At 70.0% G+C, this 54103-nt stretch carries 67 protein-coding genes, 2 tRNA genes and 2 pseudogenes (1 of these 71 cut by a window edge); 50 read left to right on the top strand and 21 right to left on the bottom strand.

What is annotated here, in order from left to right; all coding sequences use genetic code 11:
* The 6 genes from paaA to ACY34M_RS27070 form a co-directional block, all read left to right on the top strand.
* On the top strand, positions 1-383 hold the 3' end of the coding sequence (paaA, locus tag ACY34M_RS27095; RefSeq protein ID WP_462723425.1) for a 1,2-phenylacetyl-CoA epoxidase subunit PaaA. The gene continues 646 nt to the left of window position 1, outside the view; 383 of the gene's 1029 nt are visible here — the last part of the coding sequence; its start codon lies off the left edge, out of view; its stop codon occupies positions 381-383.
* Positions 380-691: a 1,2-phenylacetyl-CoA epoxidase subunit PaaB gene (paaB, locus tag ACY34M_RS27090; RefSeq protein WP_426902765.1), complete on the top strand. Its 312-nt coding sequence runs from the start codon at positions 380-382 to the stop codon at positions 689-691. Before paaA ends, paaB begins: the two co-directional genes overlap by 4 nt.
* Entirely contained in the window at positions 688-1428 is a 741-nt protein-coding gene (paaC, locus tag ACY34M_RS27085) for a 1,2-phenylacetyl-CoA epoxidase subunit PaaC (RefSeq protein ID WP_462723426.1), read from the top strand. The genes paaB and paaC overlap by 4 nt, the downstream gene beginning before the upstream one ends.
* Positions 1422-1973, top strand: a complete 552-nt coding sequence (gene paaD, locus ACY34M_RS27080; RefSeq protein ID WP_462723427.1) for a 1,2-phenylacetyl-CoA epoxidase subunit PaaD — start codon at positions 1422-1424, stop codon at positions 1971-1973. Before paaC ends, paaD begins: the two co-directional genes overlap by 7 nt.
* Positions 1973-3088 (top strand): 1,2-phenylacetyl-CoA epoxidase subunit PaaE, encoded by a 1116-nt coding sequence (gene paaE, locus ACY34M_RS27075; protein WP_462723428.1) that lies wholly within the window; start codon positions 1973-1975, stop codon positions 3086-3088. The genes paaD and paaE overlap by 1 nt, the downstream gene beginning before the upstream one ends.
* Before the next feature lie 198 nt (positions 3089-3286).
* Positions 3287-4441: an acyl-CoA dehydrogenase family protein gene (locus tag ACY34M_RS27070; RefSeq protein WP_462723429.1), complete on the top strand. Its 1155-nt coding sequence runs from the start codon at positions 3287-3289 to the stop codon at positions 4439-4441.
* Between the two features lie 18 nt (positions 4442-4459).
* On the opposite strand, the gene ACY34M_RS27065 is transcribed toward ACY34M_RS27070, so the two are convergent.
* The 4 genes from ACY34M_RS27065 to ACY34M_RS27050 all read right to left on the bottom strand — a co-directional run bounded on the left by ACY34M_RS27065 (position 4460) and on the right by ACY34M_RS27050 (position 7966).
* The gene (locus ACY34M_RS27065; RefSeq protein ID WP_462723430.1) at positions 4460-4807 is read right to left on the bottom strand and encodes a rhodanese-like domain-containing protein; all 348 of its coding nucleotides are present in this window, start codon (positions 4805-4807) and stop codon (positions 4460-4462) included.
* A gap of 47 nt (positions 4808-4854) precedes the next feature.
* A complete protein-coding gene (locus ACY34M_RS27060) occupies positions 4855-5853 on the bottom strand; it encodes a hypothetical protein (RefSeq protein ID WP_462723431.1) in 999 nt (332 codons plus the stop codon).
* Positions 5854-5910: 57 nt separating this feature from the next.
* Positions 5911-7353: a DUF2252 domain-containing protein gene (locus ACY34M_RS27055; protein WP_462723487.1), complete on the bottom strand. Its 1443-nt coding sequence runs from the start codon at positions 7351-7353 to the stop codon at positions 5911-5913.
* 223 nt (positions 7354-7576) lie between these two features.
* The gene (locus tag ACY34M_RS27050; protein WP_462723488.1) at positions 7577-7966 is read right to left on the bottom strand and encodes a winged helix-turn-helix transcriptional regulator; all 390 of its coding nucleotides are present in this window, start codon (positions 7964-7966) and stop codon (positions 7577-7579) included.
* Between the two features lie 149 nt (positions 7967-8115).
* On the opposite strand from ACY34M_RS27050, the gene ACY34M_RS27045 reads away from it, so the two are divergent.
* Positions 8116-8769, top strand: a complete 654-nt coding sequence (locus ACY34M_RS27045; RefSeq protein ID WP_462723432.1) for an FMN-dependent NADH-azoreductase — start codon at positions 8116-8118, stop codon at positions 8767-8769.
* A gap of 136 nt (positions 8770-8905) precedes the next feature.
* Here ACY34M_RS27045 and ACY34M_RS27040 read toward each other — a convergent pair.
* Positions 8906-8989: transfer RNA gene (locus ACY34M_RS27040), tRNA-Leu, on the bottom strand.
* Between the two features lie 343 nt (positions 8990-9332).
* Between ACY34M_RS27040 and ACY34M_RS27035 the strand changes: the two genes are divergently transcribed.
* The 7 genes from ACY34M_RS27035 (at position 9333) to ACY34M_RS27005 (ending at position 18768) form a co-directional block, all read left to right on the top strand.
* Positions 9333-10181 carry an FhaA domain-containing protein gene (locus ACY34M_RS27035; RefSeq protein ID WP_462723433.1) on the top strand — a complete coding sequence of 283 codons (849 nt, stop codon included), beginning with the start codon at positions 9333-9335 and terminating at the stop codon, positions 10179-10181.
* 10 nt (positions 10182-10191) lie between these two features.
* Entirely contained in the window at positions 10192-10713 is a 522-nt protein-coding gene (locus tag ACY34M_RS27030) for an FHA domain-containing protein FhaB/FipA (RefSeq protein ID WP_326022348.1), read from the top strand.
* Positions 10714-10871: 158 nt separating this feature from the next.
* Positions 10872-12401 carry a Stp1/IreP family PP2C-type Ser/Thr phosphatase gene (locus tag ACY34M_RS27025; protein ID WP_462723434.1) on the top strand — a complete coding sequence of 510 codons (1530 nt, stop codon included), beginning with the start codon at positions 10872-10874 and terminating at the stop codon, positions 12399-12401.
* A 25-nt stretch (positions 12402-12426) separates the two neighbouring features.
* Positions 12427-13854: an FtsW/RodA/SpoVE family cell cycle protein gene (locus tag ACY34M_RS27020; protein ID WP_462723435.1), complete on the top strand. Its 1428-nt coding sequence runs from the start codon at positions 12427-12429 to the stop codon at positions 13852-13854.
* Complete coding sequence (locus tag ACY34M_RS27015; RefSeq protein WP_462723436.1) at positions 13851-15311, top strand: peptidoglycan D,D-transpeptidase FtsI family protein; 1461 nt, start codon at positions 13851-13853, stop codon at positions 15309-15311. Before ACY34M_RS27020 ends, ACY34M_RS27015 begins: the two co-directional genes overlap by 4 nt.
* 199 nt (positions 15312-15510) lie before the next feature.
* Positions 15511-17505, top strand: a complete 1995-nt coding sequence (pknB, locus tag ACY34M_RS27010; protein ID WP_462723437.1) for a Stk1 family PASTA domain-containing Ser/Thr kinase — start codon at positions 15511-15513, stop codon at positions 17503-17505.
* Positions 17506-17694: 189 nt separating this feature from the next.
* Entirely contained in the window at positions 17695-18768 is a 1074-nt protein-coding gene (locus ACY34M_RS27005) for a restriction endonuclease (RefSeq protein WP_462723438.1), read from the top strand.
* A gap of 100 nt (positions 18769-18868) precedes the next feature.
* On the opposite strand, the gene ACY34M_RS27000 is transcribed toward ACY34M_RS27005, so the two are convergent.
* The 6 genes from ACY34M_RS27000 to ACY34M_RS26975 all read right to left on the bottom strand — a co-directional run bounded on the left by ACY34M_RS27000 (position 18869) and on the right by ACY34M_RS26975 (position 23293).
* Complete coding sequence (locus ACY34M_RS27000; RefSeq protein ID WP_462723439.1) at positions 18869-19609, bottom strand: class E sortase; 741 nt, start codon at positions 19607-19609, stop codon at positions 18869-18871.
* Between the two features lie 61 nt (positions 19610-19670).
* Complete coding sequence (locus tag ACY34M_RS26995) at positions 19671-20936, bottom strand: class E sortase (protein WP_462723440.1); 1266 nt, start codon at positions 20934-20936, stop codon at positions 19671-19673.
* Complete coding sequence (locus ACY34M_RS26990; protein ID WP_462723441.1) at positions 20933-21580, bottom strand: aminodeoxychorismate/anthranilate synthase component II; 648 nt, start codon at positions 21578-21580, stop codon at positions 20933-20935. The genes ACY34M_RS26995 and ACY34M_RS26990 overlap by 4 nt, the downstream gene beginning before the upstream one ends.
* Entirely contained in the window at positions 21577-21738 is a 162-nt protein-coding gene (locus tag ACY34M_RS26985; RefSeq protein ID WP_306322671.1) for a hypothetical protein, read from the bottom strand. The genes ACY34M_RS26990 and ACY34M_RS26985 overlap by 4 nt, the downstream gene beginning before the upstream one ends.
* Before the next feature lie 41 nt (positions 21739-21779).
* The gene (locus ACY34M_RS26980) at positions 21780-22475 is read right to left on the bottom strand and encodes a class E sortase (protein ID WP_462723442.1); all 696 of its coding nucleotides are present in this window, start codon (positions 22473-22475) and stop codon (positions 21780-21782) included.
* A gap of 50 nt (positions 22476-22525) precedes the next feature.
* Positions 22526-23293, bottom strand: a complete 768-nt coding sequence (locus ACY34M_RS26975; protein WP_462723443.1) for a DUF881 domain-containing protein — start codon at positions 23291-23293, stop codon at positions 22526-22528.
* A gap of 153 nt (positions 23294-23446) precedes the next feature.
* Here ACY34M_RS26975 and crgA point away from each other — a divergent pair, with 153 nt between their 5' ends.
* The gene (crgA, locus tag ACY34M_RS26970; RefSeq protein ID WP_462723444.1) at positions 23447-23704 is read left to right on the top strand and encodes a cell division protein CrgA; all 258 of its coding nucleotides are present in this window, start codon (positions 23447-23449) and stop codon (positions 23702-23704) included.
* Between the two features lie 287 nt (positions 23705-23991).
* Here the strand turns inward: crgA and ACY34M_RS26965 are convergent, their stop codons facing one another.
* Together ACY34M_RS26965 and ACY34M_RS26960 are read right to left on the bottom strand one after the other, a co-directional pair.
* Complete coding sequence (locus ACY34M_RS26965) at positions 23992-24891, bottom strand: rhomboid family intramembrane serine protease (RefSeq protein WP_462723445.1); 900 nt, start codon at positions 24889-24891, stop codon at positions 23992-23994.
* Between the two features lie 148 nt (positions 24892-25039).
* Positions 25040-25567 (bottom strand): peptidylprolyl isomerase, encoded by a 528-nt coding sequence (locus ACY34M_RS26960; RefSeq protein WP_462723446.1) that lies wholly within the window; start codon positions 25565-25567, stop codon positions 25040-25042.
* 283 nt (positions 25568-25850) lie between these two features.
* Here ACY34M_RS26960 and ACY34M_RS26955 point away from each other — a divergent pair, with 283 nt between their 5' ends.
* A complete protein-coding gene (locus ACY34M_RS26955) occupies positions 25851-26549 on the top strand; it encodes a DUF5324 family protein (protein ID WP_462723447.1) in 699 nt (232 codons plus the stop codon).
* A gap of 77 nt (positions 26550-26626) precedes the next feature.
* Here ACY34M_RS26955 and ACY34M_RS26950 read toward each other — a convergent pair.
* Positions 26627-26699 (bottom strand) — tRNA-Ala (locus ACY34M_RS26950).
* A 183-nt stretch (positions 26700-26882) separates the two neighbouring features.
* Between ACY34M_RS26950 and ACY34M_RS26945 the strand changes: the two genes are divergently transcribed.
* Together ACY34M_RS26945 and ACY34M_RS26940 are read left to right on the top strand one after the other, a co-directional pair.
* Positions 26883-27431, top strand: coding sequence for a helix-turn-helix domain-containing protein (locus ACY34M_RS26945; RefSeq protein WP_462723448.1), 549 nt, complete (start codon positions 26883-26885; stop codon positions 27429-27431).
* A gap of 54 nt (positions 27432-27485) precedes the next feature.
* Positions 27486-29279 carry a serine/threonine-protein kinase gene (locus ACY34M_RS26940; protein ID WP_462723449.1) on the top strand — a complete coding sequence of 598 codons (1794 nt, stop codon included), beginning with the start codon at positions 27486-27488 and terminating at the stop codon, positions 29277-29279.
* Between the two features lie 57 nt (positions 29280-29336).
* On the opposite strand, the gene ACY34M_RS26935 is transcribed toward ACY34M_RS26940, so the two are convergent.
* Together ACY34M_RS26935 and ACY34M_RS26930 are read right to left on the bottom strand one after the other, a co-directional pair.
* Positions 29337-30764, bottom strand: coding sequence for a hypothetical protein (locus ACY34M_RS26935; protein WP_462723450.1), 1428 nt, complete (start codon positions 30762-30764; stop codon positions 29337-29339).
* Positions 30765-30996: 232 nt separating this feature from the next.
* Complete coding sequence (locus ACY34M_RS26930) at positions 30997-31125, bottom strand: DLW-39 family protein (RefSeq protein ID WP_003999697.1); 129 nt, start codon at positions 31123-31125, stop codon at positions 30997-30999.
* A gap of 253 nt (positions 31126-31378) precedes the next feature.
* Here ACY34M_RS26930 and ACY34M_RS26925 point away from each other — a divergent pair, with 253 nt between their 5' ends.
* The 3 genes and pseudogenes from ACY34M_RS26925 to ACY34M_RS26915 all read left to right on the top strand — a co-directional run bounded on the left by ACY34M_RS26925 (position 31379) and on the right by ACY34M_RS26915 (position 33809).
* Positions 31379-31714: a DUF6344 domain-containing protein gene (locus ACY34M_RS26925; RefSeq protein WP_462723451.1), complete on the top strand. Its 336-nt coding sequence runs from the start codon at positions 31379-31381 to the stop codon at positions 31712-31714.
* Positions 31715-32961: 1247 nt separating this feature from the next.
* Positions 32962-33222, top strand: a pseudogene (locus ACY34M_RS26920) (tyrosine-type recombinase/integrase); the annotation flags it as partial.
* A 50-nt stretch (positions 33223-33272) separates the two neighbouring features.
* Positions 33273-33809: a S1 RNA-binding domain-containing protein gene (locus ACY34M_RS26915; RefSeq protein ID WP_462723452.1), complete on the top strand. Its 537-nt coding sequence runs from the start codon at positions 33273-33275 to the stop codon at positions 33807-33809.
* A 645-nt stretch (positions 33810-34454) separates the two neighbouring features.
* Here the strand turns inward: ACY34M_RS26915 and ACY34M_RS26910 are convergent.
* The 3 genes from ACY34M_RS26910 to ACY34M_RS26900 all read right to left on the bottom strand — a co-directional run bounded on the left by ACY34M_RS26910 (position 34455) and on the right by ACY34M_RS26900 (position 36734).
* Positions 34455-35876: a tyrosine-type recombinase/integrase gene (locus ACY34M_RS26910; protein ID WP_462723453.1), complete on the bottom strand. Its 1422-nt coding sequence runs from the start codon at positions 35874-35876 to the stop codon at positions 34455-34457.
* A 16-nt stretch (positions 35877-35892) separates the two neighbouring features.
* Entirely contained in the window at positions 35893-36135 is a 243-nt protein-coding gene (locus ACY34M_RS26905) for a hypothetical protein (RefSeq protein WP_462723454.1), read from the bottom strand.
* A gap of 182 nt (positions 36136-36317) precedes the next feature.
* Positions 36318-36734, bottom strand: coding sequence for a helix-turn-helix domain-containing protein (locus tag ACY34M_RS26900; protein WP_462723455.1), 417 nt, complete (start codon positions 36732-36734; stop codon positions 36318-36320).
* A 230-nt stretch (positions 36735-36964) separates the two neighbouring features.
* Here ACY34M_RS26900 and ACY34M_RS26895 point away from each other — a divergent pair, with 230 nt between their 5' ends.
* The 21 genes from ACY34M_RS26895 to ACY34M_RS26795 all read left to right on the top strand — a co-directional run bounded on the left by ACY34M_RS26895 (position 36965) and on the right by ACY34M_RS26795 (position 49444).
* Positions 36965-37468 carry a hypothetical protein gene (locus ACY34M_RS26895; protein WP_462723456.1) on the top strand — a complete coding sequence of 168 codons (504 nt, stop codon included), beginning with the start codon at positions 36965-36967 and terminating at the stop codon, positions 37466-37468.
* 83 nt (positions 37469-37551) lie between these two features.
* The gene (locus tag ACY34M_RS26890; protein WP_462723457.1) at positions 37552-38151 is read left to right on the top strand and encodes an RNA polymerase sigma factor; all 600 of its coding nucleotides are present in this window, start codon (positions 37552-37554) and stop codon (positions 38149-38151) included.
* Positions 38148-38879: a BN159_2729 family protein gene (locus ACY34M_RS26885; RefSeq protein WP_462723458.1), complete on the top strand. Its 732-nt coding sequence runs from the start codon at positions 38148-38150 to the stop codon at positions 38877-38879. Before ACY34M_RS26890 ends, ACY34M_RS26885 begins: the two co-directional genes overlap by 4 nt.
* Entirely contained in the window at positions 38876-39208 is a 333-nt protein-coding gene (locus ACY34M_RS26880; RefSeq protein WP_462723459.1) for a hypothetical protein, read from the top strand. The genes ACY34M_RS26885 and ACY34M_RS26880 overlap by 4 nt, the downstream gene beginning before the upstream one ends.
* Positions 39205-39561 carry a hypothetical protein gene (locus ACY34M_RS26875; protein ID WP_462723460.1) on the top strand — a complete coding sequence of 119 codons (357 nt, stop codon included), beginning with the start codon at positions 39205-39207 and terminating at the stop codon, positions 39559-39561. The genes ACY34M_RS26880 and ACY34M_RS26875 overlap by 4 nt, the downstream gene beginning before the upstream one ends.
* Positions 39558-39863 (top strand): hypothetical protein, encoded by a 306-nt coding sequence (locus ACY34M_RS26870; RefSeq protein ID WP_462723461.1) that lies wholly within the window; start codon positions 39558-39560, stop codon positions 39861-39863. Before ACY34M_RS26875 ends, ACY34M_RS26870 begins: the two co-directional genes overlap by 4 nt.
* Positions 39860-40150: a hypothetical protein gene (locus ACY34M_RS26865; protein WP_462723462.1), complete on the top strand. Its 291-nt coding sequence runs from the start codon at positions 39860-39862 to the stop codon at positions 40148-40150. Before ACY34M_RS26870 ends, ACY34M_RS26865 begins: the two co-directional genes overlap by 4 nt.
* Positions 40150-40437, top strand: a complete 288-nt coding sequence (locus ACY34M_RS26860; protein WP_462723463.1) for a hypothetical protein — start codon at positions 40150-40152, stop codon at positions 40435-40437. Before ACY34M_RS26865 ends, ACY34M_RS26860 begins: the two co-directional genes overlap by 1 nt.
* Entirely contained in the window at positions 40434-41732 is a 1299-nt protein-coding gene (locus ACY34M_RS26855) for an AAA family ATPase (RefSeq protein WP_462723464.1), read from the top strand. Before ACY34M_RS26860 ends, ACY34M_RS26855 begins: the two co-directional genes overlap by 4 nt.
* An 84-nt stretch (positions 41733-41816) precedes the next feature.
* Positions 41817-43301 (top strand): UvrD-helicase domain-containing protein, encoded by a 1485-nt coding sequence (locus tag ACY34M_RS26850; RefSeq protein WP_462723465.1) that lies wholly within the window; start codon positions 41817-41819, stop codon positions 43299-43301.
* The gene (locus tag ACY34M_RS26845) at positions 43298-43573 is read left to right on the top strand and encodes a hypothetical protein (RefSeq protein ID WP_462723466.1); all 276 of its coding nucleotides are present in this window, start codon (positions 43298-43300) and stop codon (positions 43571-43573) included. Before ACY34M_RS26850 ends, ACY34M_RS26845 begins: the two co-directional genes overlap by 4 nt.
* A gap of 82 nt (positions 43574-43655) precedes the next feature.
* Entirely contained in the window at positions 43656-44345 is a 690-nt protein-coding gene (locus ACY34M_RS26840) for a hypothetical protein (RefSeq protein WP_462723467.1), read from the top strand.
* On the top strand, positions 44345-45655 hold the full coding sequence (locus tag ACY34M_RS26835) for a DnaB-like helicase N-terminal domain-containing protein (protein WP_462723468.1): 1311 nt from the start codon (positions 44345-44347) through the stop codon (positions 45653-45655). Before ACY34M_RS26840 ends, ACY34M_RS26835 begins: the two co-directional genes overlap by 1 nt.
* Positions 45652-45870 (top strand): DUF6011 domain-containing protein, encoded by a 219-nt coding sequence (locus tag ACY34M_RS26830; RefSeq protein ID WP_462723469.1) that lies wholly within the window; start codon positions 45652-45654, stop codon positions 45868-45870. Before ACY34M_RS26835 ends, ACY34M_RS26830 begins: the two co-directional genes overlap by 4 nt.
* On the top strand, positions 45867-46142 hold the full coding sequence (locus ACY34M_RS26825) for a hypothetical protein (RefSeq protein WP_462723470.1): 276 nt from the start codon (positions 45867-45869) through the stop codon (positions 46140-46142). Before ACY34M_RS26830 ends, ACY34M_RS26825 begins: the two co-directional genes overlap by 4 nt.
* Before the next feature lie 2 nt (positions 46143-46144).
* A complete protein-coding gene (gene ssb, locus ACY34M_RS26820; protein WP_462723471.1) occupies positions 46145-46633 on the top strand; it encodes a single-stranded DNA-binding protein in 489 nt (162 codons plus the stop codon).
* A complete protein-coding gene (locus tag ACY34M_RS26815) occupies positions 46633-46809 on the top strand; it encodes a hypothetical protein (protein ID WP_462723472.1) in 177 nt (58 codons plus the stop codon). Before ssb ends, ACY34M_RS26815 begins: the two co-directional genes overlap by 1 nt.
* Positions 46810-46868: 59 nt before the next feature.
* Positions 46869-47360 carry a hypothetical protein gene (locus ACY34M_RS26810; RefSeq protein ID WP_462723473.1) on the top strand — a complete coding sequence of 164 codons (492 nt, stop codon included), beginning with the start codon at positions 46869-46871 and terminating at the stop codon, positions 47358-47360.
* On the top strand, positions 47353-47601 hold the full coding sequence (locus ACY34M_RS26805) for a hypothetical protein (RefSeq protein ID WP_462723474.1): 249 nt from the start codon (positions 47353-47355) through the stop codon (positions 47599-47601). Before ACY34M_RS26810 ends, ACY34M_RS26805 begins: the two co-directional genes overlap by 8 nt.
* Entirely contained in the window at positions 47598-48284 is a 687-nt protein-coding gene (locus tag ACY34M_RS26800) for a hypothetical protein (RefSeq protein WP_462723475.1), read from the top strand. The genes ACY34M_RS26805 and ACY34M_RS26800 overlap by 4 nt, the downstream gene beginning before the upstream one ends.
* Positions 48285-48913: 629 nt before the next feature.
* Positions 48914-49444: a hypothetical protein gene (locus ACY34M_RS26795; RefSeq protein WP_462723476.1), complete on the top strand. Its 531-nt coding sequence runs from the start codon at positions 48914-48916 to the stop codon at positions 49442-49444.
* A 169-nt stretch (positions 49445-49613) separates the two neighbouring features.
* Here the strand turns inward: ACY34M_RS26795 and ACY34M_RS26790 are convergent, their stop codons facing one another.
* The gene (locus ACY34M_RS26790) at positions 49614-49829 is read right to left on the bottom strand and encodes a hypothetical protein (RefSeq protein WP_462723477.1); all 216 of its coding nucleotides are present in this window, start codon (positions 49827-49829) and stop codon (positions 49614-49616) included.
* 58 nt (positions 49830-49887) lie between these two features.
* The gene (locus ACY34M_RS26785) at positions 49888-50124 is read right to left on the bottom strand and encodes a hypothetical protein (protein ID WP_462723478.1); all 237 of its coding nucleotides are present in this window, start codon (positions 50122-50124) and stop codon (positions 49888-49890) included.
* 445 nt (positions 50125-50569) lie between these two features.
* On the opposite strand from ACY34M_RS26785, the gene ACY34M_RS26780 reads away from it, so the two are divergent.
* From ACY34M_RS26780 to ACY34M_RS26745, 8 genes and pseudogenes are all read left to right on the top strand, one after another.
* Positions 50570-51199, top strand: a complete 630-nt coding sequence (locus ACY34M_RS26780; protein WP_462724126.1) for a hypothetical protein — start codon at positions 50570-50572, stop codon at positions 51197-51199.
* Positions 51200-51256: 57 nt separating this feature from the next.
* Positions 51257-51727, top strand: a complete 471-nt coding sequence (locus ACY34M_RS26775) for a hypothetical protein (RefSeq protein ID WP_462723480.1) — start codon at positions 51257-51259, stop codon at positions 51725-51727.
* 8 nt (positions 51728-51735) lie between these two features.
* The gene (locus tag ACY34M_RS26770) at positions 51736-52191 is read left to right on the top strand and encodes a hypothetical protein (RefSeq protein WP_462723481.1); all 456 of its coding nucleotides are present in this window, start codon (positions 51736-51738) and stop codon (positions 52189-52191) included.
* Between the two features lie 35 nt (positions 52192-52226).
* Positions 52227-52799 (top strand): hypothetical protein, encoded by a 573-nt coding sequence (locus ACY34M_RS26765; protein ID WP_462723482.1) that lies wholly within the window; start codon positions 52227-52229, stop codon positions 52797-52799.
* Between the two features lie 79 nt (positions 52800-52878).
* Positions 52879-53010, top strand: a complete 132-nt coding sequence (locus ACY34M_RS26760; RefSeq protein WP_462723483.1) for a hypothetical protein — start codon at positions 52879-52881, stop codon at positions 53008-53010.
* A gap of 12 nt (positions 53011-53022) precedes the next feature.
* A complete protein-coding gene (locus ACY34M_RS26755; RefSeq protein ID WP_462723484.1) occupies positions 53023-53238 on the top strand; it encodes a hypothetical protein in 216 nt (71 codons plus the stop codon).
* 150 nt (positions 53239-53388) lie between these two features.
* Complete coding sequence (locus ACY34M_RS26750; RefSeq protein WP_462723485.1) at positions 53389-53760, top strand: hypothetical protein; 372 nt, start codon at positions 53389-53391, stop codon at positions 53758-53760.
* Between the two features lie 153 nt (positions 53761-53913).
* Positions 53914-54103: pseudogene (locus ACY34M_RS26745) on the top strand (hypothetical protein); the annotation flags it as partial.

Here is a 54103-nt window from a genome sequence, read left to right as displayed (position 1 = left end):
CGTCCCTGATGATGTTCGGCCCGCCCGACGACGAGTCGGCGCACTCCGCGCAGTCGATGCAGTGGAAGATCAAGCGCCACTCGAACGACGAGCTGCGCCAGCGCTTCGTGGACATCTGCGTCCCCCAGGCCGAGTCCCTCGGGCTCACGCTCCCCGACCCGGAGCTGAGGTGGAACGAGGAGCGGGGGCAGCACGACTTCGGCGCGATCGACTGGTCGGAGTTCAAGGCGGTCCTCAAGGGCAACGGACCGTGCAACGAACAGCGCATCACCCAGCGCAGGCGCGCCCACGACGAGGGCGCGTGGGTGCGCGAGGCCGCCGCGGCCCACGCGGCCAAGCACTCCACATCCAGCACGGACACGCGAGAAGGCAGGGCCGCATGAGCGACACCCCGAGCAGCGCCTCCGGCACCCCGGACTGGCCCCTGTGGGAGGTCTTCGTCCGCTCCCGCCGCGGCCTCTCCCACACGCACGCCGGGAGCCTGCACGCCCCGGACGCCGAGCTGGCGCTGCGCAACGCGCGGGACCTCTACACCCGCCGCGGCGAGGGCGTCTCCCTGTGGGTCGTGCCGTCCGCCGCGATCACCGCCTCCTCGCCGGACGAGAAGGACCCGTTCTTCGAGCCCGCCGCCGACAAGCCCTACCGGCACCCGACGTTCTACGAGATCCCGGAAGGGGTGAAGCACCTGTGACGCAGCCTCGTACGCACGAGACGACGGACACCGCGTCCGCCGCCGCCCTGGCCCTCGGCGACGACGCCCTGGTGCTCTCGCACCGCCTGGGGGAGTGGGCGGGGCACGCGCCGGTCCTCGAAGAAGAGGTGGCCCTCGCGAACATCGCCCTCGACCTGCTCGGCCAGGCCCGCGTCCTGCTGAGCCTGGTCGGCGACGAGGACGAGCTGGCGTACCTGCGCGAGGAGCGCGCGTTCCGCAATGTGCAGCTGGTCGAGCAGCCGAACGGGGACTTCGCCCACACCATCGCCCGGCAGCTCTGCTTCTCGGCCTACCAGCAGCTCCTCTACGCCCAACTGGCCGGCGGCGAGTCCGCGTTCGCTCCCCTGGCCGCCAAGGCGGTCAAGGAGGTCGCCTACCACCAGGACCACGCCCGGCAGTGGACGCTGCGCCTCGGCGACGGCACGGAGGAGAGCCACACCCGGATGCAGCGCGCGGTCGACGCGCTGTGGCGGTACACCGGCGAGCTGTTCCAGCCGGTCCCCGGCCTGGACGTCGACACACAGGACCTTCGGGCGGCCTGGACCACCACCGTCACCGACACGCTGCGCGAGGCGACGCTGACCGTTCCCGAAGGCCCGCAGCTCGGCGCCTGGAGCGCCGGGGCAGGCCGGCAGGGCCTGCACACCGAGTCCTTCGGCCGGATGCTCGCCGAGATGCAGCATCTGCACCGCAGCCATCCGGGGGCGTCATGGTGACCACGGCTGCCCGGGAGACCCCGCTCGAAGCCGAACTGCGCAGGCTGGCCGGGTCCGTGCCCGACCCCGAGCTGCCGGTCCTGAGCCTGGAGGAGCTGGGCGTGCTGCGGGCCGTGCACACGCGCGGGCCCGGCCGCGTGGAGGTCGAGCTGAGCCCCACGTACACGGGATGCCCCGCGATCGAGGCGATGTCGGCCGACATCGAGCGGGTGCTGCACGAGCACGGCTTCCCCGAGGTCACCGTCCGCCCGGTGCTCACCCCGGCCTGGTCGACGGACGACATCACGCCCGAAGGCCGCCGCAAGCTGCGGGAGTTCGGCATAGCGCCGCCCCGCACGACGCGCGCGCCCGCTGGCCCGGTGGCCGTGTCCCTCGGCCCGACCCGGCACGTGCCCGAACCGCCCCACCCCGTGGAAGCGATCACCTGCCCGCACTGCGGGTCGACGGAGACCGAGCTGCTGAGCCGGTTCTCCTCCACCGCCTGCAAGGCGCTGCGCCGCTGCCTGTCCTGCCGCGAACCCTTCGACCACTTCAAGGAGTTGTGATGGCGCACGAAGGCGGGCGGGCCCGCTTCCACCGGCTCCGTGTCGCGGCGGTCGACCGGCTCACCGACGACTCCGTGGCGCTGACCTTCGCCGTACCGCCGCAGCTGCGCGAGGCGTACCGCTTCACTCCCGGACAGCACCTCGCCCTGCGCCGCACCGTGGACGGCGCGGAGATCCGGCGGACGTACTCGATCTGCTCGACCTCCCCGGCCCACGAGGCGCCGGACAGCCTCCGCGTCGGCGTGCGCCTGGTCGACGCCGGCGCCTTCTCCACGTACGCGCACAAGGAGATCGCCGTCGACGACGAGCTGGAGGTGATGACCCCGGCCGGCCGCTTCACCCTCGACCCGGCCCCCGGTGCCGACACCGGCACCCCCGCCCCCGTGACCGGGCACTACGCGGCCGTGGTCGGCGGCAGCGGGATCACGCCGGTCCTGTCCATCGCGGGCACCCTCCTGGAGCGCGCGCCGCACGCGCGGTTCTGCCTCGTACGCAGCGACCGCAGCACCGCGTCGACGATGTTCCTGGAGGAGGTGGCCGACCTGAAGGACCGGTACCCGGACCGGTTCCAGCTGGTCACCGTGCTCTCCCGGGAGGAACAGCAGGCGGGCCTGGCGTCCGGCCGGCTCGACGAGGAGCGGCTCACCGCGCTCCTGCCCGCGTTGCTGCCGGTGGAGCGGGTGGCGGGCTGGTACCTGTGCGGGCCGTACGGGCTCGTGCAGTCGGCCGAGCGGTCCCTGCGCGCGCTCGGGGTCCGGCGCGGGCGCGTCCACGAGGAGATCTTCCACGTGGCCGCCGGTCCCTCGGCCCGCGACCGGGACGTCGCGCCGACGCCCGCGCACAGCACGGTGACGGCGCAGCTCGACGGCCGCTCGGGCAGCTGGCCCGTACAGGACGGCGAGTCCCTCCTGGAGACCGTGCTGCGCAACCGGCCGGACGCGCCGTACGCCTGCAAGGGCGGCGTCTGCGGGACCTGCCGCGCGTTCCTGGTCTCCGGATCGATCCGCATGGACCGGAACTTCGCGCTGGAGGCCGAGGAGACCGAGGCCGGCTATGTGCTGGCCTGCCAGTCCCACCCGACTACGGAGAAGGTGGAGCTGGACTTCGACCGCTGAGCCCGTCGCACTGTCGCCCCTTCGCCCCGCCGGGCCGTCGTACCGCCCGACCGCCCGACCGCCGGGCCGCCCGACCGCCGGGCCGCCCGACCGCCGGACCGCTCGACCGCACACTGTTCCCTTCTCGTAGAACCTGTTCTATCTTGACGCCCCGTCAGATCGCGGACGCGGTACGGGAGGAACGGGAGGAAAAGGCCAGTGGACTTCACCTTCTCCGAGGAGCAACAGGCGGCCGTCGAGGCGGCGAAAGCGGTGTTCGGACCGGTCGCGCCCGACGGCGTGCCCAGCCCCTCGCTCACCTCGGGTGCGGTCGCCGAGGACTTTGACCGCACCCTGTGGTCGAAGGCCGCCGACGCCGATCTGCTCAGCCTGCTGATCGATCCCGAGCACGGCGGAGCGGGACTCGACGCCATCGCGCTCTGCCTGGTGCTGCGCGAATCGGCGAAGGTCCTCGCCCGGATCCCGCTGCTCGAACACAGCGCGGCCGTCACGGCCGTACAGGCCCACGGCACAAAGGAGTTGCAGCAGGAGATCCTCGCCCGCGCCGCGCGCGGCGAGCTCGTGCTGACCGTCGCCTCGGCGGGCCGCACCGGACACGACCCGGCCGAACTCGCCGTCAGCGCACGCAAGGAGACCGAGTCCGGCCAGGACACCTGGGTGCTCGACGGGGTGCAGACGGCCGTGCCGTGGGCCTTCGGCGCCGACCTGATCCTCGTCCCGGCCCATGTGGGTGAGGGCGCGGCGGTGCTCGCGGTGGTCCCCGGACCGTTCGCCGACCGGCCGGGGCTCACCCTCGCCGAGCAGATCTCGACCACCGGCGAGCGCCAAGCCGAGCTGCGCCTGGACGGAGTGCGCGTCGAGCCACGGCACGTCATCGAGGACGCCGCGGCCTGGCCCCGCCTGCACGATCTGCTCGCCACCGGCACCTGTGCGCTCGCACTCGGCCTCGGCGAGGGCGTACTCAAGATGACCAGCGACTACGCGGGCAAGCGCGAGCAGTTCGGGTACCCCATCGCCACGTTCCAGGCCGTCGCCGTGCAGGCCGCCGACCGGTACATCGACCTGCGCGCCATGGAGGCCACCCTGTGGCAGGCGGCCTGGCGGATCAGCAGTGGAGCGAGCGGACCGCTACCGGTCGCGGGGGACGTGGCGGTCGCCAAGACCTGGGCGTCCGACGGCGTACGACGCGTCGTGCAGACCGCGCAGCACCTGCACGGCGGCTTCGGCGCGGACACGGACTACCCGCTGCACCGCTATCACGCGTGGGCCAAGCACCTGGAGCTGTCGCTCGGCCCGGCCGCCGCCCACGAGGAGGCACTCGGCGACCTGCTCGCCGCGCACCCCCTGGGGTAAGGCTCAGGCCATGAAGGCTCAGGCCACCGCGCCCGGCTGCCCGTTGTCGTCCACGACGGGGCGGCCGGCCGCCTCCCACGCCTGCATGCCACCGGCGACGTTCACCGCGTCGACGCCCTGCTGCGCCAGGTACATCGTCACCTGCGCGGAGCGGCCGCCGGAGCGGCAGATCACGTTGACGCGGCCGTCCTGCGGGGCCGCCTCGGTCAGCTCGCCGTAGCGCGCGACGAATTCGCTCATCGGAATGTGCAGCGCGCCCGCGGCGTGGCCCGCCTGCCACTCGTCGTCCTCACGGACGTCGAGGAGGAAGTCCTCTTCCTTGAGCTCGTCGACACCGACCGTGGGCACACCAGAACCGAAAACCATGCCCCCGACGCTACCCTCTCGGGCCACGGGCCACGGCACCGCCGGCTTCAGGACGCGGTCAGGCGCTCCAGCTCGGCCTCCTGCTCGGCGACCTGCGCCAGCAGCTTCTCGGCGATCTCGTCGAGCAGTGCGTCCGGGTCCTCGGGAGCCATCCGCAGCATCGAGCCGATCGCGCTCTCCTCGAGCTCCTTCGCCGCCGCCGTGAGCAGCTCCTTGCGCTGCGCCAGCCACTCGAGGCGGGCGTACAGCTCCTCGCTCTCGGTCGGCTGCTGCTCGGGCGGCACGGGGCCCGCGTCCCACTCCGCGGCCAGCTCGCGCAGCAACGCCGCGTCGCCACGGCCGTACGCCGCGTTCACCCGCGAGATGAACTCGTCGCGCCGCTCCCGCTCCCGCTCGTCCTGCGCCAGGTCCGGGTGCGCCTTGCGGGCCAGCTCGCGGTAGAGCTTGCGCGCCTCCTCGCTGGGCCGCACCCGCTGCGGCGGCCGCACCGGCTGATCGGTCAGCATCGCGGTGGCCTCGGGGAACAGGCCGTCCCCGTCCATCCACCCGTGGAACAGCTCCTCGACGCCCGGCATCGGCATGACCCGCGACCGCGCCTCGTCGGCCCTGCGGCGGTCCTCGGGGTCACCGCTGCGGGCCGCCTTCGCCTCGGCGATCAGCGCCTCCAGCTCGTCGAGCCTGGTGTACATCGGCCCGAGCTTCTGGTGGTGCAGCCGCGAGAAGTTCTCCACCTCGACCCGGAAGGTCTCCACGGCGATCTCGAACTCGATCAAGGCCTGCTCGGCAGCGCGCACGGCACGCTCGAGGCGCTCCTCGGGCCGCGCCTCGGCCTGCACCGCAGCCGGCTCCTCGGCCCGCTCGCCGGCCCGCTCATCGGCCGCCGCGGCGGCCTGCTCCTCGGCCTGCGCCTCGGCCTGCGCCTCGGCCTGCGCCTCGCGCCGCTCTTCGGCCCGCTCGCTGAGGCGCTCCTTCAGGCGGTCCTTGAGGTGCTGCCGAGGCTGCTCCTCCGGCTGCCCTGCCACATCGTCGGTCTCCGGGGTCGTCACCCGACCAGCGTAGGGCACGGGGTCGGCCGCCCCGGCACTGCGGAGCGGCCCCTTCCGCTAGACGCCCGCCTCGGCCGCCACCCGTCCCTCGCGCACGGCCCGCACCAGCGCCCCGTGATCGGCCTCGGTCCGGTCCGCGTACGCGACGGCGAACGCGGCGACCGCCTCGTCCAGCTCCTCGTTCTTTCCGCAGTAACCGGCGACGAGCCGCGGGTCGGCGCTGTGCGCGTGGGCGCGGGCGAGCAGGGCGCCGGTCATCCGGGCGTAGTCGTCGATCTGGTCGGCGGCCAGGGCGGCCGGGTCGACGCTGCCCTTGCGGTTCCTGAACTGCCGCACCTGGAAGGGCCGTTCGTCGACCGTGGTCCACCCGAGCAGGATGTCGCTGACGACCTGCATCCGCTTCTGCCCGAGCACCACGCGCCGGCCCTCGTGCTCGACGGGATCCGCCGCGAACCCGGCCGTCGGCAGGTGCGGCAGCAGCGCCGACGGCCGCGCCTCCTTCACCTGCAGTACGAGCGGCTCGCCCCGGTGGTCGAGGAGCAGCACCACATAGGAGCGGGTGCCCACGCTGCCGGTGCCGACGACGCGGAACGCCACGTCGTGGATCGCGTACCGCCCGAGCAGCGGCAGCCGGTCCGCGGACAGCGTGTCCAGATACGGCCCCAGCGCGCTCGCGACGGCCGCGGCCTCCTCGTCGGGCACCGAGCGCAGCACCGGGGGCGCGTCCACGAACCGCCGCCCGCCGCCGTCCACCGCGGCCGTGGACTTGGCGGCGAATCGTCCGCTGGTGTTCCTGCTGGCCTTCTCGGAGACCCGCTCCAGGGTGCCGAGCAGGTCGCGGGCGTTGGCGTGGGAGACCAGTTCCTCGTCCGCGATCGCGTTCCACGCCTCCAGGGCGGGGAGTTTCGCGAGGAGCCGCATGGTGCGCCGGTAGGCGCCGACGGCGTCGTGCGCCGCTTCCTCGCAGGTGTCCTCGTCGGCCCCGGCCTCCCGGCCGGCGAGCACGAGCGACGTGGCGAGCCGCTTCAGGTCCCATTCCCAGGGGCCGTGGACCGTCTCGTCGAAATCGTTCAGGTCGATGACGAGGCCGCCGCGCGCGTCCGCGTACAGGCCGAAGTTGGCCGCGTGCGCGTCACCGCAGATCTGGGCGCCGATGCCGGTCACCGGGGTGCGCGCGAGGTCGTACGCCATCAGTCCCGCGGAGCCGCGCAGGAACGCGAAGGGGTTGGCGGCCATGCGGCCGACCCGGATCGGGGTCAGCTCGGGGATCCGGCCGCGGTTGGACTCCTCGACCGCGGCCACTCCGTCGGGCCGGTCCGCGCCGGGCTCGAACTCCCGGTGCGCGCTCCGGGGCACCGCCCCGCGCAGCTCCTTGCCGGCCGCCTTGGGCGAGCCGTCCGGCCCCGCCGAAGCCGCCGCGAATCCCGGCACCTTCGGCAGCCGCCGCGCCCCGGCCCCGCCGCCGGATTCCGGTGCCCCGCCCTGCCGCGGCACCGCCACGTGATCCGATCCGCCCACGACCGATCGCCTCCCCCGCCCCGAACCTCGTATCTGACCGGTCACGACCGTACCGCCGGGCCGAAAAACCCGTCAGGGCCTGTGGAAAACCCTCAGCACGTGCACAACTCGATCACTCCGCGAGGCCCCACTTCCGGCACCCGCACGGGAACGTCACGTCCGGCACCCGCGCGGGAACGCCAGTCCCGACCCCCGCGCGGGAACGTCACTTCCGAAACTCCTCCGGACACGTCCCGCCCTCGGCCCCCAGATACGTCCCGGCCCAGTCCCCCAGCTCCTGCAGCGCGGGCTGCAGCGCGGCGCCCGCCGCCGAGAGCCGGTACGAGACGCGCAGCGGCGGCCCCTCGTCGACCTGCCGCACGACGAGACCGGCCGCGCCGAGCTCGGTCAGCCGGTCGGAGAGCATCCGTTCGCTGATGCCGGGGATGGCCCTGCGCAGATCCGCGAAGTGCCGCTGTCCGCCCATCAGGACGGACACGATCAGCCCCGTCCAGCGCTTGCCCAGCAGTCCGAAGACGCGCGTCATGCCGATGTCGACCGTCGAACACCTCTGGGGTTCGTGGGTCGCGGCGGCTCCCGCGCACGCCTCACTCATGTCTTCCCCGCTGCCCACCATGCCTCCAGGGTACTGCGTTCACGTACGGGGGTAAAAAAAGGTAAGCCCCTGTGCTATTACTAGTTACATACTCAATTACCGCGCCCTCAACCCCGACAGGGCGCCTTCAACCCTCACGGGAGAGCACCATGGCCACCCTGCTGCACATCGACTCCTCCGTCTTCGACGGCCAGGCCTCCGCCTCGCGCGCCGTCACCAACGCCTTCCGCAAGGCCTGGGAGGAGCAGCACCCGGAGGGCACCGTCGTCTACCGCGACCTGGCCGCGAACCCGGTGCCGCACATCACCGCCGACGCCCACCTCGCCGGCTTCGTCCCCGCCGACGCCCACACCCCGGAGCAGGCCGCCGTCTTCGCCGAGCGCATCAAGCTCATCGAGGAGCTGGAGCAGGCGGACGCCGTCCTGATCGGCGCCCCGATGTACAACTTCTCGATCCCGTCGACGCTGAAGGCGTGGCTGGACAACGTGATCCTGATGGGCCGCACCTCGGGCCCCGAGACCCAGTCCGCCAAGGGCACCCCGGTCACCGTCGTCGCCAGCCGCGGCGGCTCCTACGCGCCGGGCACCCCGCGCGAGGGCTTCGAGTACGTGCAGAACTTCCTGGGCGCGGCCCTGCGCGACGGCCTCGGCCTCGACCTGGACTTCATCGTCCCGGAGCTGACCATGGCCCCGCAGAACCCGGCGATGGCCGAGCTGGTCCCGCTCTACGAGGCCTCCCGTGACAAGGCTCTCGCCGACGCCGAGGAGAAGGGCAAGGCGCTCGCCACCCGCTTCGCCGCCTGAGCAGTACCCAGCAGCGCTGAACTGCACTGACGTGACATAACCCACAGGGCCCCGCCCTGTGGGTCATGCGCGTCGCACCTGCCCGTAGGCAACGCAAAAGCCCCGCAGATCCGAAGATCTGCGGGGCTTTTCGCTGTGCGCGAGGGGGGAGTTGAACCCCCACGCCCTTTCGGGCACTGGAACCTGAATCCAGCGCGTCTGCCTATTCCGCCACCCGCGCATTGGGTGTGTCTTCCGGCTCCTTCGCCCTTGTGGGCCCGGCGCCTTCCGACGAACAAAACATTAGCACGCTGCGGAGGGTGGATTCACATCCGTTCCCGCGGCCTCCCACGGGGCACCCGAGGTGAGGGAGACCGGGATCGCCCACGGTCCACAGCCGCGTACGGGACACTGGCTGTGGGCCACCTCTACGATCCCCAGTACAAGGGGCCCCGTCGAGGGGCTGTGAGCGTCGACACTCATCGAGCAGGCGGACAGGGGGAACCAGCCGATTTCCCGACGCGTGGATACGATCAGTAAGCAGTACCAAGTAGGCAGGACGGCAACGAAGGAGGAGGTGCCTCATGGGAGTCCTGAAGAAGTTTGAACAGCGCCTCGAGGGGCTGGTCAACGGCACCTTCGCCAAGGTCTTCAAGTCCGAGGTGCAGCCGGTCGAGATCGCCGGAGCGCTGCAGCGCGAGTGCGACAACAACGCGACGATCTGGAACCGGGACCGCACCGTCGTCCCCAATGACTTCATCGTGGAGCTCAGCGCGCCCGACTACGAGCGCCTGAGCCCCTACTCGGGCCAGCTCGGCGACGAGCTGTCCGGGATGGTGCGCGACTACGCGAAGCAGCAGCGCTACAGCTTCATGGGCCCCATCAAGGTGCACCTGGAGAAGGCGGACGACCTGGACACGGGTCTGTACCGGGTACGCAGCCGCACCCTCGCGTCGTCCACCAGCCAGGAGCGCCCCCAGCGCCCCGCACCGGCCGCCCGGCCCAACCAGGCGCCCGGTGGCTACGGATACCCGCAGCCCACGGCGGCCCCGCCGATGCCCTCGGCACCGCCGCCGGGCCGCCCGGCGCAGGCCCCGGCGGCGCACGGGGCACAGGGACAGGAGCCCGACGCGGGCCCGCTGCCCGGTGCCCGCACGCGCCACTGGATCGAGATCAATGGCACACGCCACCAGATCTCGCGCTCCACCCTCGTGCTCGGTCGGTCCACCGAGGCCGACGTGCGGATCGACGACCCCGGCGTATCGCGCCGGCACTGCGAGATCCGGACCGGAACGCCCTCGACGATCCAGGATCTCGGATCCACCAACGGCATCGTGGTGGACGGGCAGCACACCACCCGCGCTACGCTCCGCGACGGCTCGCGGATCGTCGTGGGCCAAACCACCATCGTTTTCCGGCAAGCCGAAGGGTGAAGCGGGGGCAATGTCAGAGCTGACCCTGACGGTCATGCGGCTGGGTTTCCTGGCCGTTCTGTGGCTGTTCGTGATCGTGGCCGTCCAGGTCATCCGCAGCGACCTGTTCGGTACGCGCGTCACCGCACGCGGCTCGCGCCGTGAGAGCGGGCGCTCGCAACAGGCCGCGCGCCAGGCCGCCGCGCCTCCGCAGCAGCGGCAGCAACAGCAGGGGGGCGGTGGCCGTCAGCGGCGCGGCGCCCCCACCAAGTTGGTCGTCTCCGAAGGCACGCTCACCGGTACGACGGTGGCGCTCCAGGGGCAGACGATCACGCTCGGCCGTGCGCACGACAGCACGATCGTGCTGGACGACGACTACGCGTCGAGCCGGCATGCCAGGATCTACCCGGACCGGGACGGCCAGTGGATCGTCGAGGATCTCGGGTCCACCAACGGCACGTATCTCGACCGGACCCGCCTCACGACACCCCAGCCGATCCCGCTGGGCGCGCCGATCCGCATCGGCAAGACCGTCATCGAGCTGCGGAAGTAGTGCTACGTCATGAATGAGCGCGAGCGGAGCGAGCGGGCCGACGCGGACGCCCGGGGCGCGGCCGCCCCGGACACCGGCGCGCTCCCGACCGGAGGGTGGGCAGTGTGGTTCGACACGACCGGCTGTACCCGGAGTCTGAGCCAGCTGGGCAGGTGCGCATGAGCCTGTCACTGCGCTTCGCCGCCGGATCACACAAAGGCATGATCCGCGAGGGCAACGAGGACTCCGGTTACGCCGGTCCCCGGCTGCTCGCGATCGCCGACGGCATGGGCGGCCAGGCCGCCGGTGAGGTCGCCTCCTCCGAGGTGATCTCCACCATCGTCGCGCTCGACGACGACGTGCCCGGCTCGGACATCCTCACCTCGCTCGGCACCGCCGTACAGCGGGCCAACGACCAGCTGCGCATGATGGTCGAGGAGGACCCCCAGCTCGAGGGCATGGGGACGACCCTGACCGCGCTGCTGTGGACGGGCCAGCGGCTCGGCCTCGTACACGTGGGCGACTCGCGCGCCTACCTGCTGCGCGACGGCGTGCTGACGCAGATCACCCAGGACCACACGTGGGTGCAGCGCCTCGTCGACGAGGGCCGCATCACCGAAGAGGAAGCCACCACGCACCCGCAGCGCTCGCTGCTGATGCGCGCGCTGGGCAGCGGCGACCACGTCGAGCCCGACCTCTCCATCCGTGAGGTCCGGGCCGGCGACCGGTATCTGATCTGCTCCGACGGCCTGTCCGGCGTCGTCTCCCACCAGACGATGGAGGAGACCCTCGCCAGCTACCAGGGCCCGCAGGAGACGGTCCAGGACCTGATCCAGCTGGCGCTGCGCGGCGGCGGACCCGACAACATCACCGTGATCGTCGCGGACGTCCTCGACATCGACAGCGGGGACACCCTCGCCGGTCACCTCTCGGACGCCCCCGTGGTCGTCGGCGCCGTCGCCGAGAACCAGCAGGCGCTGCAGGACGGCAGCGCGATGGAGACCCCCGCGGGCCGCGCCGCCGGACTGGGCCGCCAGGCCTCCGGCGGATCCCCCGCGGGTGGCGGCGACTTCGGCCCGCCGGACAACGGCGCCGTGGAAGGCTTCTCCTACTCGGACGAGGACTTCGTGAAGCCGCGGCCGCGCCGCAAGTGGCTCAAGAGATCCCTGTACACGGTGCTGGCGCTGGCCGTCATCGCCGGCGGGCTCTACGGCGGCTACCGCTGGACGCAGACGCAGTACTACGTGGGCACCAACGAGGAGCACGTGGCGCTGTACCGCGGGATCAGCCAGGATCTCGCCTGGGTGAGCCTGTCCGACGTGGAGAAGGACCACCCGGAGATCCAGCTCAAGTACCTGCCGCCGTACCAGCGCAAGCAGGTCGACGCGACCATCGCCGAAGGCGACCTGGCAGCAGCCCAGGACAAGATCCAGGAACTGTCCGCGCAGGCCGTCGCATGCGAGAAGCAGGCCGCACGGGACAAGGCCGAGAACGAGAAGAACGCGAAGACCGGTGAGGGCGAGGCCGGCGGAACCTCCACGGGAGGCACGGCGTCCAAGGCGTCGTACCGCACCGCCACACCCACGCCGAACCCGTCGGACCCGTCTTCGTCGCCGTCCGGCAAGTCCAAGACCTCTCCCACGCCCACCCCTGGCCCCACTCTCTCCGAGGAAGAGCAGCAGCTGGCCAAGGCGTGCGCGCAGCAGTAGAAGCCGTTGGGGGCCTCAGCACGCCATGAGTAGTAACTCCACGACCCATACGTCGACCATTGGAGCGATCGGAGCACCCAGCCGGCGCAACACCGAGCTGGCACTGCTCGTGTTCGCCGTGATCATCCCGGTGTTCGCGTACGCCAATGTCGGCCTCGCCCTCGACGGCGAGGTCCCCGCGGGCCTGCTCGGCTACGGGCTCGGCCTCGGCCTGCTCGCGGGCGTCGCCCACATCGTCGTACGGAAGTTCGCGGCGTACTCGGACCCGCTGATGCTGCCGCTGGCCACGCTGCTCAACGGCCTCGGTCTGGTCGTCATCTGGCGGCTCGACCAGTCCAAGCTGCTGCAGTCGATCGACCAGGCGGGCGACGCGGCACCGAAGCAGCTGATGTACACGGCGATGGGCATCGCGCTCTTCGTCGTCGTACTGATCTTCCTCAAGGACCACCGCGTCCTGCAGCGCTACACCTACATCTCCATGCTCGGCGCCGTGGTCCTGCTGCTGCTCCCGCTGGTTCCGGGCCTCGGCAAGAACATCTTCGGCGCGCGCATCTGGATCAACATCGGCGGCTTCTCCATCCAGCCCGGTGAGTTCGCGAAGATCGTCCTCGCGATCTTCTTCGCCGGCTACCTGATGGTGAAGCGGGACGCCCTGGCGCTCGCCTCGCGCCGCTTCATGGGCCTGTACCTGCCGCGCGGCCGCGACCTCGGACCGATCCTCGTGGTCTGGGGAATCTCGATCCTCATCCTGGTCTTCGAGACCGACCTCGGTACGTCGCTGCTGTTCTTCGGAATGTTCGTCATCATGCTGTACGTCGCCACCGAGCGGACCAGCTGGATCGTCTTCGGTCTGCTGATGTCCGCGGTCGGCGCCGTCGGTGTGGCCACGTTCGAGCCGCACATCCAGCAGCGCGTCGACGCCTGGCTCGACCCGATGAAGGAGTACATGCTCAGCCGCCAGGGCGTGGCCGGGCACTCCGAGCAGGCGATGCAGGCGCTGTGGGCCTTCGGCTCCGGCGGCACCCTCGGCACCGGCTGGGGCCAAGGCCACTCCGAGCTGATCCGCTTCGCCGCGAACTCCGACTTCATCCTCGCCACCTTCGGCGAGGAGCTGGGCCTGGCAGGCCTGATGGCGCTGCTGCTGATCTACGCACTGATCGTGGAGCGCGGCGTGCGCACGGCGCTCGCGGCCCGCGACCCCTTCGGCAAGCTGCTCGCCGTCGGCCTGTCCGGCGCCTTCGCGCTGCAGGTCTTCGTCGTCGCGGGCGGTGTCATGGGGCTCATCCCGCTGACGGGTATGACGATGCCGTTCCTCGCGTACGGCGGTTCCTCGGTCATCGCCAACTGGGCGCTCATCGGGATCCTGATCCGGATCAGCGACACCGCGCGGCGGCCCGCCCCGAGCCCCACGCCAAGTCCCGACGCCGAGATGACCCAGGTGGTCCGACCGTGAACAAGCCCCTGCGCCGTATCGCGATCTTCTGCGGCCTCCTGATCCTGGGCCTCCTGATCCGCGACAACTGGCTCCAGTACGTGAAGGCCGACTCGCTCGCCTCCGACAAGGAGAACCGTCGCGTCGCCATCGAGCGGTACTCGACGCCGCGCGGCGACATCATCGTCGACGGCAAGTCGATCACCGGTTCCAAGGCGACCACCGGCACCGACCTGAAGTACAAGCGCACCTGGAAGGACGGGCCCATGTGGTCGCCCGTCACCGGCTACGCCTCGCAGGTCGTCGGCGCCAGCCAGATCGAGAACCTCGAGGACGGCATCCTCAGCGGCAACGACGACCGCCTCTTCTTCCGCAACACCCTCGACATGATCACGGGCAAGCAGAAGGAGGGCGGCAACGTCGTCACCACCCTCAACGCCGACGCGCAGAAGGCCGCCTACGACGGCCTGAAGAACCGCGGCAAGGGTGCCGTCGCCGCCATCGAGCCGTCCACCGGCAAGATCCTCGCGCTCGCGTCCACCCCGTCGTACGACCCGTCGGCCTTCGCCGGGAACTCGACCGACGACGGCAAGACGTTCCAGCAGCTCGACAAGGACAAGGACAAGCCGCTCCTGAACCGCGCGCTGCGCGAGACGTACCCGCCGGGTTCGACGTTCAAGCTGGTGACGGCCGCGGCCGCGCTGGAGAGCGGGAACTACGACCCGGACAAGGCGACGGACACCCCGCTGCCGTGGATCATGCCGGGCACCACGACGCCGCTGAAGAACGAGGGCAACATCCCTTGTAAGAACGCGACGCTGCGGAACGCCCTGAAGGTCTCCTGCAACACCGTCTTCGGCAAGATCGGCTCGGACCTCGGCAACGACGCGATGCTCGAGGAGGCCAACAAGTTCGGCTTCAACAAGGAGCAGTTCATCCCGGTCCGCTCGAACAAGTCGGTGTTCTCCGACGACATGAACAAGTCGGAGACCGCGCTCTCCTCCATCGGCCAGTTCAACACCGCCACGACGCCGCTCCAGATGGCCATGGTCGCCTCGGCCATCGCCAACGACGGCAAGCTCATGGAGCCGTACATGGTGGACGAGCTGAAGGCCCCGAACCTCGACACCATCGAGAAGACGGACCCGAAGGAGATGAGCCGCCCGCTCTCCGAGGAGAACGCGACGAAGCTCCAGTCGATGATGGAGACGGTCGTCAACGACGGCACCGGCTCAAACGCCAAGATCCCGAACGTCACCGTCGGCGGCAAGACCGGTACCGCCCAGCACGGTGTCGACAACAGCGAGAAGCCGTACGCCTGGTTCGTCTCCTACGCCAAGACCAGCTCCGGTTCGCCGGTCGCCGTGGCCGTGGTGGTCGAGGACGGCAGCGCGAACCGCGACGACATCTCCGGTGGCGGCCTGGCCGCCCCGATCGCGCGGGACGTGATGAAGGCGGTCGTGGACAGCAAGCAGTGAGCCGGCGGAACTCGGATTCACCACTCCTTGTGAGCCCGGTCACTCGTTGTTCACATAGATGCACGTGGCGATACCGGTCCTGTCACGGGTCACGGTGGTGGCCAGGTCACGTTGAGCGAGCCGGGTACCGTATGGCCCGGACAGCACACCGCCCGACCCGCACGGGACGGTCGGGACCGACGGAGAGGGCTGGTAGGTAATGGAAGAGCCGCGTCGCCTCGGCGGCCGGTACGAGCTGGGCCAGGTGCTCGGCCGTGGTGGCATGGCGGAGGTCTATCTCGCCCATGACACCCGGCTCGGCCGCACCGTGGCGGTGAAGACGCTGCGGGTGGACCTCGCGCGCGACCCGTCGTTCCAGGCCCGGTTCCGCCGGGAGGCCCAGTCGGCCGCCTCGCTCAACCATCCCGCGATCGTGGCGGTGTACGACACGGGCGAGGACTACGTCGACCAGGTCTCCATCCCGTACATCGTGATGGAGTACGTCGACGGATCCACCCTCCGTGAGCTGCTGCACTCCGGCCGCAAGCTGCTGCCCGAGCGCGCCATGGAGATGACCGTCGGCATCCTCCAGGCCCTGGAGTACTCGCACCGGGCGGGCATCGTCCACCGCGACATCAAGCCGGCCAACGTCATGCTGACCCGCAACGGTCAGGTGAAGGTCATGGACTTCGGCATCGCCCGGGCCATGGGCGACGCCGGCATGACGATGACGCAGACCGCGGCGGTCATCGGCACCGCGCAGTACCTCTCGCCCGAGCAGGCCAAGGGCGAGCAGGTCGACGCGCGCTCCGACCTGTACTCGACGGGCTGCCTGCTGTACGAGCTGCTGACCGTGCGGCCGCCGTTCGTCGGCGACTCCCCGGTCGCCGTGGCGTACCAGCACGTCCGCGAGGAGGCCCAGGCCCCGTCGGTCTTCGACTCCGAGATCACGCCCGAGATGGACGCCATCGTCCTCAAGGCGCTGACCAAGGACCCCGACTACCGCTACCAGTCGGCCGACGAGATGCGCGCCGACATCGAGGCCTGCCTCGACGGCCAGCCCGTCGCCGCCACCGCCGCCATGGGCGCGGTCGGCTACGGCGGGGGCCACCCCGACGACCAGCAGACCGCGATGCTGCGCCCGCAGAACGGCGCGGGCCAGACGTCGATGCTGCCGCCGACCAACCCGGACGACGGGGGCTACGGCTACGACGAGCGGGCCGACCGGCGCAGGCAGGGCAAGAACCGCACGTCGACGATCTTCCTCGTCCTGGCGGGCATCCTGGTGCTCGTCGGCGCCATCCTGATCGGCCGGGAGATCTTCGGCAGCTCAGGCGCCGGCAACGAGTCGTTCAAGGCCCCGAACTTCGTCGGCAAGACGGTCTCCGAGGCCAAGCAGATGGCCGAGAACCGCGACCTCACGCTGGACTCCAGCAAGTCGGGCCCCTGCGAGGACTACCCCAAGGGCCAGATCTGCTCGCAGAACCCGAAGTCCGGCACCGAGGTCAGCAAGAACGACACGGTCACGGTGTCGGTCTCGACGGGCGCGCCCAAGATCTCCATCCCGGACGTCACGGGCCTCTCCTACGACGAGGCACTCTCCGAGCTGAACAACAAGGGCTTCGACAACGTCCAGAAGACCACCGAGGAGTCCGAGCGGACGCCCGGCACGGTGACCAAGCAGGACCCCTCGAGCGGCAAGGTCGAGAAGGGCACCGAGATCACCCTGACCGTCGCCAAGAAGAAGTCCCTCGTCACCGTCCCGAACGTGGCCGGCGGCAACCTCTCCTGCGACGAGGCCACCAAGCAGCTCGAGGACAGCAAGCTCCAGGCGACCTGCACCGAAGAGGAGAGCACCGCGGCCGAGCCCGGCAAGGTCTTCGCCCAGAGCCTCCAGGCGAACAGCCAGGCGGAGCCCGGCTCCACCGTCACGCTGAAGGTCGCCAAGGAGGGCGCGCAGACGCCGGTCCCGAACGTGGTCGGCCAGAAGGTGAAGGACGCCAAGAAGATCCTGGACGACGCCGGGTTCAAGAACGTCCAGTTCGCCGACGGCGCCGACCAGGGCGACGACGCCCGTGTCATCACCCAGGACCCGGCGGCCAACACCGCGTCCGACCCGGAGAACACCACGGTCACCCTGACCACGATCGGTGGGAACGGGGACAACGGCGGGAACGACAACGGCGGCATCTTCGGAGGCAACCTCGGAGGCTGACGCACCCGCTCCACACGGCACAGGGCCCCGGTACCGCTTCGGCGGGACCGGGGCCCTGCGTCGTGTCAGCGACCCGCCGGTCGGACCCAGAACACGAGCGCGAAAATCGTCCGTATCTTCATATGTCCTGACTCGTTGATCGAGGTGCGGTGGAGTATCCGAACTCCCCGGAAAGAAAGGGAACTTGGAGTGATCACCGAATCAGCCCTGCTGGAATCCAAATCCCTGCGCCACAGCGTCCTCGATCGCACGGATGTGCTCGACAAGGTCAAGGCACTCTCGCTACTGCCGGACGGCTTGCATGTCACGACGGCGATGGTCGCCACCTACTTCGGCGTCACAGCCGAAGCCGTCCGACAACTCGCCAAACGCCACCGGGAGGAGCTGACCGTCAACGGCATGGTCGTGCTACGTGGTACTGACCTGCGTAAATTCGAGAGTGACAACATGTCACTCTCCCTGGAGAGTAATCCACAGGCCCGTCGCAGCCTCACCGTCTACTCCCGCCGAGCCGTCCTCAACGTCGCCATGCTCCTGCGCGACAGCGACGTCGCCCGCCAAGTCCGCGCCTACCTCCTCGACATGGAATACCTGGCGCGCACCCAACCAGCCGGCGCTCAGGACACGACAGGCATCGACGCACTCGACGCCCACATCGACGCCCACATCGACCAGCGCATCGACCAACGCATCGCCGACACACTCGGCAAAACCGTCGTCCCCATGTTCAACGCCCTGATCGAAACCTCCGGTGAACACCGCCGGGAACTGCTCGCCCTACGCGCAGGCATCCAGCACGTAGAGCACCGGATGCGCCGCCACCACGCCCGGCTCCAGAGGCTGGAGGCAGTTGGGCCGAGCAGTACCCACACCGTCACCATGGCGGCCATGGACGCAATGAGCGGCTCGGAGTTCGAGGACCACGTCGCCGCCCTGCTCCGCCGCGACGGCTGCACCGATGTCGTCGTCCGAGGCGGCCGTGGAGACCGCGGCGTCGACATCATCGCCCTCACCCCTGACGGCCGACGTATCGCGGTCCAGTGCAAGAGGTTCGCCCCCTACCTCTCGATCACCAGCGCAGACATACAGAAGTTCATCGGCGGCTCCAAGGTCCTGCGCATCTCCGACGTCTCACTCTTCGTGGCCACATGCCCCTTCACCACAGAGGCGGTCGACATCGCCACAGAGACCGGTGTCACGGTCGTACCCCGAGGCCTGCTGCAGGAATGGAGCACAGGAGCGCCACTGGCCATCCTGAAGTGATCTCACCGAACGCCGACACCGCCGCAGACAAAGGGCCCGAAGCCGCAAGAGCAAGTTGCGGCTTCGGGCCCAGCTCATCGTAGGCGGGCAGCCACCCTCCCTACCGCAGTTCCTTCGGCGGCGTCCGGTCGCTGTCCACCTTGTCGACCCGCTCCAGCTCGCCCCACACCACGTACCGGTACGTGGACGTGTAGACCGGCGTGCAGGTCGTCAGCGTGATGTACTTCCCGGGCTTCTTCTTCCCCGACTCCTCGGGGACCTTGTCGAGGACGTCGACGTTGTACTTCGAGGTCTCCGGAAGGATGTTGTAGACCTTGTAGACGTACCAGTCGTCCTTGGTCTCGAAGACGATCGGGTCGCCCTTATCGATCTTGTCGATGTTGTGGAACTTGGCGCCGTGCCCGTCCCGGTGCGCGGCCAGCGAGAAGTTGCCGTTCTTCCCGTTCGTCGGCAGCGCCGCCTTCACGGGGTCCGTGTAGTAGCCGGCGACACCGTCGTTGAGGATCTTGCTCTCGGTGCCCTTCTCGACCAGCACCTCGCCCTTGCTCATCGCGGGCACGTGCAGGAAGCCGATGCCGTCCTTGGTGTCCAGGGCGCCGGGTCCGCTGTTGCCCTTCCACTGGTCGCGGACCTTGTCGCCCTGCCTGCCCGCCGCACGATCGGCGACGACATTCGTCCACCACAGTGAATAGGCGACGAAGAGGCCGAGGATCACACCCGCGGTGATGAGAAGTTCACCGAAGACGCTGACGGCGGTCGCGATCTTGCCCCGGCGGGGTGAGGGCGAGCGCGGCGGGTCCTTCGGTGCGGCCTCTTCCCCATGGTCGGTCGTCGCTGCCACTGCGTCATGCCCCGTCTCTGTGCGCCGTACTGCCCGATGCCTGGTGCCCGGTGGTCCCCGGTTATTCGACGAGCGCGTCCGGCTTGCCCTTGCTCCGCGGACGCTCCTCGACCATCTTGCCCCAGACGATCATTCGATACGTACTGGTGAATTCCGGCGTGCACGTCGTCAGAGTGATGTAACGCCCCGGCTTGGTGAATCCGGAGCCCGCCGGGATCGGGTTCAGCACCGCCGTGTTCGACGGCGGCGTCTGCGGAAGGATGCTCGCCATCTTGTACACGTAGTACTTGTCCTGCGTCTCGACCACGATCGGGTCGCCCGGCTGCAGGCGGTTGATGAACCGGAAGGGCTCACCGTGTGTGTTGCGGTGCCCGGCGACCGCGAAGTTCCCCTTCTTCGCGGCCGGCATCGCGGTGGGAATGCTGTCCTTGTCGTAGTGCCCGACCATGCCCCTGTCGAGGACCTGCGGCTTGCTGATGCCCTCGGCGATCGGCACGACGACGTCCAGCTTCGGGATGTAGAGGATCGCGAAGCCCTGCCCCGGCTCGAACGCGCCGGGCTTGCGCTTCCCGTTGGCCCAGTCGTCCTCGAGGCTGTGCCGGGCGCTGCCGGCGATGTCGTGAGCCCGTATGTTCGACCACCACAGCTGGTAGGTGACGAACAGCAGCATCAACACCCCGATGCTGATGAAGACTTCGCCGACCGCCCGGCTCGCAATCACCCCGGCACCCGGCTTCGCCGCGCGCGCCGCGGCCCGCGCCTCGACCCGGGTCAGCGGTTTTCCGTCCGCTTCCCTCTCGGACTCCTGCTCGCCGACGGGCGCCGCCGAGTGCCGTCCGCCGCGCGCGCCGCCCCGCTTGGCGGCCTTCCTGCGCGCGGCCCGGCCACCGGTGGCCGGCGGCGTCTCGACTATTCGCCGGGTGTCGGCGGTACGCAGGGCGACGGTCTCGTCATCCAGCACCGGCTCCGGCTCCGGCGCTTCCGGTACGGAGGCGGGGGCGGGCTCAGGGGCCCGCTCCGGGGTCTGCTGCACGGCCACGGGGGCCGGCTGCGGCTCCTGCTGCCGTGCGCTCCCGTACCAGTTCTGCTCGTACCCCTGCGGGTCGTACCACTCGGGCTCCGGCTCGGGGCGCCGCGCGGGCCCCTCGGCCCGAGGCTGCTCCCGCTGCGACTCCTGCGCCTGCTCCTGCTCCTGCGCTCCCGTCGGCCGGAACCACGGCGACGGGTGCTGCCCCGGAAGCGGGTCGTTCAGCGGGTCGTCGAGGCGGCGCACGGCATCCTCGAACCCGCCGGCCTCGCCGTCCTGCTCGGGGCGCAATGCGGTCACGCCGAGGCCCTGCCCACGACCGGCGCGAGCCCGGCCGATCTGCCCACGGCCCCCGCGTCCCCGCACTCGACGAGCCAGTTCGCGAGCATCAGGTGCCCGTGCTCGGTGAGCACCGACTCGGGGTGGAACTGCACACCCTCGACGGGCAGTTCGCGGTGGCGCAGGCCCATGATGATGCCGTCCTCGGTGCGCGCCGTGATCTCGAGCGCCTCCGGTACGGTGCCGGGCTCCGCGGCCAGCGAGTGGTAGCGGGTGGCCGTGAACGGGTCGGGAAGGCCCGCGAAGACGCCCCTGCCCTCGTGCAGCACCAGCGAGGTCTTGCCGTGCAGCAGCTCGGGGGCGCGATCCACGACGCCGCCGTACGCCACCTGCATCGACTGCATGCCGAGGCAGACACCGAAGACGGGGACGCCCGTCGCCGCGCAGTGCCGCACCATCTCGATGCAGACACCGGCCTGTTCGGGGGCGCCAGGACCCGGGCTGAGCAGCACGCCGTCGAAGCCGTCCTGCGCATGCGAGGTCGTCACCTCGTCATTGCGCACCACCTCGCACTCGGCACCCAGCTGGTACAGGTACTGGACGAGGTTGAAGACGAAGCTGTCGTAGTTGTCGACGACGAGAATGCGGGTCTTTCGGGTGCTCACTGGCCGTTCACCGTCACATCGTTGAAGGGCAGCAGCGGCTCGGCCCACGGGAAGACGTACTGGAAGAGGACGTACACGACCGCCAGGACGAGCAGGACGGAGATCCCTGCCCTCACCCAGGTGTTCCCCGGCAGATGCCGCCAGATCCAGCCGTACATGCCGGGCTCCCCTTCCACCGTTCTGCGATTACGGCACCAGACTAACGGCGCAACGCTTCCGGTTTGCCTGCCTCCACAGGCTGAGTGGCATCGAGATGCGCCCAGACGATCAGCCGGTGACTGTGGCCCCACTCCGGCTCGCACGTCGTCAGCGTCAGATACCGCCCCGGCTCCTGGTAACCGGACTTGCGCGGCACCGGATCGATCACCCCGACATCGCTGGGCAGCGTCTTGTACGGCTTGGTGTCGATGACGTACGTGAACCAGGTGGTCCCGTCGGTGATCACGACCGGGTCACCGGGCCTGAGCTTGGGGAAGTCCTTGAACGGGTCGCCGTACGTGCGCCGGTGCCCGGCGACCGCGAAGTTGCCCTTCTGACCGAGCTGGGCCGTGCCCGCGTAGTGCCCGAGGCCCTTCTTGAGGGTGTCGACCTTCGTGTTCTGCAGCACGGGCTTGTTCCACGTGAAACCGAGCCGGGGGATGTACATCACACCGAAGGGCTTGCCGTCCTTGTACGGGCCCTGCTTCGGCGGCGCCGTGCTCGTCCCGCCCTCGGGCGCCGCACTGGCCACCGGCCGCTTCGCCCACTGGTCCTGGAGGTCGTCGATCTGACCGCCCATCGCACTGTCGGCCTTCACACCGGTCCAGAACAGCACGTACGCAACGAACAGAACGATCAGGGCACCGACGCTGATGCAGAGTTCGCTGAATGTCCTGATGACGACACGTACCGACACAGGCCCCCCAGACGGCGGCTACTCCATGGCTAGTGGTTCACGTGCTTCGGCTAGTTCACGGGCTTCGCGTAGTGGAGATCCACTGTGCCCGAGTAGCCGGGAAGAGTCACCGCCCCGTCGTCCTCGACTTTCCAGCCGAGCCCGTACGCGTTCACGTACAGCATGTAGTTCTGGATCTCCGGCGAGGCCGCGACCGCGTTCTTCAGCTTCTCCGGGTCACCGACCGCGGTGATCTTGTACGGGGGCGAGTAGACGCGGCCCTGGAGAATCAGGGTGTTGCCGACGCAGCGGACGGCGGACGTGGAGATGAGGCGCTGGTCCATGACCTTGATGCCCTTGGCGCCGCCGTGCCACAGCGCGTTCACCACGGCCTGGAGGTCCTGCTGGTGGATGACCAGGTCGTTGGGCTGCGGGTCGGGGTAGCCGGGGAGCTTGGGGGCGGCGTTCGGCGGGGCGTCGTCGAGTGTGACGGAGATCGCCTCACCCTTCAGCTTCTTCGTCCCGGACGCCTTCTCCAGGGCGGTCAGCTTCGCGTCGTCGGCCTTGGTTGAGCCGTTGTCCCGCTCGGCGAGGCGCTCGACCTCGCCGCGGGTTCCGCTGTTGGCCGACTCCAGGTCCTTGTTCTTGCGGCTGCGCTCCTGAATGAGGTCGGAGAGCTTCAGCAGGGACCCGTCCGTCCGGATATTGGTGCCCTTGGCCGTATTGAAACTGGTGAAGAAGATGAGCCCGGCGAGAGCGAACACACCAACGGTGAGCAACCGCACGGGCCGCAGGCGCCCACGGGCGGAACTCTTGGCAGTGTCGGCGGAATTGCTCAACGTACCCTTATCTCCTTCGGAGCCACGGAAGCACTACGCTAACGGACGCCCGGCGGAGCACTGGGAATCCCCACAACTTCCCCTTGTACGCTGCTCCGGAGCCAGCCCACGTACTCTGCGCGGCCACGCAGCGCATCGACAGGAGAGACCCTCGTGCCGAAGTCACGTATCCGCAAGAAGGCCGATTACACGCCGCCGCCCGCCTCGAAGCAGGCGTCCAATATCAAGCTGACCAACCGCGGCTGGGTTGCACCGGTGATGCTGGCGCTGTTCCTCATCGGACTCGTCTGGATCGTCGTCTTCTACGTGGCCGACGGCACGCTGCCCATCAAGGCGCTCGGCAACTGGAACATCGTCGTGGGCTTCGGCTTCATCGCCGGCGGCTTCGGCGTCTCCACCCAGTGGAAGTAACCGCGAAACCACCTGTGGAACCAGCTCTGCCCCGAGCTATCCACTGAGTTATCCACAGATTTTGATTAGCTGTCCACAGCCGTGGAAAAGGTCGCATGATCTGTGGATAACCCACCGAGCGTTGACGCCGGTGTGACCGGTCCAGCCCCACTCGACCACCTGTTCGCCCCTTGTCCTTCCTGGTCAAACCCAGGTTGACGACAAGGGGCACAGTTGTTCCCCACAGGATGCACAAGATCCGCCACCCGCTGTGGACAACCTCGGTCGTCATCCGTGGACAACCGGGCTCAGGTGAGCTGCGCGGTCCGCACGACGACGGTCACGAGCACGGCGAGCAGGACCAGCCCACAGACCCCGTACTGGACGAGCGCACGACGCTCGCGGGGCGCGTGCACCATGGCGTAGCCGACGATCAGACCGCCGACGAGGCCGCCGATGTGCGCCTGCCAGGCGATGTTGAAGGCCGGGTTGAACGTGAAGATCAGGTTGATCACGAGCAGCGCGATGACCGGCCGCAGATCGTAGTTGAGCCGCCGCATCAGGACGGCCGTCGCACCGAACAGGCCGAAGATCGCACCGGAGGCGCCGAGCGAGGGCTGGTTCTGCGCGGCGAGCAGGTAGGTGAGCGCGCTGCCGGCCAGGCCCGAGACCAGATACAGCGCGACGTAGCGGGCGCGGCCGAGGGCCGCCTCCAGCGGGCCGCCGATCCACCACAGGCTGAGCATGTTGAAGGCGATGTGGACGTAGGAGCCGTGCAGGAACATCGCGGTGAGCAGCCGGTACCACTGCCCCTCCGCCACGCCTTCGAGGCCGCCGAGGTCGGGCACCCAGGCGAGGCCGAGCATCTCGAACCGCTCGTCGAACTGCCGGCCGACCACCTGCTGCACCACGAACAGGGCCAGGCAGAGCCCGATGAGGACCTTGGTGACCAGGCGCGGGTCGGAGGTGATCGCGCCGCCCGCCATGGTCCTCGGCTGGTTCGCGCCCGGCGCGTGACCGGTGCCCGAGCCGGTGCGCACGCACTCCGGGCACTGGAATCCGACGGACGCGCTGACCATGCACTCCGGGCAGATGGGCCGCTCGCAGCGGGTGCAGCTGATGCCGGTCGGGCGGTCCGGGTGCCGGTAGCAGCCGGGCAGGCCCTTGGCGTCCTGCGGTTCCTGCGGGCTGCCGGGCGCCTGGTCCATGGCGGTCGTCCCCTCGGGTCTCGGGTCGGGCGGTCGGGTGTGCGCACGTCGCGTACGTCGGCGCCGCGCGTCTGCGCAACGCACCGCCCCGCCCCCGTCCCCCTACGAACAGGCGACGGACGGCGGGGCGCAATGGTTCCCTGCGGGACTACCGGGTCTCTACGGAGACGCTCTCGATGACCACGTCGTCGACCGGTCGGTCGGTGCGCGGGTTGGTCCGCGCGCCGGCGATGGCGTCGACGACCTTCTGGCTGGCCTCGTCGACGACCTCGCCGAAGATCGTGTGCTTGCGGGTCAGCCAGGCGGTGGGCGAGACGGTGATGAAGAACTGCGAACCGTTCGTACCGGGTCCCGCGTTGGCCATGGCCAGCAGGTACGGCTTGGTGAAGGCCAGGTCGGGGTGGAACTCGTCCTCGAACTGGTAGCCGGGGCCGCCCGTGCCGTTGCCCAGCGGGTCACCGCCCTGGATCATGAAACCGCTGATCACGCGGTGGAAGACCGTGCCGTCGTAGAGCGGCGCCGTGGACTTCTCGCCCGTCTCCGGGTTGGTCCACTCGCGCTCGCCCTTGGCGAGCTCCACGAAGTTCTTGACCGTCTTGGGCGCGTGGTTCGGCAGCAGCCGGACCACGATGTCGCCCTGGTTGGTCTTGAGAGTGGCGTACAGCTGCTCGGCCACGATCTGCCTTCCGTTGAGTTCTGTGCACTGCAGATCCTCGCACGGAGCGGACCTGACGACGCCGGTCGGACTTGTCAGGATCGTGCGGGGGTTTCGGCCACCAAAAACCGGTCTACTCGTAGTCGAAGAGGCGCGCCCCGCCGCGATCCGTGGCATTGTCGTCGCCAAGTCCCTTTATCAAGCCGTACCAAGCCTTACCACCGCATTGACCCCGCCCGGCAGGCATGATCCGTAAAAGGGTGGAAAGGTGAAATACCTGTACGCCACCGAGGAGGAGGATCCCGTGACCCGCATTGACAGCGTGCGTGCCGCGACCGGCTCGGCGAAGGACAGCGTGCTGCATGCCGCGGAAGTGGTGGCGCCCTACGCCGAGTCGGCCAAGGACCGGGCCACGACGTACGCGCAAGAGGCGCGCGTCGCGCTCGGGCCGAAGGTCTCGCAGGCCGCGCACCAGGCGCGCGCCCAGTACGACGCGCACCTCGCGCCGCGCATAGAGCAGGCGCGGACGCATGTCCCCCCGAAGCTCGACCAGGCCGCGCACGATGCCGCGGCTCGTACCCGCGAGGCCGCTCGGCAGGCCGCCGCGTATTCGAAGCCGCGCATAGAGCAGGCCGTGGCCGCGTCCGAACCGGTTCGCAAGGAAGCTGCTGCCCGCGGCAGCGCGGCCTATTCCGGGCTGCGCGGCGACGTCTCGCCGAAGGAGATCCGCAAGCTGGTGCGCAAGCACGAGCGGCGGGCCCGCTCCGGCCGTCTCGCCAAGCGTCTCGTCGTGCTCGGCATCCTCGCCGGCGGCGCGTTCGCCGCGTGGAAGTGGTGGGACAAGCAGGCCAACCCGGACTGGCTGGTGGAGCCGCCGGCCGCCACCGAGGTCCCCGACAGTGCTCCGCTGACCTCCGTCGACGGCAGTGGTCAGGGCATCCTCGACCCCGAGGTGCAGGCGAAGCAGGCCGAGGCGGACACGTCCGTGGAGGACGAGCGCTGACGCACCGGGCCCACCCGGTCCCGTACGGAAAAAGCCCCTCCGACCAGGGAGAACCTGGCCGGAGGGGCTTTCCGCTGTGGAGCCTAGGGGAGTCGAACCCCTGACATCTGCCATGCAAAGACAGCGCTCTACCAACTGAGCTAAGGCCCCGAAAACGATGCGTCACACCGGAAGATTGCTGCTCCGGTTCGGCACCGCAGACCAGAGTACCGGGTCATCCCCTGAATCCTGCAAAAAGATTGGGGGTCCCGGCGGGCGACCACTCTCCGTAAGATGCCCCACGTGCTTCGCGGCAGCGAAGGACCGTACTTGGGGAAGCGATGGGGAGACGCAATGGACGCCGCACAGCAGGAAGCCACCGCAAGAGCCCGCGAGCTCCAGCGGAACTGGTACGGGGAGCCGCTGGGGGCGCTCTTCCGCCGCCTGATCGAGGATCTGGGGCTCAATCAGGCCCGCCTCGCGGGGGTGCTCGGGCTCTCCGCACCCATGCTGTCGCAGCTGATGAGCGGTCAGCGCGCAAAGATCGGCAACCCCGCCGTGGTGCAGCGCGTGCAGCAGCTGCAGTCCCTCGCGGGCCAGGTCGCCGACGGCAGCGTCAGCGCTGCCGAGGCCACCGAGCGGATGGATGAGATCAAGAAGTCGCAGGGTGGTTCGGTGCTCACGAACACCGGGCAGACATCCAACAGTTCGGGCGCGCCGACGGTGAAGCGCGTGGTGCGCGAGATCCAGTCGCTGCTGCGCTCCGTCTCGGCCGCGAGCGACATCATCGACGCGGCGGACTCACTCGCCCCCACCCACCCCGAACTGGCAGAGTTTCTCCGGGTGTACGGGGCGGGGCGCACCTCCGACGCGGTCGCCCACTACCAGTCGCACCAGAACTGACCCAGGCCGGACGCGACACCGTGTCCGGCTCCGGAAGGGGAGCGACGCACGACCATGGGTGAGGTCTTCGCCGGCCGGTACGAACTGGCCGATCCGATCGGCCGCGGGGGAGTGGGCGCGGTCTGGCGCGCCTGGGACCACCGCCGCCGCCGCTATGTGGCGGCGAAGGTGCTGCAGCAGTCCGACGCCCACACCTTGCTCCGCTTCGTGCGGGAGCAGGCACTGCGCATCGATCACCCGCACGTCCTGGCGCCGGCCAGCTGGGCCGCGGACGACGACAAGGTCCTGTTCACCATGGATCTGGTCGCCGGCGGCTCGCTGGTGCACCTCGTCGCGGACTACGGGCCGCTGCACCCCCAGTACGTCTGCCTGCTGCTCGACCAACTCCTCTCGGGCCTCGCCGCGGTGCACGCGGAAGGCGTGGTGCACCGCGACATCAAGCCCGCCAACCTGCTGCTGGAGGCCACCGGTACGGGTATGCCGCATCTGCGCGTGTCCGACTTCGGCATCTCGATGCGCAAGGGCGAGCCGCGTCTGACGGAGGCGGACTATGTGGTGGGGACGCCGGGGTACTTCGCGCCCGAGCAGGAGATGGGCGCCGAACCCGACTTCCCCGCCGACCTGTTCGCCGCGGGGCTCGTCGGGCTGTATCTCCTCGAAGGCGCCAGGCCCGATGCCAGGGCGCTGATCGAACACTTCGAGGAGCACGGCACCCCGCGGGCGCCGCAGGGCGTGCCCGGCCCACTGTGGGGCGTCCTCGCGGGTCTGCTGCAGCCGGACCCCGATGACCGGTTCCGCACCGCCACCGGTGCCCGCAAGGCCCTCCTCTCCGCCGCCGAGATCCTTCCGGAGCCGGGCCCCGACGACGAACTGATCGAAGTCTTCGACCAATTGGGCCCCCTGCCACCGGGCTTCGGCCCCGGCGGCCCGGCGGTACGGGGTCGCCGGGCCCGCCCGGTGGACGGGACGGGCACCTCCGCGGACGGAACCGGCGCGTCGGTCGGCGGAGCCGGTGGCACGGCGGTGGACGGGGCCGGCTCGGCGGGCCAGGGGCCGGATCCGGCGCAGGATTCGGTCCAGGATCCGCACTCCGGCCGGTCGGTGCACGAGGCCGACACGGACGGTCCGGGTACTGGTCCCGGTGCCGGTCCGGGTACTGGTCCCGGTGCCGGTACCGGTGCTGACCATCCGATGCACGGCGTGCAGAGTGCGGGCGCTCCGGTGCCGCATGCTCCGCCACCGCCCACCAACACCCCCGTCCCGCCACGCCCCTCCGCGCCCCCGGATGCCTTGGCGTCCTCCACCTCCCCCACGTCCTCCACTCCCTCGGCGTCCCGGGTGCCGCCGGCTCCACCAGTACCCCCGGCACCCCGGATGCCACCGGCGCCCGAGATGCCCTCGACGCCACCGACGGGCCTCACCCCGCCACCGTTCAGACCGACCACACCACCGCCCGCGCCCGCTCCGTCGCAGGACGGGCCCACGCCGCCGCCCATCGGATCCACGCCGCCGTCCGTCGGATCCACACCCCCGCCCGTCGGGCCCACGCCGTCGTCCGTCGGATCCACGCCGCCTCCGGCCGCGCCCGGCCAGCCGCCGTCCGCGCCCACGCCACCGGTCCAGCCGGACCCGACACCCGAACCGGCCCCCGAACCATCGCCTCTCGCCCCGCACCCTTCCGCCCCCTCCCCGCTCGACCCTCCCCAGGCCCATCACTCTCTGTACGCACCCGGTGACGGAGAAGTTCCCGGGCCGCGGCCGGGACCACCCATGAGGGTGACGATCCCGGTGCTGCTCCTGGCGATGGTCTGTTTCGCGGTGGGTATCTGGGCTCTGTCCCAGTCCTGATCGGGGCCTGACTGCCGGATCGGGGCCCGACTACCGGCCCCAGCACGGCCCCCGGCCCTACGCCTGCCGCACGCGCCGTACCTTCCGCACCTTCCGTGCCTTTCGCACCGCGACCACCCGCCACACGCCCAGCCAGAGCACCAGCGCGGTCCCGGCCCCGATCCCGGCCACCCCGACCACGGTCATCAGGCCGTCCCTCGGCGACGCGGCGGACGAGGTCACGGAACCGGACCCCTTGCCGGAATCCGAGCCGCCCGCCGAACCCGAGCCGCCTCCCGGACCCGAACCGGACCGGGACTCGGAGTCGGATCCAGCACCCGACTCCGCCCCGGTCCCCGAACCGTCCCCGAAGTCCCACGAGGCGCCGCCCTCGCCCCGCTCGGCAGCCGCCAGATCCTCGGCCGTCACCTGGAACTCCCCCGGATCCCGCACGTAGTCGGGCGCCTGCTTGGCGTCACCCTCGACGGCCACCCGCACCGTCATCCCGAGGCCCTCGTCCCCGGCCCGCTCCGCCATCGCCGGGTTGAGCGTGACCTTGAGCCAGTACCAGCCGGCGAGCCCCGTCGCCGCCTCGTCCTCGCGCGGCAGCAGACGGTTCCCGTACGACACGGGCGGCAGCGGGTCGAACGCGGCCTTCGCGGTGCCGCCCGAGTACGTGGCGCCCTTCGCCGCCACCGGTGCCCGCGCGGGGTTGTACAGCTCCATGTCGAGCGCCCCCGCCACCGTCCCCCGCGAGGCTCCGTCCGCCGTGGAAGCGTCCAACTCGGCTCCGGCGGAGAGCTGTTGCCCCCAGTCCACCGGAACCCGGTAGAAGTGGCTCTGCCCCGCCCCGATCCGGTCCTTCCAGACGCCGGAGGTCAGCGCCCGCGCATCGTTGAACCCGGTGCCCCCGCCGCGCCGCGCTCCCGCCCCCGACGGCAGCGGCGCCGCCTCCGACGGCGAGGACCGCGCCCCCTGGCTGGGCGAAGCGGACACCAGGCCGGGCTCGGTGGCCACCCGCAGTTCGAGCCCCCAGGCCCGGTCGCTCGATCCGGCCGCCGCCTCCCGCTCCACGACCACGTAGTACGTCCCCGCCGACTGGCACCGCAGCCCTCCCGGACGTACGGACCGCTGGACCGCCGCCGCGATCGGCCGCGGATAGGAGCCGGAGCGGAACTTCGCGCGCTGTGCGTCGCACTGGTTCCCCTGGCTGTCCCGCAACGACACCGTGATGCCGTCCGCGGCCGCCGTCCTCACCCCGGAGCCGAGCGGCGGCACGGCCACGACCGAGGCGTACGCGGTGGCGGCCCCGTCCAGTTCGACGCGGTAGTAGGCGGCGGCGCCGTGCCCGGCGGCGAGCGAACTCCGGTAGGTGTCGCCCGTCTTGAGCTGCGCCGCGCTCGTACCGCCCCGTGCCCCGGCGACCGTCTGGGCGCCTTCGGCGAAGACATACGGGTTGCTGCTCTCCACCGCCGTGGCGGCCCCCGGCAACGCCAGTACAAGCACCGCGCACAGTCCCGCCCCGGCAGCGCCCCTCGCCGGGCCCCGGCCGCGCCGCGCCTTACTCAGCCGCCTCAGCACTCTCCCCATGGACGGCCATCCTGCCTTCCCCTCCGCGCGCTGTCCGGCGTGCGACGATTTCCCGCCACGCGCTCGCGTACGAAAAAGGGGGCCCGGGCAGCACAAAGCCCCGGCCGCTACAGCGACCGGGGCCCTATGAAGTGACTGTTGTCGTTCCTCACGAACCCGTGGGCACGGAGTCAGTCGCCTCCGTCCACAGATCCTGCTCGGCGCGATCCGCCTGGATCTGGCGGTACACGAGGAGCCCGCCGATGGCGGCCAGTGCGACCAGGAGAAGCTTCTTCACCGCGCGACCTCGTCTTTCCTTTGACGTAGGGGACTTCTGGCGCCCGACTATACACACCGATCGATACCGATCGGTGACCTGGATCCACCTCGGCCAGACCCCTGAAGACAGGCGCCAGAAACGGCCGTTTGCGCCCATCCGAGTGGTGTTCATCTGAATATCAACGACGCGCGAGCGTCGGTCCCGCACTCGCGAGCCCCCATCCACATCATGAGGAAAGTACGCAAATCGCCCAACCTGAAAGCGAGGGGCCATGACCAAGACCAAGGTCATGACGCTGTGGACCGTCATCATCTCCGCCTTCATCGCGCTCTTCTCGGCGCTCGGACTCTCCTCCCAGGCCACCGCGGCCACTCCGGCTCAGCAGACGGAGAAGACTCAGCCCGCGGCGGCGACCACCGCCCCGGCCACCGAGTCGGCCCTCCCGTACTGGTCGCTCAAGCGGTCCCTGCCACCGACGATGAAGCAGCGCATCCGCGCCGAGGCCCACGGTTCCTCCCCCAGCGTCCGGCACCGTCCGCCGGCCGACACCGAGCAGCGCAACGCCGACAGCAACCTGGCGTCCGAGACCCTCACCACGCAGCTGTAGTCCGCACCACGCAGCAGACGTAGACGCAGCAGCAGTGGACGTAACTGAAGTAGACGTACCTGAAGCAGAAGAAGCAGCACAGGCGCACAGCCATAACGCACGACCAAAGTGCACGACCAAAGTGCACAGCCAAAGAGCACAGCCCAAGCGCACAGCCCAAGCGCACAACAGCGTCGCCCAACAGAAGAGCAGGACTGTCGAACGAGGCCCCAGCCATCCCCTACGGCTGCGCGGGCCCATCGGCATGTCCGGAGCACTGACATCCGGAGCACTGCGTACAGCAGAAGACCCCCAAGCGTTTCCGCTTGAGGGTCCTCATCATGTGGGGCTAACAGGATTTGAACCTGTGGCCTCATCCTTATCAGGTCGATCGAGGCACTCTCTCGACCTCAACGAACGTCCCCTGCACCCCGGTTCGCCTGCCGCTGAGGTTCGGCGTTGATCGGCGTCGTTCCTGCTTGTTGGTGTCAGCCGCTGGTGTCAGGAATCCGGGCGCCCTTGACAAGCTGCCTCACTACGGGCTGCCGTCTCCTACTGCTTCCGTGCACCGAACCGTCGGTATGCGATCACGCCCAGACCGACGACAACGGCCACTGTGACGAGCATGGAAATGATCTCGCCCAGTCCCAGCACTGCGAACATGCGCCCCCCTTGATGACCGGCTTCGGGGTCCGCGAACGTGCTGCCCCGTCGCGCCGTGGAATGACCGTGACAGATCATCCGACTTCGCGGTACTCGCAACGGAAAGCCTTGAGCAACTTCTGAGGCTAGGTTCTCGTCCGACCTCGACCTCTCTTGATGAAGCCCGACGCGACGTTCCCGCCTGCTCAGCCCACCACTCAACCCCAGCTCCCATCCCGTCCGCCGTCGACCCACACGAATGTGGAGCGGGCGTGGTCCATGGCGTCCAGGTGGAGCGCGCCACTGTACGAACGACCTGGACGCCATGGACCACGTCTGCTCGGCTTTGCCTGGGTCGACGGTGGACGGGACGGGAGCTCCTCGCAACCACCCACGGATCCGCACCCGGCAGTGCTGCCCCCGGCCCCCGGTGCCGGCCGATCCCCCGCCGGAGGCATCGTCTTTGCCTGTGGCCCGCGTAAGTCCGTCGCGGTGCTCGACTCATCGCCTCGGCCTATCCACGCGTGGGCGCGCGTCGGCGCAGCGCCCGTAGCGCGGGCCGAAGGCATGAGCGCGAAGGGCAGCGGAGCCGGGAAGCCCGCCCGGCGGAGCGGAGCGCAGCCGGACTTGACCCGGTCGGCTTCTCCCGGAGCTTCGGCCGCCTCGTCACGCGGGCCGGCGTCCGCCGCATCACGGTCCGGCTCGCCCGGCACACTTGCGGGACCCTGCTCGCGTTCCTCAAGGTCCATCCGAAGGTGGCCCAAGCGATCCTGAGGCATAGCCAGATCGGCATGACCATGGACGTCTATACGCACGTGGTCGGCTCGGACGAACGGGAAGCGGTCGCGATGCTCGCAGAGCTGCTAGAAGATCCGCTCATCGGCTAGGCACGGCTGGGCTAAGCCAGGCACGGCCCACCACATGTCAGGATCAGCTCATGCGCGAGTACTCCTGGCCTTCAGAGAACGGGTACGACGCACCTGACGCAGCTCTGGCCTGGCCCGAGACCGTCCGCGCTCTGCCGATCGGCGCCCCAATTACTGGTGAGGTCATCGGAAGGCAGCCGTTCGGCGTCTTCCTCGCCCTTGACCATCATCCTGACGTCGTCGGCCTGGCCCGAGTCGACAGAATGCCCCGCTGCATGGAACTGCCGACTGTGGGCCAGCGCGTCGCTGGCGAGGTGGTCTGGCTCGCTGATCACAATCACCAAGTAGGCATCACCCTCGACGAATGGGCCAGGCACATCGACCTGTTGCCGCAGTTCGCTGACCGCGTCGGTGAGATCGCCACAGGCCGCGTCACGAAGATCGCGCCGATCGGGTTCTTCGTGCGCCTTGCCGACTGCGTCGAAGGGCTTGTGCCCACCAGCCAGTCAGCCGGAGCTGTCCGGGAAGGCCAGGAGATCCGCGTACGGATCACCAATGTTGATCTAGAACGGTCTCGGATGGTGCTGTCGGCCGACGTAGCCTCGTAGCGGCTGTTGTCACCCGTAGATGTCAAAAACCCCCCACCATGATTGGTGAGGGGTCTTTGTGCTGGTGGGGCTAACAGGATTTGAACCTGTGGCCTCATCCTTATCAGGGTGGAGCTCTAGGTAGACGATCTACGCAGGTCACCTGACCTGCGGCTTTCCGCTCCGTCTACACCCTGCTCCCCTGCCCGTACCCTCCCCACCCCGGTACGGCACAGCCGTCCCCTGGGGTAGCGCTGGGGTAGTCCAAGGCAGGTCTTCCGATCAGGGCCCAAGCCGCCCTAACCTCAGTACGGAGCGCGTGGAGCGGGAGCCGTGACGACACCGGACCCGTCTCGCGTCCCGCCGTTTCCCGGACCCTGAGCGGCACAACGACATTCCGGTGCCCGCTGGGGTCGCAACCACCGACAATCACGGCCCCAGCCTCTGTCCTCTGCTGACGGCGCCTACTCCCGCGCGCCCAGCGCAGAGGACACCCGCGCGAGGAGGGAAAAGGGGAGCACCCTCTTCGCGCCCACGCGGCCGCCGCCGACATGCGGGCGGCGGCCGCCCCCAGGTACTACATGCGGCTTGCGACGCTACTCTCCCGATCCCCTGTCCGGAGCGGCCTGTTCAGGCCCGCCTCAGGAGGACGGCGAGGGGAGCAGGTCACGCAGCAGACACCACCTGGAGCCGACGCCGGTTACCCCTGCTCGGCTTGCCAGGCTTCCCGTCCTCCAGCGCCGCGAGGACCTGGCCCGCGTAGTCCGCGGCCGCGTGCGTATAGATCCACGTGACCTTGCCCCCGCGCTCGTGCCCGAGGATCTCCTGCGCGATGACCTCCGGCACACCGATCGCGTGCAGCCGCGAGGCGTACGCGTCTCGGGTGTCCGAGAACACCGGCCACCAGTCGACGCGCTCGACGAGTTCCTGGCGGCGGCGCCCCGTCGCCTCGTCGGTCACGGTCGTCTTCACCTTGCGCACGACCTTGCGCGAGACACCGGCAGCCTGGATCGCCGCGACCCACAGGCGGCGGAACGCGGACCGGCGCAGCGGCGCACGGTACGTCTCCCCCTCGCCGCCGTTCCTCTTGCTCCCGCGCCGCACCTTGTTCCTTCCGTGGAACACGAGCTCGTTCTCGCACAGCCCGTCGGCCGGTTCGGACACGGCCCGGCTGGCGTCCGGCTCCGACGCCCACAGATCGCGGAGCACCCGGAGGGCGAGCCCCGTCAACGGGACGGACCGCAGACCGGCGTCGCTCTTCGGGTACGCCTTCCGTTTGATCTTCCCGCGCGGCTCGACCAGGACCTCGCGCACGTGAAGGCGCCGGCCCGCGAAGTCCACGCGGCACCAGCGCAATCCGGCCAACTCCTGGAACCGCAGCCCGGTCTCCTGCGCGACGATCAGCAGCGCGTGGAAGTACGCGGGCAGCTTCTGCCGGATGAGCCAGAGCTGTGCGTACGACGGCGGCCGCCGGTCCTCGGGGTGCTTCTTCTTGATCGTCGGCAGCTTCACGCCGTCGGCCGGGTTGAAGGGCAGGCGCCGGTCCAGCTTCGCCGCAGTGAGCATCCGGTCCAGGACCTGGAAGCACTTCGTCACCGAGGCCGAGGCGAGCGGCCCGCCGTTCTCGTCGTGCAGCTGGTTGACCCAGGTCTGGATCTCCAGCCAGGACAGCTCGAACAACCTGAAGCTGCCGAACGTCGGCTCAATGTGGTTCCGCCACATCCCGTCATCGCGGAGCTGCGGCTGCGTCCAGTGCTCGATCCGCAGCTCGCCCTTCGTCTGCGTGGGCCACCACAACCGGTGCCACGCGCACAGGCTGATCTCGCCGCGGGCCGGATCCACCCAGACGCGTTGCCGCATCTCGGTGCGGGTCTGCTCCAGGAACTCGATCGCCGCGGTGAAGGTCGGCTTCGTCTTGCTGCGGCCCCGGCCGGCGGGGTCGGTGTAGCGGGCTTCCCACGAGCCGGTGTGTTCGTCGCTCGCGGGGCGGTCGCCGGGGTACCGCTTGAGGCAGGGCGGACAGCCGCAGCGCATCGAGGGGTTGGGGCGTGGGTTGGCCTGGTCAATGGCCGTCGTCTTGCGCACCATGTGGGAGTGCTCCTGATCAGAGAGTCGATGCGCCGACGAGCTGCGGGACGGGGAGCTCGGGGAGCTCGACGCGTCTGCCGCAGAAGCAGTGGAGTCCGGCGCCAAGGTCAGGTGCGCCGAGGTCGACTGTCAGGATCGCGTGCAGTTCTCTGATCAGGTCGTGTGGGTGGGTGCCCCGTAGGACGTAGATCGTGATCTCGTCCGGGTCCCAGATGGCGATCTCTGGCAGATCGTCGGCCGCGGCGATGCGGATGCACACAGGTTCCCCCCAGGAATCGCGTGAAGCACGGAGTGATCCGCTCCGGGAGGACAGCGGTTGCTAGAGGCTACCGTCGTGTGCGGGAGTTGTGGAAGTGATCTGTCATATGCCGTGGGGTGCATTTGGATCACACCCCGTGCGAAGAGTACCCCCGTCAATTAGGCAACCCTTACAGGGAGTTGCTAGGCGCGACTCGCTGCTTCCATCTCTTCGGCGATGCCGATGAGCGAGCGCTGCTGTCTCGCGGAGAGACCCCGGTAGATCTTCAGCAGCCGGGCCTCGCGCTCGGTGTCGCTCGGCCCGGGCACGGGGCGGCCGGCCGACTCGAAGAGCTGCTTCGGGGTGACCTCGCCTCCCCAGCCCCGCAGTGCGTGGGCGAGGGCGCGCAGTTGCTCGGGCTCCACGCGCGAGGTGCCGCGGGTCCGGTTCATCCATGCGTTCAGCGTCGGGTACTTCACGCCGCTCGCCTCGGCGAGTTCCTTCTGGGTTCTGTCGGTCTCTTCGAGGAGGCGCGCGAGAAGGGCCGCCAGGTCCTCGCCTGCTCGGGCGCGGTCCTCGGCGGGGTGGGGCTCGCCGGGGTTGTTCTGGTGGCTAGTCACGTGAAGAGCATCGGGTATCTGCATCTACACACGCAAGTAGATCGCAGTAGCCGTGACCAGTTATTGGCGGCGCCATGGCGCATCTACACAACCCCTGTGCACCCCGGTGGGACACACCTGCGCCCCTATGCGACACGCTTGACTCGATATGCATCTACATGCAGACTGTAGATACCGCTGGTCATTCAGGCCGACGGAACCCCTACTCGGCTACGCGCCGGAGGTTCCCCATGCGACGACGTGATCGAGGTGCCCCGCTGCGGGCCGCCATGAAGGCGGCCGAGCTGGACATCCCGAGCCTCGCCGCCAAGACGAAGGAAGTCGACACCGAGAGCGAGGGCCTGTCCCGCGCACTCGTCGGCTTCATCGTGGGTGGCGGCAAGAGCGCCCGCGAGGAGTGCAGCGACCGGGCCGCCGAACTGATCGCGGCCGCGCTCCGCCAGGAGGTCCTCGACCTCTTCGAGCCGGTCGTTTTCACGCTCGAAGAATCTACATCTACATCGAGATCGAGATCTCGCGAACCGGAGAAGCCGGACCTGCCGGACCGGCTGATGAACCAGCGCGAGCTCGCGAAGTTCCTGCGCAAGTCCATGAGCTGGATCGATGCGCAGATCCAGGAGGCGAGCGAGCGCGGCGAGACCTGGCCCGGCCTGATCTACGTCGGCCGCAGCCGCCGCTTCAACGCCGTGGCCGTGCTCGACGCGATGAGGCAGCAGCGAGAGCGCGTCGCCTGACGCAAGAAGGGGCCGCCCGGATGCGACCCGGACGACCCCGCACAACCAGCTCCACCCCTACGTCAACAGAAGGAAGACAGGCTGTGAAACCACAGGCTATCCGCAAGATCACACCACCAGCAGCGGCCGAGATGCAGGTCGTCGCCGCCGCCCGTGCCGGTGACCCCGACGCGTTCGCCACCCTCTACAACGACCACCACGACGTCGTGTTCTGCTACGTGCTCTCCCGCACACGGAACAAGACACTGGCGGAGGACCTGACCCAGGACGTCTTCGTGCGGGTCCTGCGCCGCCTGGACACGTTCTCGTGGCAGGGCAAAGAGATCGGCGCGTGGGTCAACACGATCGCCCGCAACATCGTGCACGACCACTACAAGGCGAGCCGCACCCGGTACGAGGTGCCGACCGACATCCTGACGGACAGCGACGAGTTCCCGGACACCGCCGAGGACGACGCCCTGCGCCACCTGGAGCTCGTCGAGATCCGGCAGACGATCGAGCACGCGATGCTCTCCCTGACCGACGGTCAGCGGGCCTGTGTCCAGGCGCGGTTCCTCGACGAGCTCAGCGTCGACGAGACGGCGGCCGTGCTGGGTCGGGACAACGGCGCGGTCAAGACGCTCCAGTACCGCGCGGTCAAGGCCATGAAGCGCGCCCTCGCCGACGAGGCGGTGGCCGCATGAACAAGAACCTGCCGCACGCCGTGAAGATCGTGCGCGAGGCCATCGAGTCGTCCGGCTCCGACCCGGCCGCCGCCATCGTCCACGCCCTGAACGACGCCCGCCTGCTCGTCGACCCCGAGAAGTCGTTCGGCACCGTCCTCTACCGGACGGCCACCGGAGTGGCGAAGCGCCGACCGCTCACCGACCTGGAAAAGCAGGCCGCCGCGTGGGAGGCATCGATCCAGCGCGCCGCCGCCCTGGTCGTGCAGATCGAGGGCAAGTTCGGCAGCGAGCCCGGTTTTCAGCGGGTGCGCATCGACGGCGATCAGGTCACGGTCGGCTACTCGTGCACGGCCATCGAGCAGTGGCACCAGCTCCGCATCTACTTCGGGATCACCGAGGACCAGGTCCAGGCGACCGAGTACGCGTTCGTCGGCCGGGGTCACCGTGACGGTGTCGCCGTGACGGTCGTCGCGTATGACGCGCCGCAGCTCGGGGACGAAGGCGCCGAGGCTCGCCGCCCGTACCGGCACGACGGGATCGTGTACGACCTGGCTCTGCCCCAGCGCGACATCACCGGGGAGACGTGGTTCTTCCACGGCGAGGTGACGGCGGACGGGGTGCCGCTGCTCGCGGTGGACAGCCGCCCGGAGCGCTGCTCGCTGTCGACCATCGTCGAGTTCGTCGGCCCGCTGACGCCCGTCAGGGATTCGGCGACGCCCGTCACCGGGGGCGGTGAAGCCGCATGAGCAAGACCACCGTGCTCCAGGCCGCGGCCGTCACCATGCTGCTGGCGAAGCGCCCGCAGCTCGCTGCACTCCCGATCGACTGGAAGCTCAACGACGACGGCGATGTGTTCCTCGCCCTCGCCCTCGACGCTCCGTCGCGCTCGGTGCCCGAGATCGCTCAGGAACTGGCCAAGGCCCTGCGCGGAGCCACCGTTGACGTGTTCGAGCAGACCACCGTGAAGGGACGCCCGTACCGCTGCCACACCGTGTGGGGCAAGCACGCCGGGGTCACCTTCCGCCTGTCCTCGATCGAGTACCCCGACGAGGCCACGGGTGGTGAGGTCACGTGAGCCAGGACCCTAACGACGGGGAACTCACCGAGATCATCACGCCGTCGCTCGACGAGATGGCCAAGGCACCCGGCGCGGCGCAGACCAAGTACCGCGTGACGTTCGCCCGAGTCGGCCGACACGGTGGACGCGACGGCAGCAACCCGCCCGCGCCGCTCACCGTGTGGGCCGTCACCGCCGACGAACTCGCCGATCACATCACCCAGTACATCCGCCCTTACCTGCTGTCGCGCGAGACCGAGGTGCTCGTGGACCTGGAGAAGATGCGCGGCCAGGTCCTCGCCGGGTTCAGCAACGGCGGCACGTTCACGATCGAGACGCTCCAGACCGCCGAGGGCGGTGAGGTCGCGTGAGCCAGGACCGTAACGACGAGTCCGCCACTGGGAAGGACACCCCCGCCGGGGGCGAGTCCACCCAGGGCGAGTTCTTCAAGGCAGGCCGCGAGTACACCACGAGCGACGGCTGGACCGCGCCCGAGGAGACGCTCTACTTCCGGTGCAAGTACGTGACCACGAGCCCGGAGGGCGACCGCATCGCCTTCGGGTTCGTCCGGCTCGGCACCAACATGGAATGGATCCCGGCCGGGTTCGGCGCCCGCGAGTGGTTCTACTCGCACGGCCGGCACGTGCGCGGACCCGAGGGGGACGCGCCATGAAGATCCCCAGCATCGCCGCCGTCGCCTGCATCCGCATCGCGAACAGCGAGGACCCCGACCGTTTCCAGCGCATCGTCGAGGTCGACCAGCTCGACGCCCACCACGGTGTCGACGTCGCGGCCGCCGCCGAATCCGCCTGGAACGCCACCGACCACGTGCGGCTCGCCGCCGAGCTCGAAGTCCTGGCCGGCCTCCGCCGCATCGGCGCGGCCGCCCACCCGACGAGCTGCTGGTGCGACGCCTGCCGCGTGCGCCGCTCCCTGAAGTCCGAGACGAGGGAGCTCTGATGACCGCGTACAGCGACGTGTACCGCGCGCTCACCAACGAACGTGCGCTCCGCCCGGCCGAGGCGTCCCGACTGCTGGCCGCCCTCCGCGACGAGCACGCTCACGAGCTCGCCGAGCACATCCGCGACGAGGCCAAGAAGCGGTGCGAGCTGAAGCCGACGGACACGCACGCCGAGTCCCGCCGCAAGCGCCGCCGGTTCAAGGGCCTGTTCTCTGCCGCCTCACTCATCGACCCCGCCCACCAGCGGGCCAACCTGCCCAACCAGCGCGACCGGAGTACGTCATGACCTTCACGTTCACCACCGCCACCCGTGAGCAGGCCCGCGCCCGGATCGGGCTCCAGGGCCCGGCCGGGTCGGGCAAGACCAAGTCCGCGCTGCGCATGGCCGAGGGCCTGGCGAAGAGTGGGCAGATCGGAGTCGCTGACACCGAGCGTGGCTCCGCCCTCAAGTACGCCCCGGTGCCGGGCCGCGAGGACCTCGGCGGGCACGAGTTCCTGCACCTGCCCATGGACCGGCACGACCCCCGCGACCTGATCCAGGTGGTACGTGCCGCCGAGGAGCAGCGCCTGGCCGTGCTGATCGTCGACTCGTGGTCGCACTTCTGGAACGGCCGCGGCGGTCTGCTGGAGATCGTCGAGGAAGCCGGGTCGCAGCGCGGCGCGGGCGGGACCTTCGGCGGCTGGCGCACCGGCAACCCGATCGAGCAGGACATGCTCGACGCGATCCTCAACTTCCGTGGCCACCTCATCGTCACCATGCGCACCAAGGGCGATTACGTGATCGAGGGGAAGACGGTCACGAAGCTCGGCGTCAAGGCCGTGCAGCGCGAGGGCGCGGAGTACGAGCTGGATGTCGTGATGGACATGGTCCAGGGCACGGCCACCGTGACGAAGACCCGGTATCAGCCGCTCGACGGGCAGGTGTTCCACCACCCGGGCGAGGACGTCGCCGAGATGATCCTGGAGCAGCTCGGGCAGGGCGTCGACCCGGTGCAGGCGATCGTCGACGAGCTGGTGAAGGACGGGCTGACGTACGACCAGGCGCTCGTCCTGCACGCCCGAGCGAAGGGCCGGGGGGTCCTCAACTCCGACACTCCCCACCCGAACACGGGCGAGGACACGAAGCTCGGGGATCTGATCCGGGAGTACGGGCAGGCGGTCAAGCCGCAGGCTCCGACGCCCGTCAGCGCCCCGTCAGCGCCCGCGCCGTCGGCGCCCGGCGAGGCCAACGCGGAGGCTGCCGCGCTCGACGCTGCGTCCTCCGCGCTCGACAACGAGGCCCCGTCCGGTGAGCGGGTGACGGCCCCGCAGATGCGCATGATGCACGCCCTGTTCACGAAGGTGGGGCTCGGCGACAAGGACGATCGACCGCAGCGGCTGCACGCGACGGCGCTGATCGTCGGCCGTGCCATCGGGTCGGCGAACGACCTGACGCGCGACGAGGCGAACACTCTGCTCGACACCCTCGCGAACTTCGGCGACCGCGAGTCGGCGGCCGCCGACTTCGCCGCCATGGTCGAGGGACTGGAGAGCGACCGCGCCCGGGCCACCGACGAGGCCGCCGAGCAGAGCGCGGCCTGATCCACCACTGATCCGCGGGTCCCGCCCTGCCCTTCCCCCATCGGGGCGGGGCCCGCGCTCCCAGAGAGGAGGTGCACCCCAGTGGTGAACCCCACCCCAGAACAGGCCGAGGCCATCGCCGCGTACGGCGACGGAACCGATCTCGTCCTCCAGGCCGGCGCCGGGTGCGGCAAGTCGAGCACGCTGAAGCTGATCGCTCGCTCGGACCCGCGCGCCCGCATGACGTACGTCGCGTACAACAAGGCGATCGCCGACGACGCGAAGCGCAGCTTCCCCATGTCCGCGACGTGCTCGACCGCCCATAGCCTGGCGTTCGCCGGGATCGGCCGCCAGTACGCACACCGGCTGTCCAGCCCCCGGCAGACCGCACACCAGGCGGCACAGTCACTGAACGTGCCGAAGGTCCTCGGCTACCCGACGGGCACGCCGTTCGTCCTCAACGACGCGGGCGAGAAGATCGCGTTCCCGTCGAAGAAGATCATGCGGACCGCGCTGGAGACCGTGACCCGCTGGTGCTACTCGGCCGACCCGGACCCGACCGACCAGCACATCCCGCGCCGCACCGGCATGAAGTCCCGCGAGACGATCGCCCAGATCGCCGAGCTGGTCCTGCCCGTGGCCCGCACCGCATGGCACGACCTGCGCAAGCAAGACGGCGTACTGAAGTTCCAGCACGACCACTACCTGAAGATGTGGCAGCTCGGCGGCCCCAAGCTGCACACCGACGTCGTGCTGCTCGACGAGGGGCAGGACACGAACGACGTCGTGGTCGACGTGATCCAGCGGCAGGAGCACGCACAGCGGATCGTCGTCGGCGACTCCGCCCAGCAGATCTACAGCTGGCGCGGAGCGAACGACGCCCTCGCGAAGTTCACCGCGACGGGCGCCCAGGAACGGATGCTGTCGCAGTCGTTCCGGTTCGGCCCGGCCATCGCCGAGGCGGCGAACGACTGGCTCTACATCGTGGGGACCGGGCTGCGGCTGGCCGGCTTCGACCCGGTGCCTTCGGTCGTCGGCCCCGTCGACAGCCCGGATGCGGTGCTGTGCCGTACGAACTCGGGCGCCATGCAGGTGGTCGTCGATGCCCTCGGCCGTGGCCTTCCCGTCGCGCTCGTCGGCGGCGGCTCCGACATGAAGCGCCTGGCTCAGGCCGCAGAAGCGTTGCAGCAAGGTCGCGACGTCGACCACCCAGAGCTCGTCGGGTTCCCGTCCTGGGACGCGGTCCGCCAGTACGCCGACGAGGAGGCGGACGGCGCGGACCTCCGCGTGCTCGTCGACCTCATCGATGAGTACGGCACCGCGGCCGTCATCAAGTCGGCCGACGCCCTGGTCACCGAGGACAAGGCCGAGCTGGTCGTGTCGACCGCGCACCGGAGCAAGGGCCGCGAGTGGGACAGCGTCCTGATCCACTCCGACTTCCGCGCCCCGTCCCCGGACCCGACCACCGGGTTGGTGACGGTCCAGCGCGAAGAGGCCCGGCTGGCGTACGTCGCGGTGACCCGCGCCCGCCTGGCCCTCGACGACCAGGCCCTCGCCTGGAGGGACGAGATCAAGGCGGTGTCGGAATGACAGACATCGTCGTACTGATCTTCGGCACCGCCGCCGTGTTCATCTTCGTCTTCGCCTACTGCCTCACGGCCAGCCCCCGGCCGATCGCGCCGCCGCTCCCGCCCGTACAGCCCGACTACGAGGAGGGCCTGGAGCGGATGCGCGCGGCGGTCGCCGGCGCCTACCGCGAGGGCGAGCCCGGACTGTCCATCTCGCCGGACCTCGTCGACTGCTGGCTGATCTGGTCCGACCCGCCCGGCTCCGACCTGCTCGCCGACCAGGACCCGGACTAGCCCCGTGGCCTGGCGGTCCCGACTCCGGCCGCCAGGCCACGGCCACCGCACCACTGCACACCGCGCTGAAAGGGCGTCATCTGTGGGAACCCGCCTGGTCGTCGAGGTCGTAACCGCGGCTCCGACGACACTCACACACCGCGAGGCGTGGCTGCTCGCGGTGCTGGCGGAGGACGCCGACGACGCGACCCGCACCACCCAGTCCAGCATCGAGGACCCGAAGCTGCTCGCCCGGGCTCGGGTGTCGCGGCCGCAGATGTACGCGGTGCTGCGGGCCCTCGCCGACAAGGGGGTGCTGAAGCGGACGGCGGCCGGGCACCGGCACGGTGCCGCGCGGTACGAGCTGCTGCCGCTCGACTCCGCCACCCCGGCCCCGGCCCCAGCGCCCAAGGCTCCCGCGCGGAGGACGCCCCCGCAGCAGCCCGCCCGACCGCAGGCTCGCCGCGAGCGCCCTGCCGCGCGGGCCTCGCCGCCCGCCGGGTTCGACGAGTTCTGGGAGGCGTACCCCCGCAAGGTCGCCAAGGGCAACGCGCGTACCGCGTACGCGAAGGCGGTCAAGGGGGGCGCCGACCCGGCCGTCATCGCGGCGGCCGCCGCCAAGCACGCCGCCCAGTGGCGCGCCGCGCACACCGAGGTCCGGTTCATCCCGCACCCGGCTACCTGGCTGAACGGCGAGCGCTACGACGACGAGACCGAACCCCCGCCCGGTCACCAACAGCCGCGGCTTCCCGGCCCCGGCTACCAAGACCCGACCGAGAAGGGCATCTTCTGATGACCAGTCCCCACCCGCCTGACGAGTTCGAGCGGACGCTGCCGAACGACCTCGCCGCCGAGCAGGCATACCTCGGCGCCCTGGCCTTCGCCCGTCATGACGCCCGTCGGGTGCACAAGCTCGTCGCCCCCGCCGAGTTCTACCGGCCCGCCCACACCACCATCCACGCGGCCGCCGGCCAGCTCCTGGACGAGGGCGAGCCGGTCGACCCGGTCACCTTGGCGGCCGCGCTCCAGGCGGCCGGTGCTCTCTCCCGTGTCGGGGGCGCCGCGTACGTCCACCACCTCGCGCAGACGGTGCCGCTCGCCGGGAACGCCGAGCACTACGCCGAGATCATCCGCGAGCACGCGCAGCGTCGGGCCCTGATCGTGGCCGGGCAGGAGATCGTGCAGCGCGCCTACGACCCGGCGTCCGGCGACCCGAGCGACCTCGCCGAGGAAGCGGTCGCGCTGACGCGCGGTGTCCGGGACGCAGGCCGCGCCGCCGACGACACCCCCGTCACCGACATGCACGACTTCCTGACGGTCGTCGACACGTATGACTGGGTGGTGCCGGGGCTGCTGGAGCGCGGAGACCGGCTGATCCTCACGGCCGGGGAGGGCGGCGGTAAGTCGGTGCTGCTGCGGCAGATCGCCGTCGCCGTGGCGGCCGGGGTCAACCCGTTCACGATCGTGCCGTCCGAGTACGGCGCGCAGCGTGTCCTCGTACTCGACTGCGAGAACTCCGCGCCGCAGTCCCGCCGCCACTACCGGCACCTCATGAACGCGGCGCAGAACGCGCACCAGCCGGTGAAGCGCGGGCAGCTCCACATCGACGTCCGCCCCGAGGGCGTCGACCTCACGCGCGGCGAGGGCCGGGCCTGGCTGATGCGCCGGGTCGAGACCGTGATGCCGGACCTGCTGGTGATCGGCCCGATCTACCAGCTCCACACCGGGGACCCGTCGTCGGAGGATCACGCCCGCCGGGTCACGACCGCGCTCAACGAAGCGAGGGTGACGGCGAACTGCGCGATGGTCCTGGAGGCGCACGCCCCGCACGGCAATGGGTTCGGGCCGCGCTCGCTCCGCCCGGCCGGCTCGTCGCTGTGGATGCGCTGGCCCGAGTTCGGGTTCGGGCTCCGCCCCGTCGAGGACGAGAAGAGCGCGGAGGAGGACCGGGCACGGCGCCTGGTGCCGTGGCGCGGCCTGCGCGACGAGCGTGGGTTCCCGACGTTCCTGCGGCAGGGGCAGCGCGGCGGCTGGCCGTGGGTGCCGTACACGCCGATCGACACGGACATCCGCGGCTACTCGCCGACCGGGGCCACGGGATGAGCGGCAGGTGCCGGGTGTGCGGGCGCCGCCTCGTCTCGGAGAAGTGGGCCGCGCTGGGTGTGGGCCCGGTCTGCGCCCGCGCTACCGGTCTCCTTCCCCCGGCGCCGCCCCACCCGTTCCGCGCCACAGTCCACCAGCCGACGGCGCCCGCGCCGATCCCCGGCCAGACCACCATCCCGATCCAACCCACCCTCCCGGAAGAGAGACCGACGTGACCGGACCTGAGCACTACATCGAGGCCGAACGGCACCTCAGCGCCGCCTCCCATCTCGACAAGCCCTGCGGACGGCCTGTCGATCCTGACGCCTCCGCGTTCCACCTGGCTGCCGCACAAGTCCACGCGAACCTCGCGAGGATCGCGGCCGACGTCTTCAGCCGGCCTATCGAAGGTCAGCCCGACAGCGGGGGCATCGCGGAAGAGGAGTGGGACGACTGGAACGAAGCCGTATCCCAGACCGGCAAGTACGCCACCACGAAGGAGAACTGATCATGTCTCTGCCCGCGATGACGGGCGTCGGACGCCTCGTCGCCGACCCCGAACTCCGCTTCACCAACAACGGCAAGGCCGTCGCGAACATCCGCCTCGCCTTCAACTCCCGCCGCCTCAACCAGCAGACCCAGCAGTGGGAGGACGGCGACACCTTCTGGGTCAACGGCACCGCGTGGGAACGGCTCGCTGAGCACGCGGCCGACACCCTTGCCCAGGGCATGGAGGTCGTCGTCACGGGCGAGCTCCGCACCGAGCAGTGGGAGAAAGAAGGCCAGAAGAACAGCCGCCCCGCCCTGCTGATCCGCAGCATCGGGCCGAGCCTCGCGTACGCCACCGCCACCGTGACGAAGGCCAACGCCCAGCAGCAGGGCGGCGGACAGCAGCAACGGCCGGCGCCCCAGCAGCAGGCGCAGTACCGGCAGGGCCCGCCGCAGAACGACCCGTGGAACACGAACCAGCCCCCGGCCAACGACGAGCCCCCGTTCTAGTGGCCGCCTTCGCCCGCTTCCCCGGCGGCGCCGACGATCTCTCCGAGATCGTCGAAGCCCTCCACATCGCCGCGGACAGCCGAGAGCAGGACGCGCCCGAGCAGTCGCTTCGCTGGCGCTGGCTCGCCGACGACATCGGCGACGCCCTCGACCAACTGCCCAAACCGCAGCAGTAGACGAACCTCCGGAGCAGGGGCCCCTCGAAGGGCCCCACCCGGCACCACCAGGAGCCGACATGTTCCGCCTCTTCCGCCGCGCCCGCCCGGCGCAGCCCGAACCCGAGTACGTCGCCAACCTCGCCCGCGACCTTTCCGAGCGCCTAGAGCGCGAGAACTCCTGGAAGCGCCACGCGAACAGCTTCGCGACGCAGGCCGCCGTCGCCGCGCAGGACCGTGATGCCGCGTACCGCGACCGCAACCACGCACTGGCCTGGCTCGCCGCGCTCCATCCGGCGACCGCCGTCATCACGCCGTCCGTCGACCCGGACGCCGAGGGCTGGTCCTGGCTGTACGTCACCGCGGGTGGCTGGCAGATGCGTTGGTACATCAGCCCGCTGGATCTCTCGTTGTTCGCGCACGTCGAGCTCGTCGAGGCGAATGACCCGCGCGCGCAGTGGGACGGGCACGGCACCGACCAGAAGTACCAGCGGATCCGGCAGCACGTCCGGCTCCTGGGTCTCGAGGACGGGGCGCTGACGCCCGTCACGCCCGAGGCCCGCAGTGCCTGACGAACGACCCGGGCAGCTCGCCCCGGCCCGGCTCGCCCAGATCAAGGCCATGCGGTTCACGACGAGTCTCAACCCGGCCGCCGGGTTCTTCGCCACCGACACCGAGCGCGAGCTGTACCTGCTCGCCGCCCGCTGCTGGAACGCGTTGCAGGAAGTCCTCCGCGACCACACCCACCTGACCACCGCACATAACGAGGCGACCGCCCGCCTCGCCGCCTGGGAAGGACACCCCGACCAATGAACGCAGCCGACGACCTCGACACGATCACTGCTCGCTGGCCCGCGTTGGCCGAGGCCGCCGGCACCCGGCCCGTCACCGGCTGGCCCCCGGTCATGGGCATCGCCCGCGTGCTGGACGACCAGGAGCGCGAGGAGTACGCGGCCGAGCGCGCGGACACGGCGCCGGACGCTCCGGGCCCGCGGCCGACGCCCGTGAACGTGGATGTGCTCGACGTGATGCGGACGATCGAGCAGGGCCTGTGTGCGACGGCGGACTGGCTGGCGTCCCGGGTGCAGCGGCCCGTCATGACGGTGCCGACGGGGCGCGGCTGGTCCGACGAGGCGCACCGCCAGGCCGCGCTCGCCGCGGCGAAAGATGCGGCGGACTCGCGCCGCTGGAGGTACCAGGGGGAGCGGTCCGCGTCGACGGCCGCGGAGTGGCTGGCGCTGCGCCTCGCCGATGCGCCGGGCCCGTTCCGTGCGCTCGACGATGGCGAGCGCGAGGCCGTCACGAAGGTCGCGGCGATGGGTGCTGAGCTGATCCACCGGACGCTCGGCGAGCAGCGCCGTACGGAGGCGGTGCCGAGGCCGTGCCCGGTCTGCCGGGGGCAGCTCGTCGTCGAGGGTGGCGACGGCCTGCCGCCAGTCGTGCGGTGCGAGGACTGCGGCCGCTCGTGGCGGGAGCGCAGCGATGACGTGGCGTGAGCGGAGGGAGTGTGCGCGGCGACACGTGCTGAATGCCGGGTTTCACCGCGTACACGTCAGACAGCGACACACTTCCTTCACATCTCCCACCCCATCTGCGTAGCGTGAAGTGGCATGGTTGATCGACCGATGAGATGGACGCTCAGAGCGTCCGCGTTGGGGGGATTTCATGCGCACTCGCACCGCCGCAGCCTCTGCCGTTTTAGTCCTGTGCACCGCCCTGGGGGCGACAGCCTGCTCCGACCCTTCGGACATTGGGCCTTCGTCCGGCAGCTCAGCGTCAACCAAGGACGGCACCAGCCAGCGTCAGGCGAACAGGGTTAATCCTGAGGTCGACCCCTCGGACTGCGCGACGACCGCAGACAAGATGCCGAAGGGCTGTGAGGTCGACCTGTCTGTGCCGGAGACCGGCGAGGCGTCCCCCGCCCCTGAAGGTCCGTCGACGAACTGAGCCTCGACAGCCAGGTTTACGGCGGGCCGAGTCTCCGGACTCGGCCCGCCGTGCAGATCAACTCGGCTCGTGTCGTTCACAAAAACTCCACACTTTAACCACATGTTCCTCTACCATCACTTCTCGTTCACATTGGTTGAGGCCTCAGCTATGAGGTCAGGGGTGGGGGTAGAGATCCATGCGTACGAACTGGCGCCTGAAGTGCGCTGTCCTGGGTGGCGCCGTAGCGCTCGCCCTGTCGACGTTCGCCGTCTCGCCAGCACAGGCTGACGACGAGCCACCTGCTGGATACGTCGAGGTAGAGATGCCGGCGGACATGGAGATCGTGGAGGCGACACCCCCGCCGCCAGGCGCCCCGACTCCCGCGGCTCCCGGGGCAACGACTGCGCTCGGATTCGGGGACCACGCCTGCAACGCCATGATCTCCACTTACGGATCAACCGGCTGCTTCCAGCCCTACGGCGATGTCATCTGGTCATTGGACACCGAGGCGGACGGCCGGTCCTCTGTGACCGTCGTTCACACCGACTACGGGCGAGCCGACTACGCGTGCATCAACAAGCAGGGGAAGGGCAACTGGGGGTACTGCAACAAGGACTACCGGGAGGACGGCAACGTTCGGCTGCAGGTTCTGCGTTACGACAGCGACACGGGCTCCTTCTACCAGCCCATTGCAACGTCCGGCTGGACCCCGGTCGACGGCCAGTAACCCCTTGGAGGGCGCCGGAAGGCGGACCGTACGCCACTCCGCCGCGAAGGCCCTGGACGAACTCCAGGGCCTTCGTGCTGCCCATCCTGTGGACGCCCTCTTGTGATCCACAGGGCAGTGAGGTTATAGCGCTGTGGGTAAGCCCCCTCGGGCCTGTGGATAACTGGACTTAGTGCGTCCAGTCGTCGGGCCCGCCGCCCCGCCAATCGATCAACGACGTGCGGACAACGTCCATCTCGTCCCACTCCTGGAGGCCCGCCTCCTGCATGAACCGGACGACGTCCTGCACCGAGTACGCCCTGCCGAGGATCGCGCCGTCGACGCGGACCCGGCGGCCGCCGTCCTCATCGGGCGGGTAGATCACGACGGGCTGCGGAGAGACCATGACGCCATGCTGCGGCGAGTGCAGCCGTCCCGCAGCCCGAGCGCTCGGGAGGGACCCGTTACTTGCTGTGGTTGAGCACGTTGCCGTTCACACAGTGGTTGACGGTGTTGCCCACCCAGTCCCCGCCCTCAGGTACGACGGCCAGTTCCTGGTAGCAGACGGATGCGGCGCTGAAGGCCCAGTTGGTTGCAGCGTTGGCGCCGGAGCCGAAGTTGGTGTCGTTGTCGGCGTGGGCAGGGGCGGCCATGGCGGTGGCGGCGAGCGTGAGGCCGACAACGCTGATGATCTTCTTCATGCACGACGAACGATGGACCAAGCGGGGTGGGTACGGGACCGCATCACTGATCGCCCGGTTGGTGGACTCGGCTACTACTCACACCGTGACGCCCGTCAAACCCCGTCACATCTAGGCGAACCCCTCCCGCCACACCAGCAGGACCCGCTACCGTTCAAGGACGGCAGATGCCCCCCGTAGGGCGTCACCTCCCAAACAAGGCGAGCCCCGGCAAGGAGACTGCAACTCCCGCCGAGGCTCTGACCACTTGGAGATGACGCTCCTCATGGTTGAGCTGCACCCTAATGCGCCCACGTCACCGCCGAACACCCCCACCCCACGCTGGGTTTCCTGGCTCACAGACTTCGGCCGCCCCATCGTCGCCGCCTGGGTCATGATCATGTGCGCCCCGGGTGAACACCACCTCGGCCGCCTCGCAGGCTGGTCCGATCACCTCGCGTGGGGCATGGCCGGAGTCCTAGCCGCGTACGCCGGCATCGCCGCGGCCGTCGCGAGCAAGCGCCCCAAGGGCGCGCCCGGCAAGACGTCCGCCGTCGCCGGCGCCTGGCTCTCCCTCGGCACCGCCATGTCCGCACAGCCGGTGTCCCACATGTTCGTCACCGGGCACTGGACCGCCGAGCCGCGCCCGCCCGTCTGGCTGGTGGTCGCCGTGTCGTGCGTCCCGCCGCTCGTCCTCGGGCACCTGCTGCACCTCGCCGCGACCCCGGTCCCGGCCGCCCCGGCGACGCCCGTCACCGCGCTGACGGCCCCCGTCACGGAGCAGCCGGCCGCCCCCGCGCGGAGCAGCGCCTGGACGCACGCCGTACCCGCGGGCGTCGACCTGCTCCCGATCGTGCCGCGCACTGCGACGCCGCCCCCCGTGATCACGTACTCGGACCGTCGGTGCGAGGTGATCCGCCCCCTGTACGACGTGGGCACCCGGCCCGGCACGAAGGCGATGCGTGAGGCCCTGGTCGCCGCGCTCGGCGAGGCGCCGTCCGACGGTGTGATCCGCGGCCAGCTCCGCGCCGAGATCGAGATGCGCGAGCCGCACCTGGCGCAGCTTCCCCCCGCCCCGGTCGCCATCGGCGCCTGACGTACGCCCGCCCTCGCGCGGCCGCGTACGACCGCGCCCTCATGCCCTGGGGAACCCATGCCCAAGCACGACCAGGACGAGGAGCCGGACTGGTTCACCGTCAAGCCGCGAGACGAAGACTCGACCGATCCAGATAGCGAAGGGCCGGCGCCTGCCGCGCAGCCGCATCCCCAGCAGGGCGTGCACATCACCGTGACGCCGCCGCCCCCGCCGCCCGCCAATCCGGCCAAGGCGGAACGGCGCGCGCGGGTCCGCCGCTGGCTCGCCGTCCACGGCGCGGCCGCGACCGTCGGCTGGTACGTCGGGCTCGGCCACCTCGCCGAGAAGTTCATGACCGAGGTCGGCGACAGCGCACCCATGGCCGCGCTCATCATGGCCGGGATCACCTGGTGGGCCGCCGAGCTCGCCACGGAACGCGTGGGGCTGGTGCCCAGCAAGCTGCGCCCGGCCGCCCGGATCGTCTACCGCATCCCCTTCGCCACCATCCTTCTCGCCGTTGCGCTGCACGCGCCGCGCGCAGCCTTCTAGGAGTCCTCGTGTACCTCGCAGCAGACACCAGCGGCGCCGTGTTCGGTGTGCTCGGCTCGGGCGGTATCGCCGTGTGCCTGACCACCCTGTTGATCTTCGGCGTCGTCGGGGGAGGGAAGGTCGACTTCGGTACGACGGGCGCCGCCGTGTGCGCCTTCGTCGCGGGCACCGCGTACGTGTCCGCCGGGAAGATCTGGGCCAACCCCGGCAAGGTCGTCGAGCAGGGCTTGACCGGGCTCGGCGTCGGCACCGGCACCGGCCCGTTCGGTGACGTCGGGATCGGCGCGGTCGCCATGCTCCTGGCCATCGTCCTGGTCGCGGCTCCGTCGAAGTGGCTGCCGCCTGCCCGCGCGGCCGTCGTCGGCATGATCGCCGCGTTCGTCTGGCCCGCCGCCGGGGACGGCTCGATCTGGGCCATGCCCGTTCAGTTCGCCGCCGCCGTCCTGATGATGGTGGGTGCCTGATGCGCGTCTGGGTTTCCCTCTGGACGGGGTCGACGATGATCTGCCGGACTGTCGGGGCATGGATCGCCGGGGGAGCAGTGCTCCGGCTCCTGGTCCTCGCCCTCGTCGCCGGGTTCGTCAAGGGCCTGCCGCACTCCTGGGACATCGCGACCATGCTCGCCGCGGCCTGGCTCGTGACGGCCGTCGTACTCGGGCTGCGCCAGCCCTGGCCGCCGGCCGCCCTCTCGGGCGAGCAGCCGGCCCCCGCCGAGGAGGTGGCGAAACCTGCCCTCCCCGGCCGTGACGAGCTCGCCGCCGCGCTGCACGCGGTCGCCGCCCCGCACGCCCACACGTCCGTCGTCGCCGCCCGCCTCGGGCTCTCCCCCGAGCGCGTACGGGAGGCCCTCACGGCGGCCGGTATCCCCACCAAGGGGGTGCGCATGAAGGGGCGCGGCTCATCCACCGGTGTGGACCGGGCCGACTTTCCGCCCCTTCCCTCCCCCGACGAGCCGTCCCCTGACGACGTTGTTGACGCAGGTCAGCCCGCCAACAACAACACCGACGAGCGTCCGAGCGTGGTCCGCCGAGCGGGGATGTTGATCATCCGTCCGCGCAGAACCGACGCCTGAGACTCCGGGGCGGCCGACTGCTGCCAGGCGCCCGGCCGCCCCGGTTCACCCATCCCGATCAAGAGACAGGAGCACCATCGTGCCAGCAGAACCTGAGCAGACAACCACCCCGGATCCGGCTCCGGAGCCCCCCTCCGCCCCGGCCAACGACTCCCGTTTCGTCACCGTCTACGACCCCGAGCGTGGCGGGCACTATCCGCCCGGGCGCTGAAAGGATCACCCCATGAGCGAGCGCGTGAACGTGAAGGTCCTGCTGATCTTCGGCGAGCAGGCGGAGATCGTCGCCGACGTCCCGGCCGAGGAGCGTGTCGAGCCTGTCCGGTATCCGGCTGCGGAGATCGCCGAGGCGGTCGGGCTGACGGTGCAGGATCTGCCTGGCCTGCGGCTGACGGCTGACGTCGGTGACGATGATCGTCTGAGTGGGTGGCGTCTGGCCTGACGCCTGGTCACGGCCCTGGTCTCGTCCTGAGATTGGGGCCGTTTCCTTCCCCCGAAGTGTTGCCTTTTAGTGCACCAATACCCCATAATAGAGACCAAGAGGGAAGGGGCCGCGAACCCCGACCCACCACCCACAAGGAAGGAAGCCGAAATGGCCGACTCCAGCGACCTCAACATCGAGGACCTCGCCAAGAAGCTGAGCCTGACCTACCAGGCGCTCGTCCTCTGCTGCGAGCAGCTGCCCATCCCGATCGCGCTCCCCAGGGCGGGCGCGACCAACGTCGAGGCCGAGCCCGCCGTCCGCCGGGTCGCCGACCTCGCTGACGAGCAGCCGATGCCCACGGAGATCCAGGCGCACCTCTTCAGCGCCGCGATCTTCTGGCTCACGGGCCTGGACGTCTTCCGGTGCCTGATCGTCGACGGCTGGAGCCACACCAGGGCCTTCCAGTTCATCGGCGCCCTGATGATCGCCCAGGATGCGATCACGGACCTCGGTGACTGGCTCGTCGAGCAGATGGCCTGATCCACCCCGTCGCCCCCGGCACCCAGCCGGGGGCGACCCTCATTGCAAGATCAGAAAAGAGAACGACCGGCAGGCCCGGGCCGAAGCCCAGACACCCCGAAGGGCGCTCGCGAAAACCTGCCGGTCCCACCCAGCCGAAAGGGCCGGACCACCATGGTAGAGCCGACGACCGAGGGCGAGACCCTCGCCGAGATCGCCGACCGGTACGGCCGCGCGTACAACACGATCCGCAACCAGTGGGCCCGTCACGACGCCTGGCCCGCCCCCGTCGGCAAGCGCGGCCGCAGCCTCACGTACGACCCCGCCGCCGTCGACCAGGCCGTCGCCGAGCACTTCGTGCGCA

The sequence above is a fragment of the Streptomyces sp. EDA2-14 genome, from assembly GCF_054963755.1.
This window is presented reverse-complemented; position numbering and strand designations above follow the sequence as displayed.

Coding starts and splice junctions, on each gene's coding strand:
- paaB (WP_426902765.1), top strand. CDS start 380: ATGAGCGACACCCCGAGCAGCGCCTCCGGCACCCCGGACTGGCCCCTG.
- paaD (WP_462723427.1), top strand. CDS start 1,422: ATGGTGACCACGGCTGCCCGGGAGACCCCGCTCGAAGCCGAACTGCGC.
- paaE (WP_462723428.1), top strand. CDS start 1,973: ATGGCGCACGAAGGCGGGCGGGCCCGCTTCCACCGGCTCCGTGTCGCG.
- ACY34M_RS27065 (WP_462723430.1), bottom strand. CDS start 4,807: ATGGTTTTCGGTTCTGGTGTGCCCACGGTCGGTGTCGACGAGCTCAAG.
- ACY34M_RS27050 (WP_462723488.1), bottom strand. CDS start 7,966: ATGAGTGAGGCGTGCGCGGGAGCCGCCGCGACCCACGAACCCCAGAGG.
- ACY34M_RS27045 (WP_462723432.1), top strand. CDS start 8,116: ATGGCCACCCTGCTGCACATCGACTCCTCCGTCTTCGACGGCCAGGCC.
- ACY34M_RS27035 (WP_462723433.1), top strand. CDS start 9,333: ATGGGAGTCCTGAAGAAGTTTGAACAGCGCCTCGAGGGGCTGGTCAAC.
- ACY34M_RS27030 (WP_326022348.1), top strand. CDS start 10,192: ATGTCAGAGCTGACCCTGACGGTCATGCGGCTGGGTTTCCTGGCCGTT.
- ACY34M_RS27025 (WP_462723434.1), top strand. CDS start 10,872: ATGAGCCTGTCACTGCGCTTCGCCGCCGGATCACACAAAGGCATGATC.
- ACY34M_RS27020 (WP_462723435.1), top strand. CDS start 12,427: ATGAGTAGTAACTCCACGACCCATACGTCGACCATTGGAGCGATCGGA.
- pknB (WP_462723437.1), top strand. CDS start 15,511: ATGGAAGAGCCGCGTCGCCTCGGCGGCCGGTACGAGCTGGGCCAGGTG.
- ACY34M_RS26985 (WP_306322671.1), bottom strand. CDS start 21,738: ATGTACGGCTGGATCTGGCGGCATCTGCCGGGGAACACCTGGGTGAGG.
- ACY34M_RS26965 (WP_462723445.1), bottom strand. CDS start 24,891: ATGGACCAGGCGCCCGGCAGCCCGCAGGAACCGCAGGACGCCAAGGGC.
- ACY34M_RS26945 (WP_462723448.1), top strand. CDS start 26,883: ATGGACGCCGCACAGCAGGAAGCCACCGCAAGAGCCCGCGAGCTCCAG.
- ACY34M_RS26940 (WP_462723449.1), top strand. CDS start 27,486: ATGGGTGAGGTCTTCGCCGGCCGGTACGAACTGGCCGATCCGATCGGC.
- ACY34M_RS26925 (WP_462723451.1), top strand. CDS start 31,379: ATGACCAAGACCAAGGTCATGACGCTGTGGACCGTCATCATCTCCGCC.
- ACY34M_RS26915 (WP_462723452.1), top strand. CDS start 33,273: ATGCGCGAGTACTCCTGGCCTTCAGAGAACGGGTACGACGCACCTGAC.
- ACY34M_RS26910 (WP_462723453.1), bottom strand. CDS start 35,876: ATGGTGCGCAAGACGACGGCCATTGACCAGGCCAACCCACGCCCCAAC.
- ACY34M_RS26895 (WP_462723456.1), top strand. CDS start 36,965: ATGCGACGACGTGATCGAGGTGCCCCGCTGCGGGCCGCCATGAAGGCG.
- ACY34M_RS26885 (WP_462723458.1), top strand. CDS start 38,148: ATGAACAAGAACCTGCCGCACGCCGTGAAGATCGTGCGCGAGGCCATC.
- ACY34M_RS26880 (WP_462723459.1), top strand. CDS start 38,876: ATGAGCAAGACCACCGTGCTCCAGGCCGCGGCCGTCACCATGCTGCTG.
- ACY34M_RS26865 (WP_462723462.1), top strand. CDS start 39,860: ATGAAGATCCCCAGCATCGCCGCCGTCGCCTGCATCCGCATCGCGAAC.
- ACY34M_RS26860 (WP_462723463.1), top strand. CDS start 40,150: ATGACCGCGTACAGCGACGTGTACCGCGCGCTCACCAACGAACGTGCG.
- ACY34M_RS26855 (WP_462723464.1), top strand. CDS start 40,434: ATGACCTTCACGTTCACCACCGCCACCCGTGAGCAGGCCCGCGCCCGG.
- ACY34M_RS26845 (WP_462723466.1), top strand. CDS start 43,298: ATGACAGACATCGTCGTACTGATCTTCGGCACCGCCGCCGTGTTCATC.
- ACY34M_RS26835 (WP_462723468.1), top strand. CDS start 44,345: ATGACCAGTCCCCACCCGCCTGACGAGTTCGAGCGGACGCTGCCGAAC.
- ACY34M_RS26830 (WP_462723469.1), top strand. CDS start 45,652: ATGAGCGGCAGGTGCCGGGTGTGCGGGCGCCGCCTCGTCTCGGAGAAG.
- ssb (WP_462723471.1), top strand. CDS start 46,145: ATGTCTCTGCCCGCGATGACGGGCGTCGGACGCCTCGTCGCCGACCCC.
- ACY34M_RS26810 (WP_462723473.1), top strand. CDS start 46,869: ATGTTCCGCCTCTTCCGCCGCGCCCGCCCGGCGCAGCCCGAACCCGAG.
- ACY34M_RS26800 (WP_462723475.1), top strand. CDS start 47,598: ATGAACGCAGCCGACGACCTCGACACGATCACTGCTCGCTGGCCCGCG.
- ACY34M_RS26795 (WP_462723476.1), top strand. CDS start 48,914: ATGCGTACGAACTGGCGCCTGAAGTGCGCTGTCCTGGGTGGCGCCGTA.
- ACY34M_RS26790 (WP_462723477.1), bottom strand. CDS start 49,829: ATGGTCTCTCCGCAGCCCGTCGTGATCTACCCGCCCGATGAGGACGGC.
- ACY34M_RS26785 (WP_462723478.1), bottom strand. CDS start 50,124: ATGAAGAAGATCATCAGCGTTGTCGGCCTCACGCTCGCCGCCACCGCC.
- ACY34M_RS26780 (WP_462724126.1), top strand. CDS start 50,570: ATGGCCGGAGTCCTAGCCGCGTACGCCGGCATCGCCGCGGCCGTCGCG.
- ACY34M_RS26775 (WP_462723480.1), top strand. CDS start 51,257: ATGCCCAAGCACGACCAGGACGAGGAGCCGGACTGGTTCACCGTCAAG.
- ACY34M_RS26765 (WP_462723482.1), top strand. CDS start 52,227: ATGATCTGCCGGACTGTCGGGGCATGGATCGCCGGGGGAGCAGTGCTC.
- ACY34M_RS26755 (WP_462723484.1), top strand. CDS start 53,023: ATGAGCGAGCGCGTGAACGTGAAGGTCCTGCTGATCTTCGGCGAGCAG.
- ACY34M_RS26750 (WP_462723485.1), top strand. CDS start 53,389: ATGGCCGACTCCAGCGACCTCAACATCGAGGACCTCGCCAAGAAGCTG.